Source organism: Crossiella cryophila (genome assembly GCF_014204915.1).
Classification (GTDB): Bacteria; Actinomycetota; Actinomycetes; order Mycobacteriales; family Pseudonocardiaceae; genus Crossiella; species Crossiella cryophila.
Genome location: NZ_JACHMH010000001.1, coordinates 1,476,116 through 1,531,762, shown reverse-complemented (window position 1 = coordinate 1,531,762; position 55,647 = coordinate 1,476,116). Strand labels below are relative to the sequence as shown.

Here is a 55,647-nt window from a genome sequence, read left to right as displayed (position 1 = left end):
CCAGGTAGGGAGCGCCGAGGATCGCGGTGACGATCCCGACCGGCAGTTCGACCGAGCCGAAGGCGGTGCGGGCCAGCACGTCGGCGGTGACGGTGAGCGCGGCCCCGAGCACCGCGCTGGCCAGCAGCGGCGGCTGGGCCAGGCCGGTCAGCCGCAGCGCGATCTGCGGCACGGCCAGTGCGACGAACTCGATCGGACCGGCCGAGGCGGTGGCCACCGCGGCCAGGCCGACCGCGGCCAGCACCAGCAGCGAACGGCTCAGCTCGACCCGCACGCCGAGTCCGCGCACGGTGTCGTCGGTGAACTGCAGCGCGCCGAGGGTGCGCGCGCCGAAGAGGGTGAGCGGGACCAGCACGGCCAGCGCGATGCCCACCGGCAGCACGTGGTCCCAGCCGCGGGCGTTGAGGCTGCCGGTCAGCCAGACCATGGCCCGGCCGGCGTCGGCCACGTCGGAGAGGGTGAGCAGCCAGAAGGTCACGTTGGACAGCACCGCGTGCACGCCGATGCCGACCAGCACCAGCCGGAAGCCCTCGATGCCGCGCCGCCAGGCCAGCAGGTAGACCACGGCGGCCGCGAGCAGGCCGCCGATCAGCGCGGCGATCGGCAGGCCGACCGCGGCCAGGTAGCCGCTGAGCCCGCCGGCGCTGCCGCCGAACATCACCACGAACACCGCGCCCGCGCCAGCCCCCGCGCTCACGCCGAGCAGGTCCGGGCTGGCCAGCGGGTTGCGTGCGATGGCCTGGGTGATCGCGCCTGCCAGGCCGAGCGCGGCGCCGACCAGCGCGCCGGTCAGCGCCCGGGGCAGCCGCAGGTCGTAGAGGATGAACCGGTGCGCCTCGTCCCCGCCGCCGAGCAGCGCGGCGAAGACCTCGCCGAGGCTGATCGGGAAATCGCCGAGGGTCAGGTTCAGCGCCAGCACGAACACCAGCACGGCCAGGCCGAGCACCGGCACCGCGACGGCCCGCAGCCGCAGCGTCCAGGAGGCCCCGGCCAGGCGCAGTGCGGGCCTGCCGGGCACCCTGGCCTCGGTCTTGGCGGTCACAGGCTCACCAGCTTCCGGCGGCGCACCAGCACCACGAAGAACGGCGAGCCGACCAGCGCCAGCATGATGCCGACCTGCAGCTCACCTGGCCGGGCGAGCACCCGGCCGAGCACGTCGGAGGCCAGCACCAGCACCGCGCCGATCAGTCCGGCGTAGGGCAGCAGCCAGCGGTAGTCCGGGCCGGTGATGGCCCTGGCGATGTGCGGCACGATCAGCCCGACGAAGCCGATCGGCCCGCAGGCGGCCACCGAGGCCCCGGTCAGCAGGGTCACCGCGGCGATGCCCAGCGCCCTGGTCAGCCAGATCCGCTGGCCGAGCGAGCGGGCCACGTCCTCGCCGAGGGAGACCGCGTTCAGGCCGGGTGCGTTGGCCAGTGCCAGCACCAGTCCGGCCAGCAGGAACGGCAGCACCTGCAGGATGATCTCCGGATCGCGGCCTGCCAGTGATCCGCTGCGCCAGAACCGGAAGGTCTCCAGGCTCTGCGCGTCCAGCAGGATCAGCGCCGAGCTGAGCGCGTACAGGAAGGCCGACACGGCCGCGCCGGACAGGGCCAGCGTCACCGGGGTCGGCCCGCCGCGGCCGGTGGTGCCCGCCGAGCCGATGGCGAAGACGATCACGGTGGCCAGCAGCGCGCCGGCGAAGCCGAACCAGACGAAGCTGAACAGGTCGGTGAAGCCGAAGGTGAAGATGGCCAGCACCACCGCGAAGGCCGCGCCCTGGTTGACCCCGAGCAGGCCGGGATCGGCCAGCGGGTTGCGGGTGTGGCCCTGCAGCAGCGCGCCGCCGATGCCCAGCGCCAGGCCGACCAGCAGGCCGAGGATGGTCCGAGGGATCCGCAGCGAGTTCACGATCAGGTCGTTCTCACTGCCCGTCGGGGCGGTCAGCGCGTGCCAGACGTCGCCCAGCGGGACCGGCTTGGCGCCGATGGCCACACTGGCCACCAGTGCGAGCACCAGCGCGATGGCGAGCAGCAGGATGCCGAGCACACGACGGCGTCGGCGGACCGGGGCCGGAACGGCGGACCCGGGCGCGATCGCGGCACGGGTCATGCTGCGGCTCCTATCCTCTACTGAGGCAAGCCTAACCGAACGGAAGGACCGTCATGACCAGGCCATCCCTGGCTGTTCTCGCCGCCGCCACGGCCCTGCTCGTCAGTTCCTGCGGCGGTGGCGGGACCCCGCAGACCGGCACGACGTCCGCCGGGGAGTCGGTCGCCGGGTTCCCGCGCACCGTCGAGCACGCCATGGGCAAGACGACCATCGAGAAGCAGCCGGTCAAGGTGGCCGCGCTGGACAGCTCCTACGTGGACGCGGTGTTCGCGCTGGAGACCCAGCTGGCCGCCTACACCCTGTTCCCGGCCAGCGGGGAGAAGTTCCCGGACTACCTCAAGGCCGAGGCGGACAAGTACGCCAAGAACGCCAAGCCGGTGGGCGAGCTGGAGCAGACCAAGCTGGAGCAGGTCCTGGTGGCCGAGCCGGATCTGATCCTTTCGGCCAAGGTCCGGCACGAGAACCTGTACAGCGTGCTCTCCGCGCGCAAGCCGACCGTGTTCAGCGCGGAGACCGGCAAGACCTGGAAGGACAACATCCGGCTGGCGGGCAAGGCGCTGGGCAAGGAACAGCTGGCCGAGACCAAGATCAAGGCATATGAGGACCGGGCGGCCAAGGTCGGCGCGGCGATCAAGGCCAAGGCCGGGAAGACGCCCACTGTCTCGGTTGTCCGATTCGTGGACGGGCCGACCAGGGCCTACTCGATGAACAGCTTCATCGGGATCGTGCTCAAGGACACCGGACTGGGCAGGCCGGCGGATCAGAACGACCCGAACGCGGCGCAGATCTTCGTGGAGCTGAGCCCGGAGAACATCCTGCGCGCCGATGGCGACCAGGTGTTCGTGACCGCCTTCCCGGATCCGAAGGGCGGCTCGGCGAAGGCGAAGGAGAAGTTCCAGGCCAATCCGCTGTGGGCACAGCTCAAGGGCCAGGTGCATGAAGTTTCGGATACCACCTGGATCTCCTCGGTGAGCCTGCAAGGCGCACACGTGGTGCTGGACGACCTGGCGAAGGCTTTCGGTGTCGATCCCGGTAAGTGATCACGCCATATAGCACAGAACGGGACCCGCCGCACGGCTACAAACCGGTGGCGGGTCCCGTCCCGTATTGAAATGTCCAAGTGGTGGCCGTTTTCAGCCGGTCAGTTCTCCTGGTGGAACTGCTGCAGCACGTCCGCCGGGATGCGGCCCCGGTCGGAAACCTTCATGCCCCGCTTGCGGGCCCACTCACGAATCGCCTGGTTCTGCTCGCGATCGGCGGAAGCGACCCGACCGGCCGCCCGTCCGGCGACCGCACCGGAACGACCCGGCGCCGAAGTGGTGCGCCGCCGGCCGCCAGTCCGGCGCGCGCCTGCGACATAGGACGCGAGCGCGTCCCGAAGCTTCGTCGCGTTGTCCCCGGAAAGGTCGATCTCGTAGGACACACCGTCGACCGCGAACTCGACGGTCTCTTCCGCTTCCGAACCGTCCAGGTCGTCGACCAGGGTTCGGACGACTCTCTCCGCCATGCGCTTGTTCCTTCCTGAAACCCCAGTGGCTGCCGGCGAAGCTCCCGGCGTGTAGTTCGTCTGTAGAGACTACGCGGAAGATTAGCGCACTAACAGCTAGAGGAACACTCACCACACGGTCTCAAAGTGGTGAACGTCATTCAGGACGGACTAGCGGGAACAGGATCGTCTCCCGGATACCAAGACCGGTGAGCGCCATCAACAGCCGGTCAATACCCATTCCCATACCGCCACTGGGCGGCATTCCGTACTCCAGCGCACGCAGGAAGTCCTCGTCGAGGCGCATCGCCTCGACGTCGCCTGCCGAGCCCAGCCGGGCCTGCGCCTCGAGGCGTTCCCGCTGGATAACGGGGTCGACCAACTCCGAGTATCCGGTGGCCAGCTCGAAACCGCGGATGTAGAGGTCCCACTTCTCCGCGATGCCGGTCTCGCTGCGGTGTTCCCTGGTCAGCGGCGAGGTGTCGACCGGGAAGTCACGTACGAAGGTGGGTGCGTGCAGGTGATCACCAACGAGGTGTTCCCACAGCTCCTCGACCAACTTTCCGTGTCCGGCAGCCGGGTGAACTTCCTGTCCGCGAGATTCCAGGTGCTTGCGCAACAACTCGACCGGAGTCGCCGGGGTGATCTCCTCACCAAGCGCGTCGGACAGTGAGCCGTACATAGTCAGTGTGGTCCACTCGCCGGACAGGTCGTACTCCGAACCGTCCGCGAGGGTGACTGCCTGACTACCGAAAACGGCGTCCGCGGCTTCCTGTACCAACTCCCGGGTGAGCTTGCCAATCGTGTCGTAGGAACCGTATGCCTCGTACGCCTCGAGCATCGCGAACTCTGGTGAGTGCGAGGAGTCGGATCCTTCGTTCCGGAAGTTCCGGTTGATCTCGAAGACCTTCTCGATCCCGCCGACCACACAGCGCTTCAGGTACAGCTCGGGTGCGATCCGCAGGTAAAGGTCGATGTCGAACGCATTGGAGTGTGTGGTGAACGGACGAGCGCTGGCACCGCCGTGCAGCGTCTGCAACATCGGCGTCTCGACTTCGGTGAAAGTCCGGCGGTGGAAGGACTCCCGCAGCGAACGCATCACACCGGCGCGGATACGCACCGCGTCCCTGGCCTCCGGTCGGAGCAACAGGTCGACATAACGCTGCCGCACTCGAGTCTCTTCGGAGAGCTGCTTGTGGGCTACCGGCAACGGGCGCAAGGTCTTGGCGGCAAGTTGCCATTCGGTGACCATGACCGACAGTTCTCCACGCCGCGAAGTGGCCACCTCGCCGCGGACGAACACGTGATCACCGAGATCGACATCGGACTTCCACCCGGCCAGTGCTTCCGCACCCACCTTGTCCAGGCTCAGCATCGCCTGCAGCTCGACGCCGTCACCCTCGCGGAGAGTGGCGAAACACAACTTCCCGGTGTTCCGCTGGAACATGACCCGTCCGGTCACGCCGACGATTTCCCCGGTGGGGGTGTCCGGCGGAAGATCGGGATAGGCGGCCCTGATCTCGGCGAGGGAGTGCGTGCGGTCCAGTACGACCGGATAGGGCGCCTTGCCCTCGGCCAGCAGCCGCTCCCGCTTTTCGCGCCGGACGCGCATCTGCTCCGGCAGGTCGTCGTCGCTGGTTACGGGCTGGTGCTGCGGCTGCTCTGTCACGGCAACACAGGTTACGGAGTACCCGGAGAGTAATGCGAACGGGATAGGTTCTCGTTGTGCCGGACTTCACCCCAAGCGATCGCCTCGCCACCGAACACGCGCGCCGGGCCCGTTCCTTCGGCGCCGCCGCGGCCGATTACGCCGACCACCGCCCGGACTACCCGGAGGCCGCGGTGAGCTTCGCGCTGGCCCCGGTGGCCGCCCGCCGCCCGCTGCGGGTGCTGGACCTGGCCGCCGGTACCGGGAAACTCACCGAGCAGCTGCTGCGGGCCGGTCTGGACGTGATCGCGGTGGAACCGGACGCGGCCATGCGCGATGAACTGGTGGGCCGGTTGCGCGGGGTGGTCGCGCTGCCCGGTTCGGCCGAGGCCATCCCGTTGCCGGACAACCGGGTGGACGCGGTGCTGGTCGGCCAGGCCCTGCACTGGTTCGACCTGGACCGGGCACTGCCGGAGATCGCCAGGGTGCTCACCCCCGGCGGCGTGCTGGCCGCGCTGTGGAACCTCGACGACGACCGGGTGGACTGGGTGGCCGAGTTCGCCGAGATCGCCGGGCTGGGCGTGCGCTACAGCCTGCGCTCGGGCCGCAGCATCCCGGCACACGCCGATTTCCAGGAGCAGGAGCTGCGCGAGTTCAGCCACAAACAGCCCCGCACCGCGGCCTCGCTGACCGCCACCGTGGGCACCCACTCCCCCACCCTGGTCCGCACCCCGGACGAGCAGCAGGCCCTGCTCGGCCGGGTGCGCGCGTACCTGGAGGGCAACCCGGCCACGGCGGGCGGGGAGTTCGAGCTGCCGCTGGTGACCACGGTGTCCAGGGCCGTGGTCGGCAAGTGACCTACCTCAGGTTGCGCTCGTAGACCAGCCTCAGGCCCAGCAGGGTCAGGTCCGGCACGTGGTGTTCGATGGTGGCCGACTCCGCGAGCACCAGCGTGGCCAGGCCGCCGGTGGCGATCACGGTGATCTTCTCCTCGCCGTCGGCGGTCAGCTCCTCGATGATCCGCCGCACCAGCCCGTCGACCTGCCCGGCGAAGCCGTACAGGATGCCGGACTGGAGGCATTCCACCGTGTTCTTGCCGATCACCGAGCGCGGGCGGACCAGCTCGACCTTGCGCAGCTGGGCGGCGCGGGCGGCCAGCGCGTCCACCGAGATCTCGATGCCGGGGGCGAACACGCCGCCGAGGAACTCGCCCTTGGCGGAGATGACGTCGATGTTGGTGGAGGTGCCGAAGTCGACCACCACGCAGGCGGTGTCGTGCAGGTGGTGCGCGGCCAGGGTGTTGATCACCCGGTCCGAGCCCACCTCCTTCGGGTTGTCCACCAGCAGCGGCACCCCGGTGCGCACGCCGGGCTGCACGATGACCTTGGGCACCGAGTCGAAGTAGCGGCCCAGCATCACCCGCAGCTCACGCAGCACCGAGGGCACCGTCGAGAGCGCGGAGACGCCGGTGACCTGCCCGGCGTGCTCGCCGAGCAGGCCGCGCATGGTCAGCGCCAGCTCGTCGGCGGTCATCCGGGCGTCGGTGCGCATCCGCCAGTCCCTGACCAGCTTCGCATCGTCGCCCGAGCCCTCGTAGAGCCCGAGCACGATGTTGGTGTTGCCGACGTCGATGGCGAGCAGCACCCGCGTTGTCCTCTCTAGTTTTCGGCCTGGAGCAGCGCGTCCAGCCGCGCCGCGTCCACCGTCTCCGACTGCGGCGGGCCGTCGGTCTCGGCGGTGACCGCGCCACTGGACAGCCCCGAGCCCTCCGGCGCGTGCGCCGGGTCGCCGCCGAGTTCGACGATGCGGTTCTCCGCGTCGACGAAGACGACCTTGGGCTTGTACGCCTTGGCCTCCGCCTCCTCCATCAGCCCGTAGGCGATGAGGATGACCAGGTCGCCGGGGTGCACCAGGTGCGCGGCGGCCCCGTTGATGCCGAGCACGCCGCTACCGCGCTCGCCGGGGATGACATAGGTCTCCAACCGGGCGCCGTTGCTGACGTCCACGATGGCGACCTGCTCGCCGGCCAGCAGGCCGGCCGCGTCCATCAGGTCCTCGTCCACGGTCACCGAGCCGACGTAGTGCAGGTCGGCCTGGGTCACCGTGGCACGGTGGATCTTGGACTTGAGCATGGTCAGGAACATGGCGATGCCTCCCGTTCACCGTTCCCGAGGAAGCCCGGCGGCCGGGTTGTAGGTGTCGTCGTTCTCGTCGACCCCGTGACCGACCACGAGCTGGATGTTGTCGAGCAGGCGGGTCCGCCCGGCGCGGGCCGCGATCAGCAGCCGCGCCTTGCCGTTCTCCGGTGCGGGGCCCAGATCCCTGGCCCGCAGCTCCAGATAGTCCAGGCGCAGCCCGGACTCGGCTTCGACGACCGCCCTGGCCGCGGCGAGGATCGCCGCCGGGCCGTCGGGACCGGCCATCGCACCCGCCGCCAACGCCGCCGGGATCGCGAGCGCCGCCCGGCGCTCGTCCTCACTGAGGTAGGCGTTGCGCGAGGAGAGCGCCAGGCCGTCGGCATCGCGCACGATGGGCACGCCGACGATCGCGCTCTCCAGGTTCAGATCCGTCACCATCCGCTTGACCAGCACGAACTGCTGGTAGTCCTTCTCCCCGAAGTAGGCGAAGTCGGGCCGGACGATGTTGAGCAGTTTGGCCACCACGGTAAGCACGCCCTCGAAGTGGCCGGGCCGCACCGCGCCCTCCAGCTCCGCGCCGAGCTGACCGGGGTGCACGGTGGTGGTCGCGCCGGTGCCGTACATGGCCTCCGGCGAGGGGTTGAAGACCAGGTCCACACCCTCGGCCCGGCAGGCGTCCAGATCGGTTTCCAGTGGCCGCGGGTAGCGGTGGAAGTCCTCGTCCGGACCGAACTGCAGCGGGTTCACGAAGATCGACACCGCGGTCACCGTGCCGGGGATCCGGCGGGCGCGGCGGATCAGCGTGCGGTGGCCCTCGTGCAGCGCGCCCATGGTGGGCACCAGGTTGATCTTGCGGCCGGTGGCCCGCAGCGCCCTGGTGACCTTGCCCAGCTCGTCCGGCGAGTGGTGCACGGTCAGCTCGCCGGGCGTGTAGGGCCGTTGCCCGGTCATGGTTGCTCCTCGTCGAGTTCGAAGTGGACCGCCTCGGCCTGACCAGGCCGGAGCAGACCCGAGGCCACCGCGCGCTCGGCGGTGCGGTGGGCCAGCGCCCGATAGGCGGACAGCGATTCGGGCGCCTGCGCCCGCAGCACGCCCAGATGCGTGCGAATCGTACCGACATCGCCACGGGCCACCGGACCGGTCAGGGCCCGGTCGCCAAGGCGCAGCGAGTTGTCCAGCGCGGCGGAGAGCAACGGGCCCAGCAACCGGCCGGGATCTGCCACCCCTGCCCCGCGCAACAGGTCCGCGGCCTCGGCGACCAGGGTGATGAGGTGGTTGGCCCCGTGCGCGAGCGCGGCGTGGTAGAGCGCCCTGGCCGACTCGGGGATGCGCACCGGTTCCGCGCCCATCTCCACCACCAGCGCCTCGGCCACGTTCCAGGCGATTTCCTCGCCGTCGGGCGCGGTCACCCCGAACGGGCAGGCCACCAGGCGCTGCAGGTCCTCAGGGCGGCCGGTGAAGGTCATCGCGGGGTGCAGGGCCAGCGGCAGCGCGCCCAGTTCGGCGGCGGGGGCCAGCAGTGCGGAGCCGTGCGCGCCGGAGGTGTGCGCCACGATCTGGCCGCCGCGCAGCGAACCGGTGGCGATCAGGCCGCGCAGCAGTCCGGGCAGTTCGTCATCGGGCACCGCGAGCAGCACCAGGTCGGCGCGTTCGGCGACCTGGTCCGGAGGCAGGATGGCCGCCTCCGGCAGCAGTGCCTCGGCCCGGCGCTGGGAGGCGGTGGACACGGCGGCGGCCGCGACCACGTGGTGTCCGGCTCTGGCCAGCGCGGCGCCGAGCACGGCGCCGACCCGGCCTGCCGAGACGACGCCGACGGCGAGTCGGGCTGGGCGGTCGGTCATGGTGTCCTCTTCCGGCGTTCCAGTCCCGCTCCACTGCGGGTACCGGACGACCTGGGCACCGTAACCCCGGGCCAGCCCTCCGGCAGCTCAATGTGACCAGTCGCGCTCAGCCCGGTGAACCGCTGGCGATCTCCCTGGCCCTGGTCAGCGCGACCAGCAGTTCCGAGTGGCGGTCGGCCAGCTCGCGCGGGGCGGGGCCCGGCCCGATGCGGTGCCGCAGGAAGGCGAGTTCGGTGACCGCCACCTGGTACTCGGCCACCGCCCTGGACGCGCGTTCGCCGGAGCGCTTGTGCACCGCGCTGCGCCACCAGCGGCGGCCGGGCAGGGTGGCCAGCAGTTTGACCTCGCTGGGTGCGATCCAGCCGTTGCTGGCCATCTCCGGCAGCTCGCCGGTGATCACCCGCTGCTCGCGGCGGCGCTGCCAGATGACCAGTGCCACGGTGGCGATGAAGATCGGGAACATGATGGCGAAGTAGGTGTTGAGGAAGCCAAGCCCACCGCCGAAGGTGGCCGCGCCGTTCCACAGCGCGTGCAGGGTGACCGCGAGCAGGAAGCCCGCCACCGGGGCGAGCACCTTGATCGCGCGGTTGCCGGTGGAGGCGGCGATGCCCGCGCCGATACCCAGCATCACGGTGAACAGCGGGTGCGCGAACGGGGAGAGCACGCCGCGCAGGATGAACACCGCGATCACACCGCTGCTGATGCCGCCGAGGCCGTACTCGGCGAAGGCGCGGCCGAAGTAGAAGATGTTCTCGGTGAAGGCGAACCCGGCCGCGACCATGCCGGAGTAGACGATGCCGTCCACGATCCCGTCGAACTCGTGCCGCCGCCGCCAGAGCAGGGCCACCACGAACAGGCCCTTGCCCGCCTCCTCAACCAGCGGGGCGGAGATCACCGAGGTGATCAGGTCGCCCTCGCCGTGGCCGAGCAGGATCTCGCCGAGGTGCTGGGCGGTGTCGTTGACCAGCAGCGCGCTCGCGGTGGCCCCGCAGGCGCCCCAGAGGAAGGCGGCCAGCAGCAGCCTGGCCGGTTCGGGCTCCCAGCGGTCCACCCACAGGAAGGCGCCAACCACGGGGATCACCGGCAGCAGCGCGGCCAGCGCGCCGACCAGCACGGCCTCGAACCCGACCCGTGCGGTGGCCACACCCAGCAACACCAGGCCGGACACCCCCAGCACGGTCAGGCCGAGCACCGAGCCGATCACCGCCCGGCGGCGCCGGGCGAACTGGTCGAGTCGAGGCGACACGGGGGCTTCAGGCGCGGTCACGATCAAGACTTTACGGTCAGCACATGCGGGACTGGCAGGACGCCTGGTGGAATGCGTTGTACTCCAATGGGGGGTTCTTTACCCGTGGGGAGCGTCCGGCCGGGCATTTCCGCACCGCGCCGCTGGTCGGCCCCGAACTGGCCGAGGCACTGCTGGTGCTGCTGGACCGGGTGGACCACGGCCTCGGCCGACCGTCCACTGTGGACTTTGTGGACATGGGAGCGGGTGGCGGCGAACTGGCCGAGACGGTCCTCCGGCTGGCCCCGCCAAGGCTGTCCAGCCGACTGCGGGTGACCGCGGTGGATCTGGGACCAAGCCGGGATATACCTGGAGTTCACTGGTTTCACGAGCTGCCGGAGCAGGTGCTCGGACTGCTGGTCGGGCACGAGTGGCTGGACGCGATCCCGTGCCCGGTCATCACCGTCCACAATGGACTCATCCGGCGAGTGCTGGTCGACGAGCACGGCGCTGAGCAGCCGGGTCCGGAGGCCGGGGCGGCGGAGCGGGACTGGTTGCGGCGGTGGTGGCCGGGGGCCCACCGGGCCGAGGTCGGCACCACCAGGGACGCGGCCTGGGCCGCCGCGCTGGCCAGGGTCCGCGGGGCGGCGCTGGCGGTGGACTACGGACATCTCGCGGCCGACCGGCCCGGCGACGGCACGCTGACCGGGTACCGGTCCGGACGGCAGGTCAGGCCGGTGCCGGACGGTTCCTGCGACCTCACGGCGCACGTGGCCATGGACGCCTGCGCCAGTGCCGCCGCGGCCGGTTCGACCGTGCTGAGCACGCAGTCAGCCGCCCTGCGCGCACTCGGCCTCACCGCGGCCACGCCACCGTCCGGCCTGGCCGCCACCGACCCGGCCGCCTGGCTGAGCGCGACCGCCGCCGCGGGCCGGGCACACGAACTGCTGGACCCGGCCGGACTGGGCGGCTTCCACTGGCTGTTGCAGAGCACCGCGGGCACGCCCGCGCCGCAGCTCATGCGAGCATGACCGGCGTGAGCAGGCAGGAGATCGTCGGAGTCGGCGCGGGCGCGGCCCACCTCGGGGTGGACCGGGTGGTCGACCTCGGCCCGCTGCACCCCAGCGCGCACGGGGCCTACCGGCTGCGCCTGACCCTGGACGGCACCACGATCACCGCGGCCGAACCGCTGGTCGGACACCTGCACCGGGGTGCGGAGAAGCTGTTCGAGGTCCGCGACTACCGGCAGGTGCTCACCCTGGCCAACCGGCACGACTGGCTGGCCGCCTTCTGCAACGAGGTGGTGGTGGCCCAGGCGGTGGAGCGGATGACCGGGATGGACGTCCCGGCCCGCGCACTCTGGCTGCGCACCCTGCTGTGCGAGCTGAACCGGCTGCTCGCGCACCTGATCTTCCTGACCCCGCTGACCCGCTCGGCCGAGGGCGGGTCCACCGAGGCAACCAGGTCAGCCCAGGTCGGGACGCAGGCCATCCAGGCCGTGATGGAGGCGGCCTCCGGCGGCCGGATCCACTTCATGGCCAGCCGCATCGGCGGCCTGCGCGAGGACGTGCCGGCGGGCTGGACTGGCCAAACCACCGCAGCACTGTCCACTGTGGACACAGCGTTGACCGCGATCATGTCCACTGTGGACTCACCGGAGTTCGTGGCGGGGTACCGGGGCATCGGCATGCTCAGCGCCGCCGACGCGATGGCCCTTGGCGTCACCGGCCCGGCAGGCCGGGCCAGCGGCCTCGACTTCGACCTGCGCCGGGACTCGCCAACCCTGGCCTACCCCGAACTGGCGGTGACCCCGGTGCTGGCCACCGAGGGCGACGCCCTGGCCAGGGTCCGCTGCCTGGCAGGCGAGGTCGAACAGTCCCTGCGCCTGGCCCGGCACTGCCTGACCAGCCTGCCGCCGGGCCCGGTGAACCTGCGCCTGCCCAAGGCGGTCAAGGCCCCTGAGGGCTCGGTCTACACCTGGGGCGAGGCGCCGCTGGGCGTCTCCGGCGTGCACCTCAGCTCCCGCGGCGAGAAAACGCCATGGCGGCTCAAACTGCGCACCCCGTCGTTCAACAACATCCAGGCACTGGCGGCGCTGCTGCCGGGCACGCCGGTGGCGGCCCTGCCCGCGGTGCTGGGGTCCTTCGCCGTGATCGTCGGCGACGTGGACAAGTGACTAGTCGTCCTTGCGGCGACGACGCCGCGGCGGCTCGGTGTTGCCGTGCGCGGCCAGCAGTTCGCTGACCGACTTGCCGCCACCGCCGTGCGCGCCGGTGTCCGGGTCCAGCCGGGAGCGGCTGGCGTCGTCGGAGAGTTCCGGGTTCCAGCCGCCGAGGGCGTCCCAGGAGCTTTCCGGCTTGCGGCGGCGACCGCCGCCGGGGGCCTCGGACTCCGGTTCCGGTTCGGGCTTGCGGCGACGGCCCGCGGGCTCGGCGGGGGCTTCCTCGAACTCGAACTCCGGCTTGCGCCTGCGGCCGGCCGGCTCCTCCGGCTCGTACTCCGGCTTGCGGCGGCGGCCGGTGGATTCGGCCTCCGTCCAGGAGGACGGGGTCGAGCTGCTCGAGGAAGAGCCGGAGTCGAACGCCCAGGACGGGGTCGCGGCGGGCTCGTTGGGTTCCGGGTCGGGGCGGTAACGACGGGCCACCACCTCAGTGTGGTCGATCACCGCGGGTGCACTCGGCTCGGGGTGACGATCACCGATAGTGGGATGGAACTCGGGCCGCTCGGCCGGCCGCGGCGGCTGGGCCGGGCGCTGCACCTGGCCGCTGCCGATCACCTCGCCGCGGGTCACCGCGGGTTCCGGGCGGGCAGGGCGGGCGGGCGGGGTCTCGGTCCAGGTGGACGCGCCGCCGTCCAGCTCGGCCACGATCGAGGCACTGGCCGGTTCCGGGCGGCGGAACTCCGGCCGCTGCGCGGGCTGCTGCTTGAGCACGGGCTGCGGCTTGGGCTGCGGTTGCGGCTGGGCCTGCCTGGCCAGCCGGGCGGTCTCGGCGAAGGCCGGTTCCGGCTCGCGGCGTTCCGGCTCGCGGCGCTCGGGCTCCCGGCGCGGCTGCTGCCGGTCCCGGTCCCGCTGCACGTCCGGGCGGCTGGGCTCGGGGGTGGTCTGCTTGCGCGGCGGCACGTGCTGGCGCTGCGGCGCGGCAGGCCGGGCCTCCCGGCGCTGCGCCTCGGCGCGCACGGCCTCCTTGGACACGAAGGCGGTGCGGGCGGCGTCGGCGCGCACGTCCTGCTGGGGTTCCTTGCGGTCGGCGCGCACGGCCGGGATGAGCTGGGTGCTCTCCTCCTGGCGGGTCGCCTGGGCGCGGACCGGTTCGACCGTGCCCGCGGTGATCTTGCGGATGCGCTCCTCCGCGGAGGCGATGACCCGGTCGGACCGGTCGGAGATGGCCAGCCGGCGGGACTGGTCGGGCAGCGAGCGCATGCGGGTCGATTCGGCCCGTAAGGCCACGCGTTCGACCAGCACCTCACCACCCAGCAGCGCTTCCAGGTTCTCCCGCAGCGCGCGCAGCTCGTTGCGCAGCTCGTCCAGATCGCTGCGCGACTCCTGCTCGATCCGCTCCCTGGTCTTGGCCTCGACCTCCAGCTCGTACTCGCGCCGCGCCGCGACCTCGCACTCCAGCTCCAGCTCGTAGACCCGGTGCAGCTCCTCGGCACGCTGGGCCCGCTCGCCCGCCTGCTTGCGGTAGCGCGCGGCGGCGAAGGCGCCGACCAGCGCCGCCCACAGGGCCGCGACCACGCCCAGCCGCAACCATCGGGCATCGTCGCTGATCACGAGCACCACGGCGGCGGTCGCAGCCAGGAGCAATACGGCTCCGAGCAGCAGGATTCCGTTCCCGCGGGCCGTGCTGCGAGGCTCGGAGGTCGAGTCGCTGCGGCCGTTCATGGCCCCTACGGTACCCGGGAGTTATCCGTTCGAGACCTGTCCGTCAGGTTCCGGATTGGTAAGGAAGTCGTTCAGGCAACGAAAAAATCCACGGACAGCGACCACAGGTCACGGTGCGTCCCGGTCCTCCGGCTGGTCCGGCGTGCGGCAACAGTGCTCCAGCCACAGCCCGGCGGCGATCAACGCACCCGCGCTGAACGCGCCCAGCACCGCGGGCACGGTGTCGTTCTGCGCCGCCGCGAGCTGTCCCTGCAACGGCAGCACGTAGGCCAGCACACCCAGCCACACCCCCAGCAGCACCGCCCCGGCCAGCGAGGACGCCTTGGCCAGCGCGACCGAGCGGGCGGCGACCAACGGTTCGAGCAGCCGCGCGTTCGGGCGGCGCTGGATCCGGCCGCGCAGCACGAAGGCCCACCACACCTCGCCGAGGGCCACCGGCAGCAGCGTGACCCCCGCGAGCACCGGCACCCTTGGCACGTAGCCGTAGGCAAGTCGCAGTGCGAGATATGCCACAACGGCCAGCACGAGACCGGGCACCACAAGATCGCGGGCCCTGGTGAACCTCATATGCTCCCCATTCCCTCGGCCACCCCGTCCATGGGCGCGGCCACGCGCTGGTTCAGCGGCACCGCGAGGTAGAACTCCCGCAGCTCCGGGTCCAGCGAACCCGCCTTGGTCCGCACCAGCTGCCGCGCCCTGGCCAGCGTCTCCACCGCGGCGTCGAAGCGCCCGGAGCGCCGCTGCACCTCGGCGTGCCAGTACAGGATCTCCTCGCCGCGCACGGTGGGCAGCGGACCACGCCGGGCGTACAGCTCCACCGCGGCGGTGCTGGCGGCCTGGGCCTGCGGCAACTCGTCCAGTGCCAGGTGCAGCCGGGCCAGCAGCGAGTGCGCGGTGACCTCGCTGCGCACCATGGCCGCCCGCTGACACCGTTCCAGGTTCGCCGCGAGCAGTTCCTCGGCCGCGCCGAGCACATCAGCCCGGCGGCCCGCGGTGACCAGCAGGCCCTCGGCGTAGAGGTTGCACACCAGGGTGGCCACGGTCACCGAGGGCGTGCGGCCGGTCTCGGCCCAGGCCGACTCCAGCACGTGCACCCCGGCGGCCAGATCGCCCAGCTCCACCCGCAGCCGGCCGAACAGGGCCAGGTTGTAGGCGTGCCAAGGGTCCGGGGCGCCGTCACCGAGTCCGGCGGCCTCGGTCAGGGTGTCCGCGGCCGGATCCCACAGCCCGGCCGCGAGCTGCACCTGGGCCAGGTGGTTGAGCCCGATGGGCAGCAGCCGCGCGGACTCCGGCTCACCGCGCAGCCGGGCCACCGCGAACTCCAGCCGGGACTTGGCGATGCCCAGATAGCCGGCGTCGAACTCGCCGACGCCGATCTCCAGCTCGGTCCGCCGGAAGGCCCCGCGCAGCACCGAGGACCGGCTGCCGGTGATCTCCGGACTCGCCTTGGCCCGCTTCTCCGCCTCCAGCAGCACCGCCAGCCCGGCGCGCAGATCGCGTTTGGTCAGCTCCCGGCCGTAGGCGGACAGGGTGAGGAACTGCACCACCGCGTCCCCGCTCTGCCTGGCCAGCTCCACCGCCCGCTGCTGCACGGCCAGCGCCGCCTCCACGCCCTGGGTGCGGTGCAGCACCCGGCCGGCCACCGAGGCGGCCCTGATCCGCAGTTGCAGATCGCCGATCCGGGTCGCGGCGGCCTCGGCGTCAGCGGCCCAGCGCTCCACCGGGTTGGCCGAGCGGAACTCCGGGCTCCGGCTCCAGCGCGGTTCGGTGAGCAGCAGCAACAGTTCCAGCAGTTCCACGCACAGCCGGTCGGTCTCCGGGGTGGGCGGACCGGGCAGCTCGGTCAGGCCCTCCCGGCACAGCACCTCCGCCTCGTCGTCCCGGCCCCGCTCGGCCAGCGACCGCGCCGAGCGCAGCGCGGACTCGGCGAGCAGCATGGCCTCACCGGGGCGGTGGTGCGTCAACCTCGGCCTCCTACGCCGGCGGGAGGGTGAGCGTGAGGTCGTCCCGCCTGCGCACCCCGTCCATCGACAGCGCGGACAGCAGCGCGGCGACCGGGCCGTGGCCGGGCAGGATCGCGGCGGGCTCGACGTCCAGCCATGGCGCGAGCACGGTGGCCCGCTCCGGGGTGCCCGGATGCGGCAGCAGCAGGTCAGGGTGGTCCGAGCGCACCCCGTCGACGGTCACCACGTCGACGTCCAGGGTCCGCGGCCCCCACCGCAGGGTCCGGACCCGGCCGGCCGCATTCTCCAGTTCCTGGCCACGGCGCAACCACCCCCACTCGTCGGTGGCCGGATCTTCGACCAGCAACACCGCGTTGAGGAAGTCGTCCTGGTCGGTCACGCCCCAAGGGGCGGTCTCATACACCGGGGACACCGCGCGCACCGCGGCCCCGAACCCGGCCACCGCGAACTGGAGGTGACCGAGCCGGTCCCCCAGGTTGGAACCGAGGGAGAGCACCGCGGCGCTCATCGGTTCAGTAGTCCCCGGCCGGTTTGCCGCGGGCCCGGCGGGAGCGCCGGGCGGTCACCGCGACATCGGCGAAGGTCAGCGGGATCGGCGCGGACGGCTTGTGCACGGTGACCTCGGCCGCGTGTACCCGCCGGTCGGTCATCACGTCATCGGCCACCCGCGCGGCCACCGTCTCGATCAGGTCGAACGGCTCGCCGCCGACGATCGCGGCGGCCCGCTGGGCCAGCGCGCCGTAGTCCATGGTGTCGGCCAGGTCGTCGGTCTCGGCCGCCACGTCCAGGTCCAGCCACACCGTGATGTCGACCAGGAAGTCCTGGCCGTCGCGTTTCTCGTGCTCGAAGACGCCGTGATGCCCGCGCACCCGCAGCCCGGTCAGCGTGATCCGGTCGGTCACCGATCCCCCTTCTCCGCCACTGCCGCGCGCACCCCGCCGCGAGCCCAGGCCGAGGCCACCGCCACCGCGTCGAGCGAGCCGTGCACATCGTGCACCCGCACCCCCCACGCACCGGCCGCCGCGGCCAGCGCGGACACCGCCGAGGTGGCCGCCTCCCGGCCGTCCGGACTGCGCGGTGTGCCGTGCGGTCCAGCGAGCAGGCTACCCAGGAACCGCTTCCGGGAGGCCCCGACGAGCACCGGGAAACCCAGATCGATGATCTGGTCGAGGTGTTGCAGCAACGCCCAGTTGTGCCGGTCGGTCTTGGCGAAGCCCAGTCCGGGGTCGACCACCAGCGCCTCCGGGGCCACTCCCGCGGCCAGTGCCGCGTCCACCCTGGCGGTCAGCTCGGCGCGCACGTCGGCGACCACGTCCCGGTAACTGGCCAGCAGGTCCATGCCCGCGCTGTGCCCACGCCAGTGCATCAGGATCCAGGGCACCCCGGCCTCGGCGACCACGGCGGCCATCCGCTCGTCGGCCAGCCCGCCGGAGACGTCGTTGACGATGCTCGCCCCAGCCGCCAGCGCGGCCAGCGCCACCTCCGAGCGCATGGTGTCCACACTCACCGGCACGCCCTCGGCCACCAGCTCCCGGATCACCGGCACCACCCTGGCGGCCTCGACCTCCGGCGCCACCCGCTCCGCTCCCGGCCGGGTGGACTCGCCACCGACATCGACCAGGTCGGCGCCCCGCCGATGCATCTCGATGCCATGCGAGACCGCGTCCGCGGTGTCCAGGTAGCGGCCGCCGTCGGAGAAGGAGTCCGGGGTCACGTTGACCACGCCCATGACGACACACCGGCCGGGGTCGGGCAGCAGCCGATGCAGCGCCGCTCCCATCACGTTCACCGTCCCTTGATCAGCTCCAGCGCCTCGGCCCGAGAGGAGGCCGAGGTCTTCAGCAGACCACGGACGGCCGAGGTGATCGTGCGCGACCCCGGTTTGCGGATCCCGCGCATGGCCATGCAGAGGTGCTCGGCCTCCATCACCACGATCACCCCACGCGGATCCAGCTTGCGCACCACCGCGTCGGCCACCTGCGAGGTCAGCCGTTCCTGCACCTGCGGCCGCTTGGCGTACAGATCGACCAGCCGCGCGATCTTGGACAGGCCGGTGACCCGGCCGTGGCTGTTCGGGATGTACCCGACGTGCGCGACCCCGTGGAAGGGCACCAGGTGGTGCTCACAGTTGTGCGTGAGGTGCCCGGCGACCAGGAAGGTCGGATGGGGGTCGCAGGTGAAGCTGTATACGGTTTCGGCCGCTTGGACCGGTCGTACCGAGAGCACCCGGGTCCAGCGCGAGTCGACCAGTTCGGTGCGGTGCGTGTCCTGGGCGAACCCGTGCCGCACCGTCCAGTCGTCCCCGCCCGCGAACACCGGCACCCGAGCACCGGCAAGCGTCATCGGGCGGACGAGCTGGGTGCCGAGGTCGGCCAGCGGCGTCCACTCGAGGTAGCTGCCGCCGACGTCCTTGGCCTCCTGCCAGCCCTCCGGGGTTGCCAGGGGGTGGTCCGGGGTCAGGACGAAGCGGCCCTCCTCGGTGGTGACCTCGACCAGCTCGCGGGCCGGTCGGGCGGTGACCTCGGTGACCTCGGTCTGCTGCACGCGTCCGTCGGCCAGGGTCCACAACCGGTCGCCGATGCGGACATCCCTGGCGGCCTTGCGCCCGCCGACGGCGTTGACCGTCTGCTTGCTCGGCACGCACGTCGAATACATCGGGATGTCCTTGACCAGGACCAGTTCTTCGTGGCTCTCGTCGAAGGTCTTGTTCAGCACCGAATCGGGTTCGGTGTACAGGCCGGCGAACATCTCGCGGTAGGCGCGGGCGACCCGGGACGGGGTGTCCTTGAGGCCGTCCCGGTCCGGGTCCTCGCCGCAGGCCAGGAGTAGTTCACGGACGGCCGCCTCCGCCCTGGTGTGGTCGAAGGCGGGCCGTCCCTGCTGCTTGTCCGTGTTCAGCGGTTGCCGTCCGGCGGCTCGGAGTCGATCGGCCGGGTGGTGCTGGTGTCCCGGTTCTCGGTCGGCTTGGGCTGCGCCTCCGCGGGCGGGGTGCCCTGCGGCGGCTGCTGGGTCGGCCACTGCTGGCCGCCGGGCACCGTGGCCGGGGTCCAGCCGGGGGGCGCGCCGTAGTAGGGCGGGCCCGCCGACGGCACCGGCTGGGTGGGCTGGGCGTTCCAGCCGGTGGGCGGCTGCGGCGAGCCGGCGGGGGTGCCGTTCGGGCCGGGTTCCGGCTGCGGGTACGGCGGGCCGCCGGGCAGTTCGTTGCCGCCGGGCACCGAGGCGACCGGGGTCGGCTGCTCCTCCTGGACCGGGGGCCACGGCTCGCCGCGCTCCTTGGCCAGCTCGCCGGGGGTCTTGATCGGCGGGCGGTCGGAGGGGACGCGGTCGCCGAAGTCGTTGAACAGGGTGATCCGCGGGCGCTTCTGCACCGACTCGAAGATCACCTCCAGGTCCTTGCGCTGGAGGGTCTCGCGTTCGATCAGCTCGCGGGTCAGGTTGTCCAGGACGTCCCGGTAGGTGTTGAGCACGTCCCAGGCCTCGTCGTGCGCGGCCTCGATGAGCTTGCGCACTTCCTCGTCGATCTCGTGCGCGACCTCGAGGGAGTAGTCGGCCTGGTGGCCCATGGAGCGGCCGAGGAACGGCTCGCCCTCGTTCTTGCCGTACTTGACCGCACCCAGCCTGGCGCTCATGCCGTACTCGGTGACCATCGCGCGGGCGATCTTGGTCGCCTGCTCGATATCGCTGGAGGCGCCGGTGGTGGGCTCGTGGAAGACGAGTTCCTCCGCCGCGCGACCGCCAAGGGCGAAGACCAGCCTGGCGATCATCTCCGAGCGGGTCATCAGCTCCTTGTCGTCCTCCGGCACGACCAGCGCGTGTCCGCCGGTGCGCCCTCGGGGCAGGATGGTGACCTTGTAGACCGGCTCCAGGTCGGGCATGGCCCAGGCGGCCAGCGCGTGCCCGGCCTCGTGGTAGGCCGCGATCTTCTTCTCGCGTTCGGAGATGATCCGGCTCTTGCGGGCCGGACCGCCGACCACGCGGTCCACCGACTCCTCCAGCGCGGCGGCGTTGATCAGGTTGCCGTTGTGCCTGGCGGTGAGCAGGGCGGCCTCGTTGATCACGTTGGCCAGGTCGGCGCCGGAGAAGCCGACGGTCCGCTTGGCCAGCGAGTCCATGTCGACGTCGGGGTCCAGCGGCTTGCCCTTGGAGTGCACGTGCAGGATCTGCCGACGGCCGCGCATGTCCGGTGCGGCCACCGGGATCTGCCGGTCGAACCGGCCGGGACGCAGCAGCGCCGGGTCCAGGATGTCCGGCCGGTTGGTCGCCGCGATCAGGATGATCCCGCCGCGCGAGTCGAAGCCGTCCATCTCGACCAGCAGCTGGTTGAGGGTCTGCTCGCGCTCGTCGTGCCCGCCGCCGAGGCCAGCACCGCGATGGCGGCCGACCGCGTCGATCTCGTCCACGAAGATGATGCACGGCGCGTTCTGCTTGGCCTGCTCGAACAGGTCGCGCACCCGGGAGGCGCCGACGCCGACGAACATCTCCACGAAGTCCGAACCGGAGATCGAGTAGAACGGCACGCCTGCCTCACCGGCGACCGCGCGGGCGAGCAGGGTCTTGCCGGTGCCGGGCGGGCCGTAGAGCAGCACGCCCTTGGGGATCTTCGCGCCGAGCGCCTGGTAGCGGCCGGGGTTCTGCAGGAAGTCCTTGATCTCGTACAGCTCTTCCACGGCCTCGTCCGCGCCCGCGACGTCGGAGAAGGTGGTCTTGGGCATGTCCTTGGAGAGCTGCTTGGCCTTGGACTTGCCGAAGTTGAGCACCCGGTTCCCGCCGCCCTGGGCGTTGTTCATCATCCAGAGGAACAACAGCAGCAGCAGACCGGCCGGGATCAGGTAGAAGAGGGCCTGCAGGAGCACGGACTCCTGGGTGACCTTGACATCCCAGCCGCCGGTGACGCCCTTGGCGTTCTCCAGCTGGCCCAGGATGTCGTCCGCGCTCTGCGCGGGGAAGTAGGTGATCAGCTTGTCCTTGCCGTCGACGGCGTTGGTCAGGCTGACCCGGAGCCGCTGCTCCTTGTCCTCGAGGACCGCTTCCTTGACGTTGCCGTTCTTCAGCTGCTCGATGACCTTGGACGTGGGTACCTGGGAGAACCCTCGTGCGTCATCGAGCAGGACGCTGAACGCGTAGTAGAGCAGCAACGCCGCGACGATCCAGATCAGCGGGTTGCGGAGCAGGCGCTTGCGGTCCATTAACGTGCGGCCGCGGGGCGGCCTCCACCCTCCCTGACTTGCGTGCCGGGCAACGGAGCACCCGCCGCTGACGCGGAGCGGGAAACCATCGTCCGGCCAGCGTACCGCCCATGGTGTAGCGGCCTGGTGAGCGGACCGGCCGCCCACCACTGTTTCGCCTTGCCAACGGACGGGTGGCCGCTGGGGTTCCCCAGATGACCCAGGTCTCGCCGGTGTGAGCAGCGCCACGGCGAGCTGGCCCGTTCGGTTGAGCCTTGATCGCTGAACGCTGAAGCCCACTGATCCGTACGAGTGAGTACGAAGTCGCCGACTTTTCACGGACGAGTGAATATGTCATTCTCCGTGGTCGCAGACGTCGGGGTGCGAAAAATCTTTCACCATATCAGGTGCAAGTTCGTCGACTATTTTCTATACGGAAGGGTCTCGAAGGGCCATGTCTGGTCGTCACCAGCTCTCCAGGCCCAGCGCAGGTCTCAAGAGGGCCGCACTCCCCCTCGGCGCGCTGCTCGGTGTTGTCGTCGCGGCCGGGGCCACCGTGGTCGCGCTGCGGGTCTGGGACCCGGCAGGCGGCTGTGCGGGCGAACTCCCGCTCTACGTGACCACGGCGCCCGCGGTGGAACCGGTGGTCAAGGCGGCCGCCGACGAGTTCCACCAGGCCAAGACCGCGATCGGCGGCAAGTGCGTCAAGGTCGAGGTGCGCCCGCTGAACTCGGCCGAGGCCGCCACCGACATCACCGGGCCGGTGATCCCTGGGCAGAAGGTGCCCGCGCTGTGGATCCCGGACTCCGGGCTGTGGGCCCAGCGCGGCAAGAAGCAGGCCGAGTCCTCGGCCGCCCCCAGCGCGGTGGCCTCGATCGAGCCCGGCCAGTCACTGGCCAGTTCGCCGCTTGTCGTCGTGGCAGGCCCCGGGACCAGCGAGAAGCTGGGCGGGGCTGTGTCCTGGAAGCGGGTCGTCGACGGCGGGGTGACCACCACGATCGGCGATCCGGCAGGCACCACCGAGGGCCTGGCCACGCTGATGCTGATCCGTTCGCTGCTGGGCAACCCGGACGGCAGTCCGCGCCAGGAGCTGGTGGCCGCGCTGCTGCGGGTGGGCCGCAACACCATGCCGCTGGTGCGCGACGGCTTCGACAAGCTGGCCGCGGAACCGGAGACCGCACCCGCCTTCTCCGCCACCGAGCAGTCGGTGATCGCGCACAACCGGCGCGGCCTCGGCGTCAAGGCGACCGCGTTCTACCCGGATGAGGGCACCATCTCCTTCGACTACCCGCTGACCAGGGTGGCCAGCAAGGAGGAGGCGCCGGGCACCGCCGAGGCGGCGGAGACCTTCAGCCGGTTCCTGCGCACCGAGGGCACCGCCAAGCGGTTCCGGGACGCCGGTTTCCGCGATCCCGGTGGCCGCGCGGACCAGGCATGGGCCGATGCCGGGGTGAGCCCGAACCCGCCCTCGCTGCTGCCGCTGCCCACCCCGGACCAGGCCGCCGAGGTGCTGCGCACCTACAGCGCGGTGACCCTGGACGCCCGGATGCTGGCGGTGATCGACGTCTCCGGCTCGATGTCGGCCAAGGCAGGCAACGGCCAGAGCCGCATCGAACTGGCCCGCGACGCCGCGGGCACCGCGCTGGGCCTGCTGCCGGACACCACGCACATCGGCCTGTGGGCCTTCTCCACCGATCACGCGCCGAACCGGCACTGGACCGAACTGGTCAGCCTCGGCCCGCTGGCCGAGCCGATGGCCGGGGTCAACCGGCGGGCCGCGCTGGCTGGCGCGGCGGCCACGCTGCCGAGCAAGGTCAAGGGCAACACCGCGCTCTACGACACGCTGCTGGCCGCGGTGCGCACGGTGAAGAAGGACTTCGACAGCAAGCGGATCAACTCGGTGGTGCTGATCACCGACGGCGCCAACGACAACCGGTCGGGGCTGGACCTTGGCGGGCTGGTGCAGACGCTGACCGCGGAGACCGACCCGGCCCAGCCGGTGCCGGTGATCGGCATCGGGCTCGGGCCCGATGCCGATCTCAACGCGTTGCAGCAGGTCGCCAAGGTGACCGGCGGCAAGGCCTACGCGGCGCGGGAGGCCACCGACATCCGCGCGGTCCTGATGGACGCGCTGATCCAGCGGCGCTGCCGGCCGAACTGCTAGGGCCTCCTCCGCGAAGCCGCGTGGGCGAGAGTCGTGATCGAGGTGGTTCCTGGTGGCGCGGCCGGGCCGCCCTCATACCGGGCGTATTCGGGTGGTCCGGCCGTGCCGCCAGGGGCCGCCTCGGCGCGGCTATCGCGGGCGCGGCTTTGCGGAGGAGGCCCTGGCTCAGGTCGTGTAGACCTTTGGGTCCAACGTGCCGATGTAGGGCAGGTCGCGGTAGCGCTCGGCGTAGTCCAGGCCGTACCCGACCACGAACTCGTTCGGGATGTCGAAGCCGACGTACTTCACCGGCACGTCCACCTTGACCGCGTCCGGCTTGCGCAGCAGCGTGCAGACCTCCAGCGAGGCGGGTCGGCGCGAGGCCAGGTTCTTCAGCAGCCAGGACAGGGTCAGGCCGGAGTCGATGATGTCCTCGACGATCAGCACGTCCCGCCCGGCGATGTCCCGGTCCAGGTCCTTGAGGATGCGGACCACCCCGGAGGAGGAGGTCGCGGAGCCGTAGGAGCTGACGGCCATGAAGTCCAGTTGCACCGGCACGGGCAACGCCCTGGCCACATCGGCCATGAACATCACCGCGCCCTTGAGGACGCCGACCAGGAGCAGGTCCGAGGAGCGTCCGTCGGTCGGGTAGTCAGCGGCGATCTTCTTCGCCAGCTCGGCGGTCTTGTCCTGGATCTGCTGCTCGGAAACGAGCACGGAGGCAATGTCGCCCTCGTACACGGCGCGGCTTCCCCTCAGTCACAACGATCGGTCGAGGACCAGCCTGTCATGCGCGCGCCCGGCCACCAACCCGCCGGGCAGCGCGACACCCCCCTGACCACGCCAATGCGCCACCAGGGCGTCCACAGCCCGCAACTGGGGGTCGGTGAGTTCGCTCACACCCGCGCCGAGCAGCCAGCTTCGCAGCACCCGGCGGCGCAGCGCGGCGGGTGCGGCCTTGAGCGCGCCGACGGCCAATCCGTCGCCGTCGCGGGCCTGGGACAGCAACTCGGCGGCCAGTTCGTCCAGGGCCTGGGTGTCCTCGCGGAGCTGGGCGGCGGTGCGGGCCAGCGCGGCGGCCACCCCGCCCTGGAGCACCTCCTCCAGCAGCGGCAGCACCTCCCGGCGCAGCCGGACCCTGGTGTAGGCCGGGTCCAGGTTGTGCGGATCGGACCAGGCGGTCAGGCCCTGCGCGGCGCAGGCGGCCGCGGTGGTGCTCCTGGCCAGGCCGAGCAGTGGGCGGCCCCATGGCGGGTCCAGTTCGGCCATCCCGGCGATCGAGCGTGGCCCTGAGCCGCGGCCGAGGCCCAGCAGCACGGTCTCGGCCTGGTCGTCCCTGGTGTGCCCGAGCAGCACCAGCGCGCCCTCGGGCGCGGCCGCGCGCAACGCGGCGTAGCGGGCCCGGCGGGCGGCCGCCTCCGGCCCACCCGGCCCGGTGACCTCGATGGTCAGCACCCTGGCCGAGGCGCCCAGCTCGCGGAGCTGCTCGGCGGCCCTGGCCGCGACCTCGGCCGATCCCGGCTGGAGCCGGTGGTCGACCACCAGGCCGTGCACGTCGAGATCGCGCTTCCGTCCACAGTGGACGGTCGCGGCGGCCAGCGCGAGCGAGTCGGCGCCGCCGGAGCAGGCCACCGCGATCGGGCCGGTGACCTGGTGGCGGTCCAGGAAGCGGCGCAGTGCGGTGCGGACCTGCGAGACCGCCGGATCGGGCGCGGCCAACGACTCAGCCGAGCACGCGGCGGATCCAGGCGTCCGGATCGGCGATCTCGGCCCGGCTGGGCAGGGTCTCCGGCGAGGTCCAGACCCGGTTGAACCCGGTCATCCCGACCCGGTCGACCACGTGTCCGGTGAAGGCCGAGCCCTGGGCGTACTGGCGGATCTTGGCGTCCACGCCGAGCAGCGCGCGCAGCACCCGGTCGGCCACCCCGCGCGGGTTGCGGCGCACGGTGAACCGGGAGCGGATGGTGGCCACGCTGGGCACCACGGCCGGTCCGGCCGCGTCCATCACGTGGTCGGCGTGCCCCTCCAGCAGGGTGGACAGCGCGATGATCCGGTCCAGCACGGCCCGCTGCTTGGGCGTCTGCAGCAGCTCGACCAGCGCGACCGGTGGTTCCTCGGTGTCCTTGCGGCGGGCCGAGCGCAGTGCCTCACCGGCTCTGGAGAGCAGTCCGGCGGTGGCGTCGTCCATGGTGGAGAGCAGGGTGCCGACCTGGGCGGCGAAGTGCTCGCGCAGCCAGGGCACCGCGGTGAACTGGAGCCGGTGGGTGGACTCGTGCAGGCAGACCCACATCCAGAAGTCCGTCTCCGGGACCCGCAGGGCCTGTTGCGCGGCCACGATGTTCGGTGCGACCAGCAGCAGCCGGCCCGCGCCGTCCGCGCCGCCGAAGGGGTCGTACTGCCCGAGCACCCTGGTGCTCAGGTAGGCCAGCACCATCCCGGCCTGCACCCCGGCGGTCCCGGCCAGCACGCCACCGCGCCAGCCGCCCGCGCCGCGGGGCAGGGCGTGATCGGTGAGCGCGGCCAGGCCGTCCACGGCGGCCCGCACCCAGTCCGGGCGGTCGACCACATCGCCGGGTAGCAAGGGGAGTCCGGCGCCGAGGCCGGTGATCTCGCGGACGTGGCTCTCCGCGGCGACGGAGAGTTCCCGCATCCCGCGCACGGCCGCCTGGGCGGCGTCGCGGGCGATGACGGGCCCAGGGCGGAGCAGCCGCTGGGCGGTCGCCGTGGCGACACCCCAGTCGACAGGCCCCGGCCCCTCAGCCGGATCCAGCGGCCGTGCGGCCGATCCCGCGTTCACCCCTAGGACGCTACCTGGCACCCCCCGTGATCGTCATCGGCCAGCCGGTGAACAGCATGGTTACGGTCGCGATCGAGACCCTGACCCACTGAGAGGAATCCGGGTGAAACGACTGCTCAGAGGCTCGGTCGCGGCAGCTCTGCTGTTATCCGCGCTGACCGTGCCCACCGCCTCCGCCACGCCGTTGATCAGCTGGAAGCCCTGCGCGGAGGCCCAGCTGGCCGCCGCCGGGGCCGAGTGCACCGACATCGCGGTGCCGCTGGACCACGCGAACCCCGGCGGCCCCAGAATCAGTCTGGCCGTATCGCGGGTGAAGCATTCGGTGCCTGAAAGTGCGTACCTCGGGGTGCTGCTGGTCGCCCCGGACGCCTTCACCGGCGGCGGTTACCTGTTCCCGCTGACCGCGGCCAGACTGCCCGGCGCCGGCGCGGCCTACGACTGGGTCGGCTTCGCCCGGCGCGGGCTCGCCCCGAGCAGCCCGGCGCTGAGCTGCGTACCGAACTACCACGATTTCAACCGCCCGAAGTACGTGCCGACCTCGGCCGCGGACGAGCAGGTGTGGCTGGACCGGACCAGGTCCTACGCCGATGCCTGCGCCAACCAGGAGGCCAAGGCGCTGCTGCCGCACATGCGCGCGGTGGACGTGGCCGCGGACATGGATTACGTGCGGGCCGCGCTGGGCAGGCAGACGGTGTCGCTGTTCGGCCAGACGCACGGCAGCTACCAGGCCCAGGTCTACGCCTCCCGGTACCCGTTCCGGCTGGGCCGGATGGTGCTGGACAGCAGCGTCGACCCGCGCCGGGTCTGGTACGGCGCGAACAACGTCGACCTGGCCCAGCCGTTGCAGCGCAACTTCCTGATCTGGTTCGACTGGCTGGCCGAGCACGCGGACAGCTACCACCTCGGCCGCACCAGGGACGAGGTGAAGGCGTTGTGGGACAGCAAGATCCGCGAGGTGAGCGAGCAGCCGGCCGGTGGCGCGATCGGACCGTCGGAGCTGCTGGACTTCTTCCTGGTGCCCGCCTACAACCAGGCCAGCTGGCCGGTGTTCGGCAAGGCGCTGGCCGACTGGGTGCGCACCGGTGACGCCGAACCGCTCAAGGCGCTGTTCACCCAGGTCATGCACCGCGGCAACGACAACGTCTACGCCGCCCTGCTGGCCCAGATCTGCACCGACGCGCAGATGCCAGCGGACTTCCCCGGCTGGCGCCGGGACGCCCAGGCCCTGCACACCTTCGCCCCGGACACCACCTGGGGCAACGTCTGGTTCAACGCGCCCTGCCTGCGCTGGCCGGTGCAGGCCTCCACGCAGGTGAACACCGGCGGGCCGACCCGCACGCTGCTGGTGGCCGAGACCCTGGACGCGGAGAGCCCGTTCACCGGCAGCCTGGAGACCCGGTCCCGCTGGCCGAACTCGGCCCTGCTGGCCCTGCCCGGCGGCACCAGCAACGGCGTCACGCCCAACGGCAACGCCTGCGTGAACGCCGCGCTGAACGCCTTCCTGCTGCGCGGTGAACTGCCTGCCCGGCAGCCGGGGGTGCGGGCGGACGCCGAATGCGCGCCCAACCCACGTCCGGTGCCGTTCGGCTAGTTACAACCGCAGCGCCGCAACGCCGCGGCCAGTGAGTCGAGCGCGTCCCGCGCCGGGTCGCTGGCCGCGCCGGTGGCCATGAAGGAGAAGGCCAGCAGGCGACCGTCGTTGGTGGTGACGACGCCTGCCAGGCTGTTCACCCCGTCCAGGGTGCCGGTCTTGGCCCGCACCCAGCCGCGGCCGGTGGCGTTCTGGCCCTTCTCGTACCGCTTGGCCAGGGTGCCGGTGCCACCCGCCACCGGCAGGCCGGTGAGCAGTGGGCGCAGTTTGGCCGCGCGGGCGTCGGTGCCCGCGGCCGCGGCCAGCAGTGAGCTGAGGAACTTGGCGGGCACCCGGTCCTCGGTGGACAGGCCGCTGCCGTCGGACATCTTCACCCCGGCCAGGTCGAACCCGTTGCGGGAGAGCACGTCCAGCGCGGCCTTGCTGGCCCCGGCGAAGGAGGGCTCGTTGCCGGTGCCGCGGGCGGTCTCCCTGGCCACCGCCTCGGCCAGGATGTTGTCCGAGGTGGACAGGAAGGCGCCGACCAGCCGGGGCAGTGGCGGCGAGTCGACCTTGGCCAGCACCTTGGCGCCCTTGGGCGCGGAGCCGACCTCGGTCGCCGGGTTGCCGCCGAGCCGTTTGGCCAGCTCGTTAGCTGCCGCCTGGGCCGGTTTGTCGGTGCGCGGGGTGGTGGAGGTCAGCGGGTCGCGGCGGGCCGCGTCGACCATCAGCGGCACCATCGGCGCGACGTGCCCGCCGGCGATGTCCACCGCCAGCCAGCCCGGCGCCAGCGGCGGACCGGCGTACCGGTCCACGTCGATGACGATCTTCTTCACCGGGCCGCCCGCCTTGGCCTTGACCTGCTCGGCGAGGTCGTCCAGGCGTGCGGCGTCCGGGTAGAAGTAGGTGGGCTTGTTGGCGGGCAGCGCGGACAGCGTGGTGTCGCCGCCGCCCACGAGCACCACGGTGCCCGGTTCCGGACCTTCCAGCACGGTGGTGCTGAGCCGGGTCTGGTGGTCGAGGGCGAGCAGCGCGGCGGCCGCGGTGACCAGCTTGCCGGTGGAGGCGGGGGTGCGCGCGGTGCCCGCGCCGCGTTCCCACAGCACGTTGCCGGTGCTCGCGTCGAGCACGCTGCCGGTCAGCTCACCCAGCGCGGCGTTGCCGGCCAGCGGGTCCAGTGCGGCGGCCACGCCCTTCGGGCTGGGGGTGGGGGCCTGTGCGGGCAGTGCGCGCAGCGCGGCCTGCGGGTTCAGCGGCGCGGGCGGCGGCTGGGTGCCGACTCCGCCCTCGCTGCTCAGACCGAGCTGCTGGGCGATCCAGGGCCCGCCGAGCACCCCGCCGACGCCGAGTCCGGCCACCAGCACCAGCACGGTGGCGAGCAGCAGAAGTTTTTTGCCACGTTTCCCCGGTTTGGGTGGCGCCGCGGCGGCCGCGGCTGCCGCCGGCGGGGGCGGGCCGACCCTGACCGGCTGCGCGGGGGCCGCACTGGGCACCGGCAGCCGCACCGTCACCTGGTCCAGGCCCGGGTTGACCTGCGGTGATGGGCCCTGCTGCGGCGGTGGCACCGGGCCGTTGCCGTGCGGCTGCTCGCCTCCGGTCACGCGTGTCCTCCTGCGGCGGATGGAGAAAGGAACTTCTGAACTCGGTCAATGTCACACCGTCCCAGGCCCGCTCGGAGCGGTTTCGGCGCGACTCTTGGTCCACACTAGACGGGTCTAGACACAGCTCGGCTGCGCCTGCTAGCCGGGGCACGTGCCGATCCGAAGAACGAGCGAGGAACCGCGTGGAGTTCGACGTCACCATCGAGATCCCCAAGGGTGTGCGGAACAAGTACGAGATGGACCACGAGACAGGGCGCATCAAGCTGGACCGCACCCTGTTCACCGCCACCCAGTACCCGGCGGACTACGGCTTCGTGGACAACACGCTCGGCGAGGACGGCGACCCGCTCGACGCGCTGGTGCTCGTGCAGGAGCCGACCTTCCCCGGCTGCCTCATCCGCGCCCGCACCATCGGCATGTTCCGGATGACCGATGAGAAGGGCGGCGACGACAAGCTGCTCTGCGTCCCGGCGGCGGACCCGCGCTCGGAGCACCTGCGCGACATCCACCACCTCGCGGAGTACCACCGCCTGGAGATCCAGCACTTCTTCGAGGTCTACAAGGACCTCGAGCCGGGCAAGAGCGTGGAGGGCGCCTCCTGGGTCGGCCGCACCGAGGCCGAGGCCGAGGTCGTCCGCTCCTACGAGCGCCTGAAGAACGCCGACGGACAGCACTGACCCGTCCGCACCCGGAACACACAACGGCCCCGAGCGCAGCGCGCCCGGGGCCGTCGTCGTGGTGGGATCGATCAGCCGGCCAGTGCGGCGGCCGCGTGCTCCTCCTGGGCCCGGCGCTGCATGCCGGACTGGTTGGACAGCGGCTTCTCCTTGAGGAACCAGACCACCACGAAGGCCACCACCATCACCAGCGCGCCGGTGAGGAAGACGGTGTCCATCGCGGAGGAGAAGCCGTCCTGGAACGGCCGCGCCAGCCGAGGGTCGAGGTTGATCAGGAAGGACGTGTCGTCCAGCGAGGGGGAACCGACCCCACCGTTGGCCATCATGTCCAGCACCGGCTTGTTGGCCGGGTTGGCCAGCACCGCCGGATCGCGCACCGCGGCCAGGAACTCCGGGGTGAGCGCGGCACTGCGCAGTGCACTGGCGATGCGGTCGCCGACCACCCCGAACAGGATGGAGAGGAAGGCCGCGGCGCCGATGGTGCCGCCCATCTGCCGGAAGAAGGTCACCGAGGCGGTGGCCACGCCCATGTCCGAGGGCGGCACGTCGTTCTGCACCGCCAGCACCAGGGTCTGCATGCAGGACCCGAGGCCGGCGCCCATCAGCACCATGTAGATCGCGGTCAGCCACAGCGGGGTGCTGAAGCCGATGGTGCTGAACAGCAGCAGCGCGGCCACGATCAGGCCGATGCCCACGATCGGGAAGGTCTTGTACCGCCCGGTCTTGGCGGTCCTGGTGCCGCTGTACATGCTCGCGGTGAGGATGCCGAAGGTCAGCGGCAGCATCATCAGGCCGGACTCGGTCGGGCTCATGCCCTTGACGATCTGCAGGTACAGCGGCAGCGAGAGCAGGCCGCCGAACATGCCGATGCCGATGATGAAGTTGAGCAGGTTGCCCAGGCTGAACACCGAGCTGCGGAACAGTCGCAGCGGCAGCAGCGCCTCATCGCCCATCCGCCGTTCGGCCAGCACGAAGGCCACCAGCCCGGCGACGCCCAGTCCGATCAGGCCAAGGGTGAGCGGGTCGCCCCAGCCCCACTGACGGCCCTGCTCGGCCACGATCAGCAGCGGCACCAGGCCGACGGCCAGCGAGGCCGCGCCGAGGAAGTCGATGCGGTGGTTGACCCGGTTGTGCGGGATGTTGAGCACCCTGGTGACCACGACCAGCGCGGCGATGCCCAGCGGCAGGTTGACCAGGAAGACCCAGCGCCAGCCGTCGATGCCCATGAAGTCGTTGAGCCCGGCGAAGAAGCCACCGGCGACCGGGCCGGCCACGCTGGAGATACCGAAGACGGCCATGAAGAAGCCCTGGTACTTGGCGCGTTCCCGGGGCGGCAGCACGTCGGCGATGATCGCCAGCGCCAGGGACATCAGGCCACCGGCGCCCAGGCCCTGCACGGCGCGGAAGGCGGCCAGCTCGTACATCGAGTTCGCCACCCCGCACAGTGCGGAGCCGATCAGGAACAGCGAGATCGCGGTGAGGTACATCGGCTTGCGGCCGTAGATGTCGGACAGCTTGCCGTACAGCGGGGTCGAGATGGTCGCGGTGATCAGGTACGCGGTGGTCGCCCACGCCTGCACGGTCTGCCCGTGCAGCTGGTCGGCGATGGTGCGCATGGCCGCGGAGACGATGGTCTGGTCGAGGGCGGCCAGGAACATGCCCATCATCAGACCGGACATGATGGCCATGATCTGGCGATGGCTCAGGCCACTGGCGACCGGGGCGGTTTGGGTGTCTGACATCTACTTCTCCACTCCCGAACGGGCGTAGTCGACCAGTTCGGCGATCAGGCCGGGCATGTGTTCCTCGTAGGCGCCCACGAAGCGGTGCAGCAGGGTGGCGAACTGCCGCCGGTCCTCCGGCGGCCAGCCGGAGACCATGCTGGCGATCATCTCGTTGCGCCGGTCGCGATGCCGGAGGAACAGCTCACGCCCGGACTCGGTGGCGGCCAGCAGGGTGGCCCGGCCATCGAGGGGGTCGGCGGTTCGTTCGACCAGGCCGTCCTTGACCAGTTGGGCCACCTGACGGCTGATCGTGGATGGATCGGAGTAGACGGCTTCGGCCAGCGCGCTGGACCGCAGCGGCCCGGTGTGCACCAGCGTGGCGAGCAGAGTGAACGAAGTCTTGTCGATCCCCAGTTTGGCGCTCTGCGCCGCCATGCACGCCGTCGCGCGGTTGAGCCGGACCAGGGCCATGCCGATCTCGTTGGCCTGGGCCAGTCCCGTCTCGTCCATGTGATCCCTCTAGTTGCTTGCATCATCCAATTAGTTGCTGCATACAAGCATGCGACGAGAACTCTTATTCCGCAAACTATTTTTCCGGTGACCCGCGTCTCCGCACGCTGCGTGCGCGGACAGTCACTGAGCTGCGGCGATGACCTCGTCCAGGAGCGCGCGGGAGTGCGACAGCTCGGCCAGCTGGGCGGTGATCCGGGCCCGTTCGACCGCCAGCTCGGACACCAGCCCGGCACACGGCACCACCTGGGCGCCCTCGGCGCGCACGCACGGCAGCACCCGGGCGATGGTCCCGGTGCACAGTCCGGCGGCGATCAGCCTGCGCACCACGCCGACGGTGTCCACCGCGGACTCGGGGTACTCGCGGTAGCCGTTCACCGAGCGCTCGGGGATCAGCAGGCCCTGCTTCTCGTAGTAGCGCAGCGACCGTGGACTGACCCCGGTGCGCGCGGCCAGTTCACCGATCAGCACCTTCACCCCAACCAGCGACGGCGGCGCGTTGTTCCGGCACTTCCCAAACTCGGTTACCCGCGAGTAACATGCCGGGCATGAGCGTGGACACCAGCCAGGTCGGCGACCTGATGAAGCAGGTCGTGCCGTGGGTGCGCACCGTCGGCATCGAGTTCACCGAGACCACTCCGGAGCGGGTGGTCGCCGCCCTCGGCGATGCCGAGGAACTGCGCAACCACGTCGGCGGACCGCACGCGGCGATGATGTTCGGCGTGGCCGAGACCGCATCCGGCGCGCTGGTGCTGGCCGCCTTCGCCGATCAGCTCGCGATCGCGATCCCGTTGCCCACCAAGGGCCAGATCGGCTTCTACAAGCTCGCGCTCGGCCCGCTCACCGCCACCGCCACGCTGGGCAGGCCGGCCGCGGAGGCCGTCGCCGAGCTGGAGTCGGGCACCCGCCCGGAGATCCCGGTGCACGTGGAGATCACCAACGCCGAGGGCGTGGTGACCGGCGCACTGGACATCATCTGGACCCTCAAACCGCACTCGAAGTAGCACCGCTCCCGCCCAGCCGCGGGATCAAGGCCGGGCCTGGCACGCGATGCGTGTCCGGGCCCGGCTTTTTTGTGCGATCCCTACCCGTTCGGGCCCACCGACAGTGCGAGGATTGTCACGGCAGGTGAACAGTGATGAACTGCCCGGAGCCGAGTCGAGTCCGCCAGGAGAAGCGATGAGTGAGTTGCCCAGGGCCTCCGCGCTACGCCGCTGGTGGTGGCGGGCGGCGACCTGGCAGCGGCTGCTCAGCACCACCGGCGGCACGCTGGCCACGGTGGCCCTCATCAGCGCGGCCGGCTCACTGCCGGCGCTGCCAGCGGAGCAGCCCGATCCGCTGGCCGGTGGTGTGGTGCAGCCACTTGGCACCTCCAGCGCGATCACCCCGAGCATCACCGCGCCGCCGATCGCCGGGCGCACCCCGGCCTGGCCGAGCCGGGTGCTGACGGTGACCAAGGTGCTCGACGCCCGCACCATCACCGGCACCGACGAGAGCGGCGCACCGGTGACCGTGCAGGTGGTGGGCACCCCGCAACCGAGTGCCCAGCCCGGCTGTGCGGCCGGGGACGCGGCCCGGTTCGCGGAGAAGGAGTTGCTGGGCAAGAAGGTCGGCCTGCTCGACCTGCGCGAGGAGAACGCCCGCCCGGCGGCCAGGGTGTTCACCGCGGGCCACGAGTACGCCACCCTGCTCGCGGACTGGCAGGCGGCCTGCCAGCGCACCACCACGACCAGTGCCCCGCCGCCGAGCACCAGCCCGGCCGCCGAGGTCCCGGTGACCACCACTGAACCGCCGCCGAGCAGCAGTGCCGCCGCGCCCACGAGCACCGCGGACGCGCCCTTCTACAAGAACTGCGCGCAGGTGCGGAAGGCCGGCAAGGCCCCGCTGCTGCGTGATCAGCCCGGGTACCGCCCGCAGCTGGACAAGGACGGCGACGGGGTTGCCTGTGACCGGTGAGCAGCCCGACGACGCGGCCGTCACCGCGCTGATCGAGTGGCAGCGAGAGCCCGACCGGGCCTATGGCTGTCCGATCGGTCACGGCGAGCTGCGGCCGATCCGCAACGGCTCCGGCCTGTTGCTGGTGTGCCCGGACTGCGCGCACACCCTGCCGGTGGACCCGGTGCTGGTCACCGAGGTGCTCGGCGAACGCCCACCGGGCGAGGTGGAGCCGCCGCGGCTGCCCGGCGGGCGCACCCCGCGCGGACTGTGCCCCGACGGCACCGTGCGCACCACCGGCTGGCTGCTGCTGGGCCGCCGCCCGGTGCCCTCGCCGGTGCTCAGCGGCCTGGCCGGGATCGCCGTGCTGACCCCGGTGCTGGGCTGGCTGGGCCTGGTCATCGGCCTGGTCGTGGGCTTCGGCGGCTGGCAGCTGGTGACCACCTGGCTGCAACCGGCCTCCCGGTTCACCGCGGGCCCCGCGGTGCTCGCCTCGGTGCTGCGCCCCGGCCAGTGGGCCCGGCTCTACGGCAGCCTGGGCCCGGTCGGTCAGGTCTCCGGCACCGCCTCCACCGCCGCGGGTGACCTGGTGGTGCGCTTCCGCGGCGGCGCCCAGGTGGTGGCCGCGCCGACCGATGAGCTGATCACGGTCGAGCTGGTCGACTAGTCACCCACTTGGCGCTAGACCAGGTGCTTTTTTCACCACACCCTAGAGATAACCGAGCGCATCCAATTAGTAACTCTCTGTTATCAACTCTTGTTGAGCTTGGGGTGATCGCCATGGCTCACGCACTCACCTGGATGGCCACCGTGCTCCGGCAGGCCGGGCTTTCCGTTCAGGAGGTGGCCGGCTGGCAGGACCGCGGCCACGGCAACGTCTCGGATCTGCGAGGCGTGATGATGCACCACACCGCCGGTCCGGCGATCGGGAACTTCCCGTCGCTGGACGTGGTGGTCAACGGGCGGCCCGGACTGGCCGGACCGCTGTCCAACCTGGGCCTGGCCAGGGACGGCACCTGGTACGTCATCGCGGCCGGACTCGCCTACCACGCGGGTGCGGGCTACATCGCGTGGTGCGGCCGGGACAACGGCAACAACCACATCATCGGCATCGAGGCCGAGTCCACCGGACGCGGCGACTGGACGCAGGCGCAGCTCGACGTCTACCCGCGAGGGGTCGCCGTGCTGCTCCGCCACCTGCGACTGGCCGTCGACCGGGCGATCGCGCACAAGGAGTGGGCTCCCACGCGCAAGATCGACCCGGCCGGCTGGCCCGGCGATATGGACGGCTTCCGGGCTGGAGTCGCGCAGTGGATCAACGGGGACCAGTTCCAGCAGTCCGACCGGGACCGGCTGATCCGATTAGAGCAAGCGGTCGACGAGTTGCGCCGCTGGCCGATGGGCGGCCCGCGGATGATCCGGCACGAGGCGACCGGGTCGCAGTGGCTGTACGTGCCAGGCTGCGTGCTGGTCGCCCTGCAGGGCGAGGAGGACGTGACCTTCCACGGCAACCACCGGCTGGCCGGGCAGAGCGAGCCGATCGCGCTGGACACCGATTCCATCCGCCGTCTGGCCGGACTGGTGCCGCACGTGATCGGGGAGCTGCCCGCCTAGCCGGTGACTGCCATCGGCGCGGGGTCGCGGGCTAGATGGCCGTGGCCAGCCGCGCCGTTGGCGCGCCGGAGGGAATGCCCGCCTGCACGGTGGCGGTGAAGAGCTGGGTGGCCCGGCTGGAGCGCACCGCGTAGACGGTCCCCGCGGACTGGATGACCACGGTGTGCCCGAACCAGCCACCCGAGTCGACGCTGGAGATCTGCGAGTACAGCACCGAGAGGTTCCACCCGTCGCGACCGGCCGCCAGCACCCGGCGGTTGGTCGCGACGACCAGCACCGGTCCGACCCCGGCGAGCATCCCGGCCACCGCGGCGCGGACCCGTTCCCCCGGTCCGAGTAGTCCGTCGAGCAAGTGGGTGGCCTCGCCATGCCGCAGACGGAGTCGCCGCGGTACGGCCGTTAGATGTTCTTCGAGGTCAGCACGCATGCGGGGAGTCTTCGCCTCGAAGCTCCGCTGCGTAATCACCCAAATGGGTGCACTTAGCGCAGGTAAACGGTTAACCGCAAGAGTCCGCGAGGGTGATCTTGCGCACGGAATCAATACAGGCGGTAGTTGACGCAGACACGAATGGCCCGCACCGAGTGGTGCGGGCCATTCGTGTATGTGGCAAAAGGAAGATCAGAACCGCGTAGCTCAGACTGTGCGGACCTGGTCGGCCTGTGGGCCCTTCGGACCCTGGGTGATCTCGAACTCCACCCGCTGGTTCTCCTCCAGCGAGCGATAGCCCTTGGCGACGATCGCCGAGTAGTGCACGAACACGTCCGGTCCGCCGTCATCCTGCGCGATGAAGCCGAAGCCCTTCTCGCTGTTGAACCATTTCACAGTGCCAGAAGCCATTTTTCTCTCCTTGCAGGGCCGATCTCACGCCCAGGTTGGAGGCGTGGTCGCAGTCAAGATCCGCCCCTTTCCCCGAAGGGTTCGGCATACAAGAAAACCCGTGGTCACAAGCCCACGGGCGCTCAAGGCAAAGCTGACTACGACTAGCAAAGCGTAGCGCAGAACCGCTCTGCCGAGGAGAGATCCACATAACGAGAGTGATCCAGAACACTACGGATGCGTTATGGACGGCGGAGAGTGCCGAAGTACATAGCCTGTCCAGGTGAATCTTGCGCAATAGAATGCATTACGCACAGTTATCCGGCCGGTTCCAGCCAAGCGGGGACCGGCACACCGCGGTCCCGGCAGACCACCAGCAACTGCTCGACGAGTTCGGCCGCGGTGACCAGTCCCCACACCAGGACCACGCTCGGTTCGGCGTCCACCACCTGCCCGACGATCCGCTCCGCCCCGGCCGCGTCCCCGTCCGCCTCCAGCTGCACTGCTTGAAGCACCAGCGCCCGCGCCTGCTCCACCGCGGCGTCCACCGGCGTGGGGTCCGGCCGCGACTCCAGCCGCACCGCCAGCGAGCCTGCGATGTCCCAGCCCACCTCGTGCAGCATCGCCGCCACCCCGCGCACCAGCACGTAGAGCAGCTCGACCAGCCTGCCCCGCCCGGCCCGCGCGTTCTCCGCCAGCACCTGCCGGGTCCGGTCCAGCTCATGCGCCCGCAACGCGAGCAGCAGCGCGACGGCCTGACCGCGCGCCAGCGCGTGCTCGTCGGCTTCCGGGTGCATACCCCGCATAGTGCTCGCCTCCGGGCCGGTCGGGAACCCGGAGACGAGCAGCACCTCAGCCGGTGACCCGGCGGCGACGCACCGCGAACACCAGCGCGGCCCCACCGACGAGCACCAGGAACCCGACCCCGGCCAGGCCGGTCACGTCCGCGCCGGTGCTGGCCAGCTTCTTGGCCGGACCGGGCTGCGGCTCCGGGTCGGCCGGGTTCTCCGCGGGCGCCGGGTCGGGCAACTGGGTGCCCGGCTTGACCTTGGCCTGCCAGCCGTTGCCGCTCCACGGCGGCGCGTAGACGGTGACGAGCCCGCTGGAGATCTCCTCCACGGTCCACGGCCCGTAGATGTGCATGCGGTACCCGCCGACCAGGATGTTGGTGAACTCGACCCGGCCGGTGCCGTCGGTGACCGCGGTGGTGACCTGCCTGCCGCTGTCCGGGTCGATCAGACCGATCTTGACGTTGACCAGGCCCTCGCCGTCATCAGGCCGGTCGTTGCCGTTCTTGTCGTGGAAGACATAACCCCAGGAGCTGCCCTTCTCCCCCGGCACCCGCGCTTGGGTGGCCGCCTCGGCCCGGCCGCTCTCCGGCGTGCCCACCCGGCCGAAGTCGCAGGCCGCGAAGATGTAGCCGATCTTGCCCGCCGAGTCCGGCACCTTGCCGGTCGGCAGGAAGGTCCGGCTCTCACCCGGCCTGAGCGTGACCTTCCCACCGGGCAGCGGCTGCCACTCGTGGCCGCCGATGTGCGGGCCCTCGCCACTGCGGTTGCAGGCCGACTCGATGTCGGTCAGCGTCTTGGCGCTCTTGTTGGTCAGGGTGAGCCGGACCTGGGCCTGCTCGCCGACCCGGTAGGACTTCTTGGTGAAGGCCATGGTCGCGGCGAGCACGTCGGTCTCCGGCCGGTCCGCCCGGACCAGCAGCTTGGTGCTGCGCTCAGTGCCGTCGACCAGCACGGTCTGGTTGCCGCCGCCGATCTCCCAGCCGTCGGGCAGTTCGGGGAAGCCCACCCAGTAGGCCCCGGCGGGCAGCCCGGTGAAGCTGAACCGTCCGGCGGCGTCGGTGCGGCCCTCCCGCTGCTCGATGCCGCCGCCGGCGGAGGTGGTGACCTTGATGCCGGTCAGCTCCTCACCGGCTTCCCGCTGCCCGTTGCCGTTGCGGTCGCCGTAGAGCACGCCCGCGATGTCGCCCTTGGTGCTGGGCGGCACGATCCGGTAGGTCACCGTGGCGGCGTTGTTCTCCGGGGTGGCCTCGTTGTCGGTGGTCACCGCGAAGGTGGTGCTGGTGTTGTTGTTCTCCTGCCAGCGCACCTGGGCCCGTGGCCGCGCGGTCAGCGAGGCGCCGGGTTCGATGGTGGTGCCGGGGCCGAACGGGTCCAGCTCGTTCCAGCCGTAGACCGACAGCGACCCGCTCACGTGCTTGGCCCGCACCGAACGGGCCACGCCCTTGCCGGTGTTGGTGATGGTGATCTTGGGCTGGAACTCCTGGCCGTTGACCAGGTCGCCGGTGACCGGGAGTTCCGCGGTGATGCGCAGGTCCGGCTGGTCGGCGGCTTCCTTCTTGGCCGGGTTGCTGGTGGTGGCCGAGGGAGTGGTGCTCGACGGCGCGGTGGCCGACGGCGTCACCGACGGGGTGGTGGCTGACGGGGTGGCGCTGCTGGTGGCGGGCGGAGTGCTGGTGGCACTCGTTTCGTCAGCATGGGCCAGGGGCGCCAGCAGGCCCGCGCCAAGCGCGAGTCCAGCGGTGATCGCCCCAGCCCGGCGTGAAAAGCCGAACGTGGTCAAGGTGGTCTTCCCCCACAGAAGATGATCGCGCGCCCCTGCCCCCGACACCGCGCAATACCACCATATCCGGACTTTTGTCCGTTGTGCCAGGCTTTCTCTGTTGCCAGGGTGCGGCTGTTGCACCGTCGTCGCAGGGGGTGTTTCGCGCCTATCGTGCCGCCATGAGCGCACTGGCGAACCCGGTCTTCCGCCGGTTGTTCGCCGCGCAGGTGCTGGCGTTACTGGGCACCGGGCTGGCCACGGTGGCACTCGGTCTGCTGGCCCACCGGCTGGCCGGGGCCGAGGCCGGCACCGTGCTCGGGGTGTTGCTGGCGATCAAGATGACGGCGTACGTGCTGGTCGCGCCGGTGGTCACCGCGGTGGCGGCGCGGGTGCCCACGCGGGCGTTCCTGGTGTCGATGGATGTGCTGCGTGCGGTGGTGGCCGGGGTGCTGCCGCTGGTGGACGCGCTGTGGCAGGTCTACGCGCTGGTGGTGCTGTTGCAGGTGGCTGCGGCCGCGTTCACCCCGACCTACCAGGCCACCGTGCCCGCGGTGCTCACCGATGAGCGGGACTACACCCAGGCGTTGTCGTTGTCCCGCTTGGCTTTCGAGCTGGAGGCACTGCTGGCGCCGGTGCTGGCGGCCGGGTTGCTGCTGATGGTCGCGCCGACGCAGTTGTTCTTCGGCACCGCGCTGGGATTCCTGGCCTCCGCGCTGCTGGTGGCCGGGAGTGTGTTGCCGCGCAGGGAGATCCGCCGTGGCCGAGCGGGTGGTCTGCGGACTTTCCTTGGCACACCGGCACTCCGGGCGTTGCTGGGACTGAACCTGGCCGCCGCGGCCGGTGGCGCGCTGGTGCTGGTGCAGACCGTGGTGCTGGTGCGGGAGCACTTCGGCGGGCCCGCGGTGGCGGTCGCGGTGGCACTGGGTTGCTACGGGGCCGGGTCGGTGCTGGCCGCGCTGGTGCTGCCGAGGGCGCTGCGTGCGGTGCCGGACCGGGCGGTGCTGCTGGGCGGCGGTGCGGTGCTGGCCGGAACGCTCGGACTGGGCGCGCTGTGGTTCGCGCTCGCGCCGGGGCTGACCGCGTTGCTGGTGCTGTGGGCGGTGCTCGGCGCGGGCGGGGCGGTGGTGCAGACGCCGGTGGGGCGGCTGGTGCGGCGGTCCGGGTCGCCGGACGGGTGGGCCGGGCTTTTCGCCGCCCAGTTCACCCTCTCGCACGCGGCCTGGCTGGTGACCTACCTGGTCGCCGGGCTGCTCGGCCCAGGGCCGCTGACCTTCGCCGTGCTCGGTGGCCTGGCCGGGCTGGGCGTGTTGTTCGCGGTGCGCACCTGGCCACCGGCGCGACAGCACTACTGTGGTGGCCACCATGGACGGTTACTGGCTAAACCTCGCCCTCGTCGCGTTCCTGATCCTGGTCAACGCGTTGTTCGCGGGCAGTGAGATCGCGCTGATCTCCTTGCGGGAAGGGCAGTTGCGGCAGCTCGAACGCCGTGGCGGCCGCACCGCGCGGGTGCTGATCCGGCTCACCAGGGACCCGAACCGGTTCCTGGCCGCGATCCAGCTGGCGATCACCCTCTCCGGCGCGCTGGCCTCGGCCACCGCCGCGGTGACCCTGGCCCAGCCACTGGTCCCGGCACTGAGCTTCGCCGGGGAGGCGGCAGGGCCGCTGGCGGTGGCGCTGGTGACGCTGGTGCTGACCTTCTTCACCCTGGTCTTCGGCGAGCTGGCGCCCAAGCGGCTGGCCATGCAGTACGCGCACCGGTGGGCGATGCTGGTGGCCCGCCCGCTGGACCTGATCGCGACCATCGCGCGCCCGGCGATCTGGGCGCTGAGCCACTCGACCAACGTGGTGGTACGCCTGTTCGGCGGCAACCCGGAAGCCGGGTCCGAGCAGCTCAGCCCCGAGGAACTGCGCGACCTGGTTGCCGGGCACCGCGGCCTCAACGCCGAGCAGCGGATGATCATCACCGGCGCGCTGGAGATCCACGAGCGGCTGCTCCGGCACGTGCTGGTGCCGCGGCGCAACGTCTTCGTGGTCGCCGCCGACGCCACCGTGCAGGAGGCCCGCCGGGTGCTGGCCGACTCCGGGCACTCGCGGGCGCCGGTGGTGCGCTCCGGGCACCTGGACGATGTGGCGGGCGTGGTGCACCTGCGCGAGCTGCTGGATGACAGCACCACCGTGCTGGAGGTGACCCGCACGGCCACGATCTTCCCGGACACCCTGCGCGTCTCCGACGCCCTGCGCCAGTTCAAGGCCACCCACCAGCAGTTCGCCCTGGTGGTCGACGAGCGCGGCGCGGTGGACGGCATCGTGACCCTGGAGGACCTGCTGGAGGAGATCGTCGGGGAGATCTACGACGAGACCGACCGGGACATCATGGCCGTGCAGGCCGAACCGGACGGCGCGCTGCTGCTGCCCGGCACCTTCCCGGTGCACGACCTGATCGACCTGGGTGTGGAGATGGGCGACGCACCCGATGGCGACTACACCACGATCGCCGGCCTGGCCCTGATCGCGTTGCGGCGCATCCCCGACCAGCCGGGCGACCGGGTGGAACTGGCCGAGTGGACGCTGGAGATCACCGCGGTGGACCGGCACGCGATCACCGAGATCCGCTTGCGCCCCAAGGCGAAGCGGGCGGAGGACTGAGATGGCCTGGGATCGCCTCGACGGGCAGCGGGTGCTGGGCCTTGGCACCCCGGGCGAGATGCGGGACTGGCTCAACGAACGCGTGCTGGGCGGGCACAAGCAGGCCACCGCGGGGCTGCTGGACGCCGATTACCAGGCCGAGGGCGAGCCGCTGGAACACGTCGGTGAGCTACTCGCGCTGGTGGACAGCCAGGAGCGGCGGATCGGCACGGTCGAGGTGACCAAGGTCGAGGTGCGGCCCTTCATCGCGGTGGACTGGGCCTTCGCCAAGGCCGAGGGCGAGGACTTCCGCTCGGTCGAGCACTGGCGGGAGGTGCACCTGAAGTACTTCACCGACAGCGGCGCGACCGTCGCGGAGGACACCCAGGTGGTCTGCATGCACTTCCGCCTGCTGCCCTGAGCCCTCAGCCGAGACTGGGCAGCAGCACCGCCGCGAGCAGCAGCAATCCGACCCCGGCCCGCCACGGCCAGGCCACCCTCGGCGCGGTGACGAATCCCGCGGCCAGGTAGCCGAGCACGCAGTAGAGCAGCAGCAACGCCGACATCGGCAGCGGCAGCCCGGACAGGAACCGGAGGATGGCCCAGGCCGCCACCGGCCCGAGCAACGCGATCCGCCAGCCCTGCTCGACCCCGGCGCGATGCAGCACCAGCCAGGCCAGCCCCACCCCGAGGGCCACCCCCAGCGGGAAGGCCAGCAACCAGGCGCCGAGGCAGCCGAAGCCCTGGTTGGTGCACACGATCTGCCGGCTGAGCAGCACGTCCACCAGCAACAACACCAGTCCGGGCGCCAGTCCGGCCGCCGCAGAGACCAGCAGTCTGCGGCCAATCGCTTCAGTTCCCGCCACGGTGCTCATACCCTCGGCTACCCCCTCCCGAGAATTTCCCAAAACCTGGTTCGGAAATAGGACCGTAGCTGACCTATACGGCTCTTAACGTAGTCCCCAGCAGCCCACCGAGGAAGGCAGAACGATGACCAGCACCGAACTGACCAGCACCGACGCCACCCTGACCGGCGAGCGCGCCGACCTGCTGGAGGCACTGGGCAACGCCCGCTTCTTCCTCCGCCACACCGCGCAGAACCTCACCGAGGAGCAGGCCAACCAGACCTCCACGGTCAGCGAGCTGACCATCGCCAAGCTGATCAAGCACGTGGCCGAGACCGAGTCCTCCTGGGCGAAGTTCATCGTCGAGGGCCCGTCCGCGATGGACTTCGACGAGGCGGACTGGCACGCGCTGTGGACCGTCACCGAGCCGCTGGCCACCCTGCTGGACCGCTACGCCGAGGTGGCCGCCCGCACCGACGAGCTGCTGAGCACCCTGCCCAGCCTGGACGTGGCACACAAGCTCCCCGAGGCCCCCTGGTTCGAGCCCGGCAAGTCCTGGTCGGCCCGCCGGGTGTTCGCGCACATCGCCACCGAGACCGCCCAGCACGCCGGCCACGCGGACATCATCCGCGAGGCCATCGACGGCCAGAAGTCGATGGGCTGACCCCGATGACCGACACCAAGCTGACGGGCGAGCGCGCCGACCTGCTGGCCGCGCTCGCCAATGCCCGCTTCTTCCTCCGCCACACCACCCAGAACCTCACCGACGAGCAGGCCAACCAGCGCACCACGGTCAGCGAACTGACCCTGGCCGGCCTGATCAAGCACGTCACCGGCGCGGAGGTGAGCTGGACCAGCTTCATCGAGAGCAACGGCTACCGGATGTACTGGGAGGAGGAGGCCGACGGCGACTGGTCCGACACCTTCACCCCCAAACCAGGCGAAACCCTGGCCACCCTGCTGGACCGCTACACCGAGGTGGCCGCCCGCACCGACCACCTGATCGCCACCCTGCCTAGCCTGGACGTGGCGCACCCACTCCCCGACGAGCCATGGTTCGAGAAGGGTTCCTGGACCGCCCGCCGCGTCCTGACCAACCTGATCGCCGAAACCGCCCAGCACGCGGGTCACGCCGACATCATCCGCGAGTCCCTGGACGGCCAGAAGTCGATGGGCTGAGCAGCCGGTTCAGTACGAACTGGCCCGCTTCAGTACGAACTGGCACAGTGCCGGCACCGCTTGTCCGCCACCCGCGACGGGTTGTCCCCACCCGTCGCGGCGATCGGCTCGGCGTTGCCCAACCGCTCCCAGGCCCGCGGCACCCCACGGATCTCACCCCAGCCCCGGTAGTCCGGCGGGGCGTCGTGGTGACACGCCCCAGGCAGGTGCGCGGTGTTGGTCCGGCTGACCAGGATGAGATCCGGTTCGGCCCGGACCACGACCCGGCGGCGGGTGTGCGGGCACTGGCCGGTCGGCAGGTCACATCGCTCGCAGCGGGTGATCGTTGAAGTCACCCCGCCATCATCCCGACAGCACCGACAGAACCCGCCCGGAACGCGAGAAACCCCAGGTCATGCGTGATGACCTGGGGTTTCTGCTCGCTGAGCCGCCTAGGGGAATCGAACCCCTGACCTACGCATTACGAGTGCGTTGCTCTACCGTCTGAGCTAAGGCGGCGAGACGCTACAGAGTCTAGCGGTAGCTCATCGGCCACCCAAACCTGGTCTGATCTCGCTGGTCAGGACAGGCAGCGTGGGCCCTCGCGTGAGTAGGGCGCGGCGACGATGCTGGACGATGTGAACGCCACACCACCCTTGTGGGACGTGCTGGTGACAGCGGGAACGGCCGCCGGGGTGCGCACCGCGGGGGCGCACCTGATCCGCGATGGCGCCAATGTCCTGTTCGCACTCGCCGATGACGTGGTGGCCCGGATCAGCAGGGCGGGTGGTCTACGCGGGGCCGAGCGGGAGTTGCGGACAGCTCGGTGGCTTGCCGCGCAGGGCATCCCGGTGGTGCGGGTCGCGGATCTCGAACAGCCGATTCTGGTTGGCGAGCACGTGGTGACCTGGTGGGCGAAGCTGCCGGAACATCGGCCGGCGACTCCGGCCGAACTGGGGGCGGTGCTGCGGGACCTGCACGCGGTGCCGATTCCCACCGATCTCGGGCCGGCGAATCCTGACCCGTTCGGCAGGATGGTGGCACGGGTCAGCGCGGCGAGGTGGCTGGGCTCGAAGGACCGGGACTGGCTCGGCGAGTTCCTGGCTGAGTGGCGGCACGAGTACGAGAACCTGCCACCAGGGCGGCCGGACTGCGTTGTCCACGGGGATGCCTGGCAGGGAAACGTGGTGGTGCCGCGGCAAGGCCGGCCGGTGTTGCTGGATCTCGACCACGTCGGGCTGGGCCGGCCGGAATGGGATCTGGTGTCGCTGGCCGTGGACCACACCGACTTCAACCGGGTCAGCGCCGAGGAGTACCAGGCGTTCGTGCTTGCCTATGGCGGCTACGACCCTCGCGACTGGCCGGGCTATCGCACCCTGGCGACCGTGCACGAGCTGCGGTGGACCACCTTCGTCCTGAGCAAGGGGGACCTCAGCCCCGCAGCCGCCCGCGAGGCTCGGCATCGGCTGTCCTGCTTGCGTGGCGAGGTTGCACGACCGTGGTCGTGGTCGGCGTTCTGACCTGGCAAGAACGACAATTTCCGCAGGTCAACGGGTCTCTGCGCGCTCGAACCATGGACTGGCCATGGATCGAAAGCGGTACGCCGCGTTACCCGTTGGTACCCGTCTCGTTAGGCCATGCGTGACGCCGGTCTCACCGACCGGGTCGCCCGTGACACCGCGAGGAGGGCCCGGCCTGATGCGTGCACGCCGCCTAGCCGTTGTTTGTGCTGTGCCTGCTGTTGTGTTGCTCGCGCTGGGGCCGGTGGCCGGGGCGGCGCCGCCGCCGACCACGCCGGTGCCCTCGCCGGTGGATCCGAACGGGCCTGGGATCAGTGATCCGAACGCGCCGAGGTTCCCGCCGCTGGTGGCTGATGCGGGGACCGGGCTGGGGATCATCCGGGTGTTGCCGGGGGCGGTGCAGACGAACTCGCCTGGGCTGACCGATGAGGATGAGAAGAAGCTGCCCAAGCAGGCCGCTGGCGAACTGGGGCTGGGGCTGGCTTCGGCGCAGGTGAACTCGCAGGCGGTGCAGTCCTTCGAGCGGGCCATCGCGGAGTCCTCGCCGTTCGGGTTCGCGGTGAACGGGCGGGCGCCCAGGTTGCCGGGGTCGTTGGCGCAGATGGCGATTCCGGACAATCCGGAGCCGCTCTCCGGTGGGTTGACGCCGCCCGCGTCGCCGTTGGACGCGCTGGTGAAGCTGGGGTTGTTGCAGGGCAGTGTGCATGCCCGGTGGGATGAGAAGCTGGGGCCCTGTGTGGAGCCGATCGCGGACTCGCGGACCTCGCTGGCGAGTTTGTCGGCGGTGAACGTGCTGCCCGCCATCCCCGGGCTGTTGAACGGTGGGTCGCTGTTGCGGTTGCCGGACACGCTGAGCGCGCGTTCCACCGTGCGGCTGGTGGATGTGCCTGGGCGGCAAGGGAAAGCGGTGCAGGCCACCTCCACGGTGCAGGTGGCGAGCATCCAGTTGCTGGCCGGGACGCCTGGCGAGGTGCGGATCGACGTGGTCAGCGCGCCGAAGCTGGTGGCGACCTCGACCGGGGACGCGAAGACCTCGACGGTGAAGTACGAGGCGCCGGTGCTGCGGGTTTCCCGTGGTGGCAAGGAACTCGGCAAGTTGGACGCGGCCGCGCCGAAGCTGGACGTGCCGGTGAGCGGGCCGTTGCCGGGGGCGGATGCGTTGAAGCTGCTGGACATCGGGGTGTTGCGGTTGTCCATCGCGCAGGTGAACGAGAAGCGGGACGGGGCGGCGGTGGGGGCGGTGGCCCGGCTGCTGGATCTGCAGCTGCTGCCCACGGATGCGTTGAAGCTGCCCGGTTTGCCGACCTCGCTGGTGCAGATCTCGTTGGGGGAACAGGTCGTTCGGGCCGCGGCACCCGCGGGTGGGTATGTGTGCAAGGCGATCACGCCCGCGCCGAGTTCACCGGCGCCCGCGCCCGCACCCGCGCCGCAGGGCAAGGAGAAGCCGCCGCCGCTGGCCTACACCAATGCCGCGTACCAGACCGTGCCGTTGCTGTGGACCGGGATGATCCTGTTGCTGTGCGGGGTGATCGTGGTGGCCGCGCTGCCCCGCCGCCGCCAGCGCGGCTGACGGGGCAACGCGATCAGCTGGCTCAGAGGCCGATGGCCTTGGCGATCTCCCTGGGCTTGAGCACCCGGAGGATGGCCTCCATCAGGTAGTAGTCGCCGTAGGGCAGCGACACCTCGATGCCGTTCTCCGCCCTGCGGTTCTTGGTGCCGCGGGCCAGCACCGCGTCATGCCGGTCGGACCTGGTGGTCAGGCAGGTGCGGGACAACGCGTCCAGCACGGTCAGCGCGGTGGTCTGGTACCGGGCGTTGCCGGTGATCTTGGCCAGGTCCAGCAGCCCGCACGCGGTGATCGCGCCGGCCGAGGAGTCGCGGATGTCGTTGGGCGCCAACGGGGAGCGGTAGTCCCAGATCGGGACCGGGCTCTCCGCCAGGTAGGGCAGGATGTGGTCGGCCATCCTGGTCGCCGCGTTGAGGAACTGGCGGTCGCCGGTGCGGCGGTAGGTGGTGGCGAAACCGTAGATGCCCCAGGCCTGACCGCGGGCCCAGGTCGAGGTGGCGCTGTAGCCCTGCACCGTGTTCGGGCCAACCGCGGTGCCGCTGACCGGGTCGAAGTCGAACACGTGCGGGGTGGAGCCGTCCGGGCGGATGAAGTGCTTGATGGTGGTGCGGGCGTGGTTGGCCGCGATGTCGGCGTACTTGCCGTCCCCGGTGACCTCGGTGGCCCAGAACATCAGGTCCAGGTTCATCATCGTGTCGATGATGGTGCGGCCGGCGTTGCCGGTGGAGCCCAGCGAACCCCAGGCCCTGATGAACTTGCCGGCGGTGTTGTACCGCTTGCTCAGCGACTCGGCCGCGCGCACCGCGCCGTCCCGCCAGGACGCCTCGCCGGTGAGCCGGTAGGCGGTCACCCAGGACGGGTAGAACAGGAAGCCCATGTCATGGGTGCCGGTGTCCGGGATGCGCGGGGTCAGCCGCAGCGCGGCCTCCCTCGCCCACTTCTCGAACTGCGGGTCGCGGCTGTCCACGAAGCCCAGCCACAGCAGGCCGGGCCAGAAACCGCCGACCCAGCCGCCGTCGTTGACCGGGATCCACTTCTCGAACCTGGTCTCCTCGGGGAAGGTGGCCACGGTCGGCGCGGTCTGGCGCAGTTTGGCGACCGCGTAGTCCAGGGTCTGGCGCAGCCGGGCCGGGTTCGGCGCGAAGGCTTCCTCGGCCGGGGCGCCGGCGGCGGCCAGCGCGGCACCTGGCTGCAGGGCCAGTGCTCCGGCGGTCGCCGCCGCTCCGGTGAGCAGCACACGTCGGGATAGCGCTGTCATCGTTGTCCTCTCGGGGAATTGCCGCACAGGGGGAAAGGGTGGCGCCCAGGTTCGAGGGGGCTGGTTACGGAACCATCCAGCCCAGCACAGGGGTTGACTGCAGGTAGCTCAGCACGCACATGGCCAGCAGCAGCAACAGGCTCCAGCCGAACACCCGGCGGAACAGGTCGCCCTCCTTGCCGACCAGGCCGACCGCGGCGGTGCCGATGGCCAGGTTCTGCGGCGAGATCATCTTGGCCATCACGCCACCGGAGGAGTTGCTCGCGCCGAACAGGATCGGCGAGGCGCCGACCTGGTTGGCCGCGGTGGTCTGCAACCCGCCGAAGAGGGCGTTCGCGCCGGCGTCGGTGCCGGTGATGGTGACGCCGAACCAGCCGACGATCGGGGACAGGAAGGCGAAGAACGCGCCGGTGCCGGCCAGCCACACGCCCAGGGTGATGATCTGGCCGGACAGGTTCATCACGTAGGAGAGGGCGAACACGCTGAGGATGGCCAGGATCGCCCAGCCGAACTGGCGGATGGTGCGGCCGTAGATGCGCAGCGCGCTCAGCGGGGAGACCCGCAGCACCAGCAGCGACAACAGCCCGGAGATCAGCAGCAGGGTGCCGGTGGCGCCGCCGATGTTGAGGGTGTACGTGGTGGAGACCGCTTTCCCACTGGCGTTGGCCACCTGCAGGCCCGGCCACTGGAACACCCAGGTCGCCTTGGCCAGCAACGCCTTCACCGCGTCGAACTGGGCCAGCGAGAAGATCGCCACGATGATCGCGTACGGGGCGAAGGCGGTGGCCACGTCCCGGCGCGAGTCCGGCTGTTCCGGCTCGTCCGTGCCGCCGTCACCACCACCGCCCACGGTCACCGGGACCGGCGCGGACCGGCGCGTCTTGGTCACCACCAGCACCGCGCCCACCGAGACGATCGCGGCGATGATGTCGCAGAGCCGGTAGGAGATGTAGTTGGAGACCACGAACTGGGTGATGCCGAAGGACAGGCCCGCGGCCAGCGCCACCGGCCAGGCCTCACGCAGCCCGCGCTTGCCGTCGACGATGAAGACCAGCAGGAACGGCACCAGCACGGCCAGGATGGAGACCTGCCTGCCCGCCATCGCGCCGTAGGCGTCGGCGGAGAGGCCGGTGACCGAGCTGAGCACGGTGATCGGGTTGCCCATGCCGCCGAATGCCACCGGCGCGGTGTCCGCGACCAGGGACAACGTGGCCGCCTTGAGCGGGTTCACGCCCAGCGCGATCAGCATCACCGAGCAGATCGCGACCGGTCCGCCACCGCCGGCAAGCGCTTCCAACAGGGCGCCGAAACAGAAGGCGATCACGATCGCCTGGGTGCGCGGATCGTCACTGATCGAGCTGAAGGCCCGCCGCAGCACCGCGAAGTGCCCGCTGCGCACGGTCAGGTTGTAGATCCAGATCGCGTTGAAGGTGATCCACAGGACCACCAGCACGCTCTGCCCGGCGCCGTAGGCGGCCGAGTTGAGCGCCAGCCCGAGCGGCATCGAGTAGCCGAGCACCGCGATCGCCAGGGACAGCGCCAGCGTGGTCAGCCCGGCCCAGTGCGCCTTCCAGCGGAACACGCCGAGCAGCACCAGCAGCACGACCAGTGGCAGCAGGGCGAGCAGCGCGGAGAGGAACAACGACCCCGTGGGGTTCGGGTCCTGCTGGTACACGGGGCCGACCTCCTCGCCTGTTCGCCGACTTGTTCCGTTCCGCAGAACGGTGTTCCATAGGGCGCGGGCACATCGTGACACCGCCCGGTCCGAAACGTAAAGGGCCATCCAGCGCATACGCTCCCGCCGGAGGCAATTCATGCAGGTTAGGCATGCGACAAATCCCGCGCAGGTTGCCGGTTTCGACACCGAGCAGCTCCGCGCGCACTACCTGGTAGCGGATCTTTTCGAACCGGGACAGGTGCACACGGTGTACTCGCATGAGGACCGGACCGTGCTCGGCGGCGCCGTCCCGCTGCCGGGACAGCCGCTCCGGCTGGCCTCCGCCGACCCGCTGCGCGCCGAGAACTTCCTGGCACGACGCGAGTTGGCGGTGGTAGCGGTGCACGGCGGCGGCACGGTGACCGTCGACGGCACGGCGTATCGGTTGACCCATCGGGACTGCCTCTACGTCGGCCGCGGCGCGGTCGACGTCGTGTTCGAATCGGACGGGACGGACTCCCCGCATTTCTACCTGTTCTCCACGCCCGCCCATACCAGCCATCCGACGGAATTGGCGCGGTTCACGGATGTGGACATTCTGGAATTGGGCGAGCAGCGGACCGCAAACGTCCGATCGATCAGAAAGTTCATCCATGTGAATGGAATCAAGTCATGCCAGTTGGTACTCGGTATCACCACCCTCGCGCAGGGCAGCGTGTGGAACACGATGCCGCCGCACACGCACGACCGGCGCACCGAGTGCTATCTCTACTTCGACCTGCCTGCGGACCAGCGAGTGATCCACCTGCTCGGTGAGCCGGCGGCGACCAGGAACCTGGTGGTGTCCAACGAGCAGGCGGTGATCTCGCCGAGCTGGTCCGTGCACTCCGGCGCGGGCACGCACGCCTACTCCTTCGTCTGGGCCATGGGCGGGGAGAACCAGGCCTACGACGACATGGACCCGGTCGCGCTCACCGAACTGCGCTGAGGGAGAACAGGGTGAACGGGGCAGTCCAGCGGATGTTCTCGCTGCACGGACGGACCGCGCTGGTGACCGGCGCGCGCACCGGGATCGGCCGGGCCATCGCCAACGGCCTGGCCGGGGCGGGCGCGGACCTGGTGCTGCTGGGCCGCGGCGGCGATCTGGCCGAGGTCGAGGCGGAGATCCGCGGGCACGGGGTGCGCGCCCGCAGTCTGGTCGTCGATCTGTCCGATGTGGAGCGTGTGCAGGCCGAAGTCGGTGCGCTGCTTGACGATCAGGAGATCGACATCCTGGTCAACAACGCCGGCACCATCCACCGGCAGGCCGCCACCGAGGTGCCCCTCGCGGACTGGCGGCGGGTGCTCAGCGTCAACCTGGACTCGGTGTTCGCGCTCTGCCAGCTGGCCGGGCGGCAGATGACCGAACGCGGCTCCGGCAAGATCATCAACATCGCCTCGCTGCTCAGCTTCCAGGGCGGCATCCTGGTGCCCGCCTACACCGCGAGCAAGCACGCGGTTGCCGGGCTGACCTCGGCGCTGGCCAATGAGTGGGCCGGGCGCGGGGTGCAGGTCAACGCGATCGCGCCGGGCTACATCAGCACCAGCAACACCGCGGCACTGCGGGCGGACCCGGTGCGCGAACCGGCCATCCGGGCCCGCATCCCGGCCGGGCGCTGGGGCGACCCGGCGGACCTGGCCGGCGCGGCGGTGTTCCTCGCCTCGCCTGCCTCCGACTACGTCAACGGGCACGTGCTGGTGGTCGACGGCGGTTGGATGGGCAGGTGACGGAGGGCCCCGGCGGGGCGGTGGAGAAGGCGCTGGCGGTACTGGACGCGCTCGCCGAGCACAGCCGGGTCACCGACCTCGCCCGCGCCACCGGCCTGCCCAAGTCCACCGTGCACCGGGTGCTGCAGACCTTGGCGGAGCAGGGTTTCGCGCTGCCGGACGCGCACGGCAACTACCTGGCCGGACCCAAGGTGCTGGCGCTGGCCGGGCGGGTGCTGCAACGCCTGGACCCGGCCCGCCGGGCCCGGCCCGCGCTGACCGGCCTGCAGGCGGGCACCGGCTGCGCGGTGCACTTCGCCATGCTCTTCGGCGCGGAACTGGTCTACGTGGACAAGGTCGAGGCGGACAAGCCGTACCGGATGGCCTCCCGGATCGGCATGGGCCTGCCGCTGCACTGCAGTGCGATCGGCAAGGCGGTGCTGGCCGCGCTGCCCGAGATCGAGCTGTCCGCACTGCTCGGCAAGCTACGGCTGGAGGCCCGCACACCGCGCACCGCGAGCACCCCGGCCGCGTTGCGGGAGCGGCTGACCGGGGCGCGCTCGGCCGGGTTCGCGGTGGACGACGAGGAGAACGAGCCCGGGGTGCGCTGCGTGGCCGCCGCGGTGCGCGACCACACCGGCGCGGTGATCGGCGGGGTGAGCGTGTCCGCGCTGGTGCTGGAACACCGGCTGGCCGAGCTGACCGGGCACGGCCCACTGGTGGTCAGGGCGGCGCGGGAGGTCTCCACCGCGTTCGACTGGTCCACCGCACTGTGACGCAGGTCGCAGAACGACCGTTCTCCCCACCCTTGTGTTCACCCCGGCACGCCCGGTAACTTTCTCCTCAACAGAGAGAACGAACGTTCTTTCCGAAGCTGAGGGAGAGCCGAGATGAGCGCCAAGGCCGACACCGTTGTCCTGATCCACGGGCTGTGGATGACCCCGAAGAGCTGGGACGGCTGGGTGCAGCGCTTCACCGAGCAGGGCTACCGGGTGCTGACCCCCGGCTGGCCCGGCGTGACCACCCCGGAGGAGACCAACGCCGACCCGAGCGCGCTCAACGGCCTGGGCATCACCGAGATCGTCGACCACTACGCCAAGATCATCGAGGACCTGGACACACCGCCGATCCTGATGGGCCACTCCTTCGGCGGCCTGGTGGTGCAGCTGCTGCTGGACCGCGGACTCGGCGCCGCCGGGGTCGCCATCCACGCCGGGGCGCCCAAGGGCGTGCTGCGGCTGCCGCTGGCCACCCTGCGCACGGCCTGGCCGGTGCTGAAGAACCCGGCCAACCTGAACCGCTCGGTCCCGCTGAACGAGCGCCAGTTCCGCTACTCCTTCGGCAACGTGCTCACCGCCGAGCAGTCCAAGGCGGCCTGGCTGCGGGAGGCCATCCCCGGCCCCGGCCGCCCGTTCTTCCAGGCCGCGCTGGCCAACCTGAACCCGAAGGCGGTGACCAAGGTCGACTTCCGCAACCCGGACCGGGCCCCGCTGCTGATCGTGGCCGGCGGCAAGGACCACGTGGTCACCGCGGGCTTCTCCAAGGCCAACTACCGGCTGCAGAAGCGCAACCCGAACACCACCGAGTTCCTCGCCTACCCCGACCGCGGGCACCTGACCGCGGCCGAGCCGGGCTGGGAGCAGGTCGCGGACACCCTGCTGGCCTGGGCCGATGCCAACCAGCGAGTGCTTCAGCCGTGATGCAGGGTGGTGACCATGGCCTCGATGGCGATCCTGGGCTTGACGTTCATGCCCAGGGCGTCCCGGCAGGCCAGCACCGCCTCCAGCCGCCGCAGGGTCGCCTCCGGGGTCCAGGCGGCGGCCGCGGTGCGGATGTCGACGGAGCGGTCGGGGTGGTTGAGCGCCACATCCGCGCCCAGCCGCGCGGTGAGCACGTCCCGGTAGAACCCGGCCAGGTCGACCAGGGCCAGGTCAAGGGCGTCGCGCTGGGTGCGGGTGGCGCGGGACTTCTGCCGCTTCTCCAGGTCCTTGAGCGCGGATTTGGCGCCGCGGGCCGCGGCGGCCACGCCCTTGCCGGTGCCGCCACCGCCGAGCGCGGTCTCCAGCGCGTCGCGCTCGACCCCGTCCTTGGCCTCGCTGACCGCGGCCGCCTCCGCCTCGGCCGTCTTGACCAGCTCGTCCGCGCTGGTGAACACGTCGTTGGGGCGGCGAAGGCCGGTGGGGATGCGCAGCACGGCCTCCCGGCGGGCGCGGGCCTCCGGGTCGGTGGCCAGCCTGCGGGCCCGGCCGACGTGCCCGCCGCAGACCGAGGCGGCCCAGGTGGCCACGTCGGCTGGAATGCCGTCGCGGCGGCGCAGCACGTCCTCGATGGCGGCCACGGTGGGCGTGCCAAGGGCGAGCACCCGGCAGCGGGAACGGATGGTGACCGAGACGTCCTCGGGGTGATCCGAAGGCGCGCAGAGCAGGAACACGGTTCGCGACGGGGGTTCCTCGACCGCCTTGAGCAGTGCGTTGGCCGCGCCCTCGGTGAGCCGGTCGGCGTCCTCGATGATCACCACCTGCCAGCGTCCGCCGGTGGGGCGGCGGGCGGCGATCTGCACCAGCGCGCGCATCTCGGCGACCGCGATGGACAGCCCTTCCGGCACCACCAGGCGCACGTCGGCGTTGGTGCCGCCGAGCGCGGTGTGGCAGGGGCGGCACTCACCGCAGCCGCGCACCCCGTCGGCGCCGGGCTGGACGCACTGCAGTGCCGCGGCGAAGGCGCGCGCGGCCACCGAGCGGCCGGAGCCGGGCGGACCGGTGAACAGCCAGGCGTGGGTCATCGCGCCGGGGGTGATCGGGCGGCCTTCGACCAGGTCGGCGGCTGCCCGCGCGGCGGTGGACAGGGTGCGCACCGCGTCGGGCTGACCGACAACGCCGCCCCACACGCCGCTGGTGGGCGCCTGCTGGATGGCCTCTTCGGTGAGCGTCACGGGTTCTATCCTGCCTCGGCGGCTGACAATCCTTGTTCCGGCGTGCTGGTCTGCCGCGCGGCGAGCACCGGGCGGACCGCCTCGCGCACCCGTTCGGCGACCTCCTCGACCCCGCCGCCAGCCTCCACCACCACGTAGCGGTCAGGTTCGGCCGCGGCCATCTCGGTGAGCAGCCGGTGCATCCGCCAGGGCTGTTCGGCCAGGTTGGCCGAGGGGGTGGCCGGGTCCTTGTCCAGCAGCACGGTGACGTCGGCGGCCAGCCTGCCGGTGGAGAACTCGGCGAGGCCCTCCAGTTCGGCCGCGTCCATCCCGGCGCCCGCACCCAGTTCGGCCAGTCCGCCGTGCACCGAGCGCTCCATGACCACCACCGAACCGGCTTCCAGGGCTGGTTTGACGATCTGTTCGACCAGGTCGGCGCGGACCGCGGCGGACATCAGCACCTGCGCCCGCGGGCTGTGCAGTCCGGCCTCGGCGAGCAGTTTGCGTTCCTCGCCTGCGGGATCGGCGGCCAGCACCACCGCCTGACCCTCCGCGCGCAGCCAGTCGGCCAGCCGCTGGGACTGGGCGGAGGTGTCCGCGACGGTGTCGCCCTCCACCGCGATCAGCAGGCCGCTGCTGCGGCGCGGGCGGCGCAGCGCGGACATCAGGTCGGACAGGATGGGGCCGCTGCGCCGGTCGTCCATCTGCCGGTAGGCGATCACGCCGAGCACGGCGGCGATGATGCCGGCGCCGAAGAGGATGGGCCGGGTGCCGTCCACGGTCAGCTCGGCGCCGAAGATGTTCCAGGTCCGCGGCGGCAGCAGGCCGACGAGCACCGGGACCAGGGCCATCGAGCCCATCAGCACCAGCCGGACCAGGGACTGCATGAAGGCCACGGTGCGGCCGCGGATCTCGTCCTCGACCCTGGCGCCGATGATGGTCATACCGGTCAGGAAGGCCACGCCCGCCGAGGCGCCG

The 55,647-nt window shown here is 71.1% G+C and carries 55 protein-coding genes, 1 tRNA gene and 2 pseudogenes (2 of these 58 only partly in view); 22 read left to right on the top strand and 36 right to left on the bottom strand.

The window, feature by feature from the left end:
- Together HNR67_RS07280 and HNR67_RS07275 are read right to left on the bottom strand one after the other, a co-directional pair.
- Positions 1-1,042, bottom strand: partial view of a FecCD family ABC transporter permease gene (locus tag HNR67_RS07280; RefSeq protein WP_185001312.1) — the 5' portion only. The gene continues 41 nt to the left of window position 1, outside the view; the window shows 1,042 of its 1,083 coding nt (coding positions 1-1,042); its start codon is at positions 1,040-1,042; its stop codon lies beyond the left edge, outside the window.
- Positions 1,039-2,091 carry a FecCD family ABC transporter permease gene (locus tag HNR67_RS07275; RefSeq protein ID WP_185001311.1) on the bottom strand — a complete coding sequence of 351 codons (1,053 nt, stop codon included), beginning with the start codon at positions 2,089-2,091 and terminating at the stop codon, positions 1,039-1,041. The genes HNR67_RS07280 and HNR67_RS07275 overlap by 4 nt, the downstream gene beginning before the upstream one ends.
- A 53-nt stretch (positions 2,092-2,144) precedes the next feature.
- Between HNR67_RS07275 and HNR67_RS07270 the strand changes: the two genes are divergently transcribed.
- Positions 2,145-3,131 (top strand): ABC transporter substrate-binding protein, encoded by a 987-nt coding sequence (locus HNR67_RS07270; protein WP_185001310.1) that lies wholly within the window; start codon positions 2,145-2,147, stop codon positions 3,129-3,131.
- Between the two features lie 101 nt (positions 3,132-3,232).
- Here HNR67_RS07270 and HNR67_RS07265 read toward each other — a convergent pair whose 3' ends face one another.
- Together HNR67_RS07265 and lysS are read right to left on the bottom strand one after the other, a co-directional pair.
- Positions 3,233-3,598, bottom strand: a complete 366-nt coding sequence (locus HNR67_RS07265) for a histone-like nucleoid-structuring protein Lsr2 (protein WP_185001309.1) — start codon at positions 3,596-3,598, stop codon at positions 3,233-3,235.
- Positions 3,599-3,734: 136 nt separating this feature from the next.
- Positions 3,735-5,189: a lysine--tRNA ligase gene (gene lysS, locus HNR67_RS07260; RefSeq protein ID WP_185010293.1), complete on the bottom strand. Its 1,455-nt coding sequence runs from the start codon at positions 5,187-5,189 to the stop codon at positions 3,735-3,737.
- A 113-nt stretch (positions 5,190-5,302) separates the two neighbouring features.
- Between lysS and HNR67_RS07255 the strand changes: the two genes are divergently transcribed.
- Positions 5,303-6,082, top strand: a complete 780-nt coding sequence (locus tag HNR67_RS07255) for a class I SAM-dependent methyltransferase (protein WP_185001308.1) — start codon at positions 5,303-5,305, stop codon at positions 6,080-6,082.
- 1 nt (position 6,083) lies between these two features.
- On the opposite strand, the gene HNR67_RS07250 is transcribed toward HNR67_RS07255, so the two are convergent.
- From HNR67_RS07250 to HNR67_RS07230, 5 genes are all read right to left on the bottom strand, one after another.
- Positions 6,084-6,869: a type III pantothenate kinase gene (locus tag HNR67_RS07250; RefSeq protein WP_185001307.1), complete on the bottom strand. Its 786-nt coding sequence runs from the start codon at positions 6,867-6,869 to the stop codon at positions 6,084-6,086.
- A 14-nt stretch (positions 6,870-6,883) separates the two neighbouring features.
- A complete protein-coding gene (panD, locus tag HNR67_RS07245; RefSeq protein ID WP_185001306.1) occupies positions 6,884-7,369 on the bottom strand; it encodes an aspartate 1-decarboxylase in 486 nt (161 codons plus the stop codon).
- Positions 7,370-7,384: 15 nt separating this feature from the next.
- Positions 7,385-8,314: a pantoate--beta-alanine ligase gene (gene panC / locus HNR67_RS07240; RefSeq protein WP_185001305.1), complete on the bottom strand. Its 930-nt coding sequence runs from the start codon at positions 8,312-8,314 to the stop codon at positions 7,385-7,387.
- Positions 8,311-9,204, bottom strand: a complete 894-nt coding sequence (locus HNR67_RS07235) for a Rossmann-like and DUF2520 domain-containing protein (RefSeq protein WP_185001304.1) — start codon at positions 9,202-9,204, stop codon at positions 8,311-8,313. Before HNR67_RS07235 ends, panC begins: the two co-directional genes overlap by 4 nt.
- A 106-nt stretch (positions 9,205-9,310) precedes the next feature.
- Complete coding sequence (locus HNR67_RS07230) at positions 9,311-10,471, bottom strand: PrsW family intramembrane metalloprotease (protein ID WP_312986674.1); 1,161 nt, start codon at positions 10,469-10,471, stop codon at positions 9,311-9,313.
- Between the two features lie 23 nt (positions 10,472-10,494).
- Between HNR67_RS07230 and HNR67_RS07225 the strand changes: the two genes are divergently transcribed.
- Both HNR67_RS07225 and HNR67_RS46130 read left to right on the top strand, forming a co-directional pair.
- Positions 10,495-11,460, top strand: a complete 966-nt coding sequence (locus tag HNR67_RS07225; RefSeq protein WP_185001303.1) for an SAM-dependent methyltransferase — start codon at positions 10,495-10,497, stop codon at positions 11,458-11,460.
- Positions 11,461-11,465: 5 nt separating this feature from the next.
- The gene (locus HNR67_RS46130; RefSeq protein WP_312986673.1) at positions 11,466-12,605 is read left to right on the top strand and encodes an NADH-quinone oxidoreductase subunit D; all 1,140 of its coding nucleotides are present in this window, start codon (positions 11,466-11,468) and stop codon (positions 12,603-12,605) included.
- Here the strand turns inward: HNR67_RS46130 and HNR67_RS07215 are convergent, their stop codons facing one another.
- The 9 genes and pseudogenes from HNR67_RS07215 to ftsH all read right to left on the bottom strand — a co-directional run bounded on the left by HNR67_RS07215 (position 12,606) and on the right by ftsH (position 21,462).
- Entirely contained in the window at positions 12,606-14,312 is a 1,707-nt protein-coding gene (locus HNR67_RS07215) for a DUF6779 domain-containing protein (RefSeq protein ID WP_185001301.1), read from the bottom strand.
- A 108-nt stretch (positions 14,313-14,420) separates the two neighbouring features.
- Entirely contained in the window at positions 14,421-14,879 is a 459-nt protein-coding gene (locus HNR67_RS07210; protein WP_185001300.1) for a DUF3180 domain-containing protein, read from the bottom strand.
- Entirely contained in the window at positions 14,876-16,276 is a 1,401-nt protein-coding gene (locus HNR67_RS07205; protein ID WP_185001299.1) for a hypothetical protein, read from the bottom strand. Before HNR67_RS07205 ends, HNR67_RS07210 begins: the two co-directional genes overlap by 4 nt.
- Before the next feature lie 10 nt (positions 16,277-16,286).
- On the bottom strand, positions 16,287-16,784 hold the full coding sequence (gene folK / locus HNR67_RS07200) for a 2-amino-4-hydroxy-6-hydroxymethyldihydropteridine diphosphokinase (protein ID WP_185001298.1): 498 nt from the start codon (positions 16,782-16,784) through the stop codon (positions 16,287-16,289).
- Between the two features lie 4 nt (positions 16,785-16,788).
- Entirely contained in the window at positions 16,789-17,178 is a 390-nt protein-coding gene (gene folB / locus HNR67_RS07195) for a dihydroneopterin aldolase (RefSeq protein ID WP_185001297.1), read from the bottom strand.
- Entirely contained in the window at positions 17,175-18,056 is an 882-nt protein-coding gene (folP, locus tag HNR67_RS07190; RefSeq protein ID WP_185001296.1) for a dihydropteroate synthase, read from the bottom strand. Before folP ends, folB begins: the two co-directional genes overlap by 4 nt.
- Before the next feature lie 5 nt (positions 18,057-18,061).
- Positions 18,062-18,403 (bottom strand): annotated as a pseudogene (gene folE, locus HNR67_RS43415) (GTP cyclohydrolase I); the annotation flags it as partial.
- Between the two features lie 513 nt (positions 18,404-18,916).
- Positions 18,917-19,174 (bottom strand): annotated as a pseudogene (locus HNR67_RS07180) (GTP cyclohydrolase I); the annotation flags it as partial.
- A complete protein-coding gene (gene ftsH, locus HNR67_RS07175) occupies positions 19,171-21,462 on the bottom strand; it encodes an ATP-dependent zinc metalloprotease FtsH (protein ID WP_185001295.1) in 2,292 nt (763 codons plus the stop codon). The pseudogene HNR67_RS07180 and the gene ftsH, both read right to left, overlap by 4 nt.
- Before the next feature lie 433 nt (positions 21,463-21,895).
- Here ftsH and HNR67_RS07170 point away from each other — a divergent pair, with 433 nt between their 5' ends.
- Positions 21,896-23,605 (top strand): substrate-binding domain-containing protein, encoded by a 1,710-nt coding sequence (locus HNR67_RS07170; protein ID WP_185001294.1) that lies wholly within the window; start codon positions 21,896-21,898, stop codon positions 23,603-23,605.
- A gap of 165 nt (positions 23,606-23,770) precedes the next feature.
- On the opposite strand, the gene hpt is transcribed toward HNR67_RS07170, so the two are convergent.
- The 3 genes from hpt to HNR67_RS07155 are packed head-to-tail and all read right to left on the bottom strand — an operon-like array spanning position 23,771 to position 26,381.
- A complete protein-coding gene (gene hpt / locus HNR67_RS07165; RefSeq protein ID WP_185001293.1) occupies positions 23,771-24,325 on the bottom strand; it encodes a hypoxanthine phosphoribosyltransferase in 555 nt (184 codons plus the stop codon).
- An 18-nt stretch (positions 24,326-24,343) separates the two neighbouring features.
- Positions 24,344-25,303 (bottom strand): tRNA lysidine(34) synthetase TilS, encoded by a 960-nt coding sequence (gene tilS, locus HNR67_RS07160; protein WP_185001292.1) that lies wholly within the window; start codon positions 25,301-25,303, stop codon positions 24,344-24,346.
- Positions 25,304-25,307: 4 nt separating this feature from the next.
- A complete protein-coding gene (locus HNR67_RS07155) occupies positions 25,308-26,381 on the bottom strand; it encodes a zinc-dependent metalloprotease (RefSeq protein ID WP_312986668.1) in 1,074 nt (357 codons plus the stop codon).
- A gap of 103 nt (positions 26,382-26,484) precedes the next feature.
- On the opposite strand from HNR67_RS07155, the gene HNR67_RS07150 reads away from it, so the two are divergent.
- The gene (locus HNR67_RS07150; protein WP_185001291.1) at positions 26,485-27,972 is read left to right on the top strand and encodes an alpha/beta fold hydrolase; all 1,488 of its coding nucleotides are present in this window, start codon (positions 26,485-26,487) and stop codon (positions 27,970-27,972) included.
- Here the strand turns inward: HNR67_RS07150 and dacB are convergent.
- Positions 27,969-29,552: a D-alanyl-D-alanine carboxypeptidase/D-alanyl-D-alanine endopeptidase gene (dacB, locus tag HNR67_RS07145; protein WP_185001290.1), complete on the bottom strand. Its 1,584-nt coding sequence runs from the start codon at positions 29,550-29,552 to the stop codon at positions 27,969-27,971. The two genes, HNR67_RS07150 and dacB, sit on opposite strands and share 4 nt — an antisense overlap.
- Before the next feature lie 182 nt (positions 29,553-29,734).
- Here dacB and HNR67_RS07140 point away from each other — a divergent pair, with 182 nt between their 5' ends.
- Positions 29,735-30,229: an inorganic diphosphatase gene (locus tag HNR67_RS07140; RefSeq protein ID WP_185001289.1), complete on the top strand. Its 495-nt coding sequence runs from the start codon at positions 29,735-29,737 to the stop codon at positions 30,227-30,229.
- A 71-nt stretch (positions 30,230-30,300) separates the two neighbouring features.
- Here the strand turns inward: HNR67_RS07140 and HNR67_RS07135 are convergent, their stop codons facing one another.
- From HNR67_RS07135 to HNR67_RS07125, 3 genes are all read right to left on the bottom strand, one after another.
- Positions 30,301-31,971: an MDR family MFS transporter gene (locus HNR67_RS07135; protein WP_185001288.1), complete on the bottom strand. Its 1,671-nt coding sequence runs from the start codon at positions 31,969-31,971 to the stop codon at positions 30,301-30,303.
- The gene (locus HNR67_RS07130; protein WP_185001287.1) at positions 31,972-32,463 is read right to left on the bottom strand and encodes a MarR family winged helix-turn-helix transcriptional regulator; all 492 of its coding nucleotides are present in this window, start codon (positions 32,461-32,463) and stop codon (positions 31,972-31,974) included.
- Positions 32,464-32,586: 123 nt separating this feature from the next.
- Positions 32,587-32,940 carry a MerR family transcriptional regulator gene (locus HNR67_RS07125; protein WP_312986665.1) on the bottom strand — a complete coding sequence of 118 codons (354 nt, stop codon included), beginning with the start codon at positions 32,938-32,940 and terminating at the stop codon, positions 32,587-32,589.
- Positions 32,941-33,011: 71 nt separating this feature from the next.
- On the opposite strand from HNR67_RS07125, the gene HNR67_RS07120 reads away from it, so the two are divergent.
- From HNR67_RS07120 to HNR67_RS07105, 4 genes are all read left to right on the top strand, one after another.
- Entirely contained in the window at positions 33,012-33,467 is a 456-nt protein-coding gene (locus HNR67_RS07120) for a DUF4442 domain-containing protein (protein ID WP_185001286.1), read from the top strand.
- 175 nt (positions 33,468-33,642) lie between these two features.
- Complete coding sequence (locus HNR67_RS44150) at positions 33,643-34,419, top strand: excalibur calcium-binding domain-containing protein (RefSeq protein WP_246492473.1); 777 nt, start codon at positions 33,643-33,645, stop codon at positions 34,417-34,419.
- Positions 34,409-35,065: a hypothetical protein gene (locus HNR67_RS07110; protein WP_185001285.1), complete on the top strand. Its 657-nt coding sequence runs from the start codon at positions 34,409-34,411 to the stop codon at positions 35,063-35,065. Before HNR67_RS44150 ends, HNR67_RS07110 begins: the two co-directional genes overlap by 11 nt.
- 113 nt (positions 35,066-35,178) lie before the next feature.
- Complete coding sequence (locus tag HNR67_RS07105) at positions 35,179-36,012, top strand: peptidoglycan recognition protein family protein (RefSeq protein ID WP_185001284.1); 834 nt, start codon at positions 35,179-35,181, stop codon at positions 36,010-36,012.
- A 31-nt stretch (positions 36,013-36,043) separates the two neighbouring features.
- Here the strand turns inward: HNR67_RS07105 and HNR67_RS07100 are convergent, their stop codons facing one another.
- From HNR67_RS07100 to HNR67_RS07085, 4 genes are all read right to left on the bottom strand, one after another.
- Entirely contained in the window at positions 36,044-36,364 is a 321-nt protein-coding gene (locus HNR67_RS07100) for a PH domain-containing protein (RefSeq protein ID WP_185001283.1), read from the bottom strand.
- 282 nt (positions 36,365-36,646) lie between these two features.
- Positions 36,647-36,850, bottom strand: a complete 204-nt coding sequence (locus tag HNR67_RS07095) for a cold-shock protein (RefSeq protein WP_185001282.1) — start codon at positions 36,848-36,850, stop codon at positions 36,647-36,649.
- A 296-nt stretch (positions 36,851-37,146) separates the two neighbouring features.
- The gene (locus tag HNR67_RS07090) at positions 37,147-37,626 is read right to left on the bottom strand and encodes a hypothetical protein (protein ID WP_185001281.1); all 480 of its coding nucleotides are present in this window, start codon (positions 37,624-37,626) and stop codon (positions 37,147-37,149) included.
- Between the two features lie 55 nt (positions 37,627-37,681).
- Entirely contained in the window at positions 37,682-39,400 is a 1,719-nt protein-coding gene (locus HNR67_RS07085; RefSeq protein ID WP_185001280.1) for an SdrD B-like domain-containing protein, read from the bottom strand.
- 161 nt (positions 39,401-39,561) lie between these two features.
- Between HNR67_RS07085 and HNR67_RS07080 the strand changes: the two genes are divergently transcribed.
- Genes HNR67_RS07080 through HNR67_RS07070 form a run of 3 tightly spaced genes read left to right on the top strand, consistent with a single transcriptional unit; the run spans position 39,562 to position 42,428 of the window.
- The gene (locus tag HNR67_RS07080) at positions 39,562-40,818 is read left to right on the top strand and encodes an MFS transporter (RefSeq protein ID WP_185001279.1); all 1,257 of its coding nucleotides are present in this window, start codon (positions 39,562-39,564) and stop codon (positions 40,816-40,818) included.
- Positions 40,745-42,028: a hemolysin family protein gene (locus HNR67_RS07075; protein ID WP_185001278.1), complete on the top strand. Its 1,284-nt coding sequence runs from the start codon at positions 40,745-40,747 to the stop codon at positions 42,026-42,028. Before HNR67_RS07080 ends, HNR67_RS07075 begins: the two co-directional genes overlap by 74 nt.
- A gap of 1 nt (position 42,029) precedes the next feature.
- Positions 42,030-42,428, top strand: a complete 399-nt coding sequence (locus tag HNR67_RS07070) for an ASCH domain-containing protein (RefSeq protein WP_185001277.1) — start codon at positions 42,030-42,032, stop codon at positions 42,426-42,428.
- A gap of 4 nt (positions 42,429-42,432) precedes the next feature.
- Here HNR67_RS07070 and HNR67_RS07065 read toward each other — a convergent pair whose 3' ends face one another.
- Positions 42,433-42,873 carry a hypothetical protein gene (locus HNR67_RS07065; RefSeq protein WP_185001276.1) on the bottom strand — a complete coding sequence of 147 codons (441 nt, stop codon included), beginning with the start codon at positions 42,871-42,873 and terminating at the stop codon, positions 42,433-42,435.
- A gap of 124 nt (positions 42,874-42,997) precedes the next feature.
- Between HNR67_RS07065 and HNR67_RS07060 the strand changes: the two genes are divergently transcribed.
- Complete coding sequence (locus HNR67_RS07060; protein WP_185001275.1) at positions 42,998-43,516, top strand: DinB family protein; 519 nt, start codon at positions 42,998-43,000, stop codon at positions 43,514-43,516.
- 5 nt (positions 43,517-43,521) lie between these two features.
- Positions 43,522-44,031: a DinB family protein gene (locus HNR67_RS07055; RefSeq protein WP_185001274.1), complete on the top strand. Its 510-nt coding sequence runs from the start codon at positions 43,522-43,524 to the stop codon at positions 44,029-44,031.
- 29 nt (positions 44,032-44,060) lie between these two features.
- Here the strand turns inward: HNR67_RS07055 and HNR67_RS07050 are convergent, their stop codons facing one another.
- Entirely contained in the window at positions 44,061-44,366 is a 306-nt protein-coding gene (locus HNR67_RS07050; RefSeq protein WP_185001273.1) for a hypothetical protein, read from the bottom strand.
- A 90-nt stretch (positions 44,367-44,456) separates the two neighbouring features.
- Positions 44,457-44,529, bottom strand: a tRNA-Thr gene (locus tag HNR67_RS07045).
- 146 nt (positions 44,530-44,675) lie between these two features.
- Between HNR67_RS07045 and HNR67_RS07040 the strand changes: the two genes are divergently transcribed.
- Positions 44,676-45,530, top strand: coding sequence for a phosphotransferase family protein (locus tag HNR67_RS07040; protein WP_312986659.1), 855 nt, complete (start codon positions 44,676-44,678; stop codon positions 45,528-45,530).
- A gap of 211 nt (positions 45,531-45,741) precedes the next feature.
- The gene (locus tag HNR67_RS07035) at positions 45,742-47,100 is read left to right on the top strand and encodes a hypothetical protein (protein WP_312986657.1); all 1,359 of its coding nucleotides are present in this window, start codon (positions 45,742-45,744) and stop codon (positions 47,098-47,100) included.
- 22 nt (positions 47,101-47,122) lie between these two features.
- On the opposite strand, the gene HNR67_RS07030 is transcribed toward HNR67_RS07035, so the two are convergent.
- Both HNR67_RS07030 and HNR67_RS07025 read right to left on the bottom strand, forming a co-directional pair.
- Entirely contained in the window at positions 47,123-48,355 is a 1,233-nt protein-coding gene (locus HNR67_RS07030; protein ID WP_185001270.1) for a glycoside hydrolase family 88 protein, read from the bottom strand.
- Positions 48,356-48,419: 64 nt separating this feature from the next.
- The gene (locus HNR67_RS07025; protein WP_185001269.1) at positions 48,420-50,030 is read right to left on the bottom strand and encodes an L-lactate permease; all 1,611 of its coding nucleotides are present in this window, start codon (positions 50,028-50,030) and stop codon (positions 48,420-48,422) included.
- A gap of 139 nt (positions 50,031-50,169) precedes the next feature.
- On the opposite strand from HNR67_RS07025, the gene kduI reads away from it, so the two are divergent.
- From kduI to HNR67_RS07005, 4 genes are all read left to right on the top strand, one after another.
- On the top strand, positions 50,170-51,000 hold the full coding sequence (gene kduI, locus HNR67_RS07020; RefSeq protein ID WP_185001268.1) for a 5-dehydro-4-deoxy-D-glucuronate isomerase: 831 nt from the start codon (positions 50,170-50,172) through the stop codon (positions 50,998-51,000).
- A gap of 11 nt (positions 51,001-51,011) precedes the next feature.
- Positions 51,012-51,779 carry an SDR family oxidoreductase gene (locus tag HNR67_RS07015; protein ID WP_312986654.1) on the top strand — a complete coding sequence of 256 codons (768 nt, stop codon included), beginning with the start codon at positions 51,012-51,014 and terminating at the stop codon, positions 51,777-51,779.
- Positions 51,776-52,534, top strand: coding sequence for an IclR family transcriptional regulator (locus HNR67_RS07010; RefSeq protein ID WP_185001267.1), 759 nt, complete (start codon positions 51,776-51,778; stop codon positions 52,532-52,534). Before HNR67_RS07015 ends, HNR67_RS07010 begins: the two co-directional genes overlap by 4 nt.
- A 114-nt stretch (positions 52,535-52,648) precedes the next feature.
- Entirely contained in the window at positions 52,649-53,458 is an 810-nt protein-coding gene (locus tag HNR67_RS07005; RefSeq protein WP_185001266.1) for an alpha/beta hydrolase, read from the top strand.
- On the opposite strand, the gene HNR67_RS07000 is transcribed toward HNR67_RS07005, so the two are convergent.
- Together HNR67_RS07000 and HNR67_RS06995 are read right to left on the bottom strand one after the other, a co-directional pair.
- The gene (locus HNR67_RS07000; RefSeq protein WP_312986652.1) at positions 53,449-54,690 is read right to left on the bottom strand and encodes a DNA polymerase III subunit delta'; all 1,242 of its coding nucleotides are present in this window, start codon (positions 54,688-54,690) and stop codon (positions 53,449-53,451) included. The genes HNR67_RS07005 and HNR67_RS07000 overlap by 10 nt on opposite strands.
- 5 nt (positions 54,691-54,695) lie before the next feature.
- Positions 54,696-55,647, bottom strand: the 3' portion of a protein-coding gene (locus tag HNR67_RS06995; RefSeq protein WP_312986650.1) for a bifunctional MFS transporter/dTMP kinase. Its footprint extends 1,049 nt past the window's final position; only the last 952 of its 2,001 coding nucleotides appear in the window; the start codon falls outside the window, past its right edge — the gene reads right to left on this strand; its stop codon occupies positions 54,696-54,698.

Excerpts from the sequence above, each read along its gene's own strand:
- HNR67_RS07275 (WP_185001311.1), bottom strand. The coding sequence starts at position 2,091 with ATGACCCGTGCCGCGATCGCGCCCGGGTCCGCCGTTCCGGCCCCGGTC.
- HNR67_RS07270 (WP_185001310.1), top strand. The coding sequence starts at position 2,145 with ATGACCAGGCCATCCCTGGCTGTTCTCGCCGCCGCCACGGCCCTGCTC.
- HNR67_RS07265 (WP_185001309.1), bottom strand. The coding sequence starts at position 3,598 with ATGGCGGAGAGAGTCGTCCGAACCCTGGTCGACGACCTGGACGGTTCG.
- lysS (WP_185010293.1), bottom strand. The coding sequence starts at position 5,189 with ATGCGCGTCCGGCGCGAAAAGCGGGAGCGGCTGCTGGCCGAGGGCAAG.
- panD (WP_185001306.1), bottom strand. The coding sequence starts at position 7,369 with ATGTTCCTGACCATGCTCAAGTCCAAGATCCACCGTGCCACGGTGACC.
- panC (WP_185001305.1), bottom strand. The coding sequence starts at position 8,314 with ATGACCGGGCAACGGCCCTACACGCCCGGCGAGCTGACCGTGCACCAC.
- HNR67_RS07235 (WP_185001304.1), bottom strand. The coding sequence starts at position 9,204 with ATGACCGACCGCCCAGCCCGACTCGCCGTCGGCGTCGTCTCGGCAGGC.
- HNR67_RS07225 (WP_185001303.1), top strand. The coding sequence starts at position 10,495 with ATGCGGGACTGGCAGGACGCCTGGTGGAATGCGTTGTACTCCAATGGG.
- HNR67_RS07215 (WP_185001301.1), bottom strand. The coding sequence starts at position 14,312 with ATGAACGGCCGCAGCGACTCGACCTCCGAGCCTCGCAGCACGGCCCGC.
- HNR67_RS07210 (WP_185001300.1), bottom strand. The coding sequence starts at position 14,879 with ATGAGGTTCACCAGGGCCCGCGATCTTGTGGTGCCCGGTCTCGTGCTG.
- folK (WP_185001298.1), bottom strand. The coding sequence starts at position 16,784 with ATGAGCGCCGCGGTGCTCTCCCTCGGTTCCAACCTGGGGGACCGGCTC.
- folP (WP_185001296.1), bottom strand. The coding sequence starts at position 18,056 with ATGGGAGCGGCGCTGCATCGGCTGCTGCCCGACCCCGGCCGGTGTGTC.
- ftsH (WP_185001295.1), bottom strand. The coding sequence starts at position 21,462 with ATGGACCGCAAGCGCCTGCTCCGCAACCCGCTGATCTGGATCGTCGCG.
- HNR67_RS07170 (WP_185001294.1), top strand. The coding sequence starts at position 21,896 with ATGTCTGGTCGTCACCAGCTCTCCAGGCCCAGCGCAGGTCTCAAGAGG.
- HNR67_RS07135 (WP_185001288.1), bottom strand. The coding sequence starts at position 31,971 with ATGTCAGACACCCAAACCGCCCCGGTCGCCAGTGGCCTGAGCCATCGC.
- HNR67_RS07130 (WP_185001287.1), bottom strand. The coding sequence starts at position 32,463 with ATGGACGAGACGGGACTGGCCCAGGCCAACGAGATCGGCATGGCCCTG.
- HNR67_RS07120 (WP_185001286.1), top strand. The coding sequence starts at position 33,012 with ATGAGCGTGGACACCAGCCAGGTCGGCGACCTGATGAAGCAGGTCGTG.
- HNR67_RS44150 (WP_246492473.1), top strand. The coding sequence starts at position 33,643 with ATGAGTGAGTTGCCCAGGGCCTCCGCGCTACGCCGCTGGTGGTGGCGG.
- HNR67_RS07105 (WP_185001284.1), top strand. The coding sequence starts at position 35,179 with ATGGCTCACGCACTCACCTGGATGGCCACCGTGCTCCGGCAGGCCGGG.
- HNR67_RS07095 (WP_185001282.1), bottom strand. The coding sequence starts at position 36,850 with ATGGCTTCTGGCACTGTGAAATGGTTCAACAGCGAGAAGGGCTTCGGC.
- HNR67_RS07090 (WP_185001281.1), bottom strand. The coding sequence starts at position 37,626 with ATGCACCCGGAAGCCGACGAGCACGCGCTGGCGCGCGGTCAGGCCGTC.
- HNR67_RS07080 (WP_185001279.1), top strand. The coding sequence starts at position 39,562 with ATGAGCGCACTGGCGAACCCGGTCTTCCGCCGGTTGTTCGCCGCGCAG.
- HNR67_RS07075 (WP_185001278.1), top strand. The coding sequence starts at position 40,745 with ATGGACGGTTACTGGCTAAACCTCGCCCTCGTCGCGTTCCTGATCCTG.
- HNR67_RS07070 (WP_185001277.1), top strand. The coding sequence starts at position 42,030 with ATGGCCTGGGATCGCCTCGACGGGCAGCGGGTGCTGGGCCTTGGCACC.
- HNR67_RS07060 (WP_185001275.1), top strand. The coding sequence starts at position 42,998 with ATGACCAGCACCGAACTGACCAGCACCGACGCCACCCTGACCGGCGAG.
- HNR67_RS07055 (WP_185001274.1), top strand. The coding sequence starts at position 43,522 with ATGACCGACACCAAGCTGACGGGCGAGCGCGCCGACCTGCTGGCCGCG.
- HNR67_RS07030 (WP_185001270.1), bottom strand. The coding sequence starts at position 48,355 with ATGACAGCGCTATCCCGACGTGTGCTGCTCACCGGAGCGGCGGCGACC.
- kduI (WP_185001268.1), top strand. The coding sequence starts at position 50,170 with ATGCAGGTTAGGCATGCGACAAATCCCGCGCAGGTTGCCGGTTTCGAC.
- HNR67_RS07005 (WP_185001266.1), top strand. The coding sequence starts at position 52,649 with ATGAGCGCCAAGGCCGACACCGTTGTCCTGATCCACGGGCTGTGGATG.